Source organism: Paraburkholderia sp. MM6662-R1, from assembly GCF_050436245.1.
GTDB classification, from domain to species: Bacteria; Pseudomonadota; Gammaproteobacteria; order Burkholderiales; family Burkholderiaceae; genus Paraburkholderia; species Paraburkholderia tuberum.
Window position 1 is genome coordinate 1,431,023 of record NZ_JBNDLV010000004.1, and the last position, 56,351, is coordinate 1,487,373.

The 56,351-nt window shown below is 63.8% G+C and carries 52 protein-coding genes, 1 tRNA gene and 2 pseudogenes (2 of these 55 running past the window's edge); 27 read left to right on the plus strand and 28 right to left on the minus strand.

The genetic code is table 11. The features are described 5' to 3' along the window. On the plus strand, window positions 1-321 hold the final stretch of the coding sequence (locus OKW39_RS36500) for a TOBE domain-containing protein (RefSeq protein WP_429364901.1). Its footprint begins 525 nt before the window's first position; 321 of the gene's 846 nt are visible here — the last part of the coding sequence; the start codon falls outside the window, past its left edge; it ends in the stop codon at window positions 319-321. 37 nt (window positions 322-358) lie between these two features. Here OKW39_RS36500 and OKW39_RS36505 read toward each other — a convergent pair whose 3' ends face one another. The 4 genes from OKW39_RS36505 to OKW39_RS36520 all read right to left on the minus strand — a co-directional run bounded on the left by OKW39_RS36505 (window position 359) and on the right by OKW39_RS36520 (window position 3,433). Beyond that, entirely contained in the window at window positions 359-1,069 is a 711-nt protein-coding gene (locus tag OKW39_RS36505) for a sulfate/molybdate ABC transporter ATP-binding protein (protein WP_429333057.1), read from the minus strand. A gap of 1 nt (window position 1,070) precedes the next feature. Further along, a complete protein-coding gene (gene modB / locus OKW39_RS36510; RefSeq protein WP_429564843.1) occupies window positions 1,071-1,745 on the minus strand; it encodes a molybdate ABC transporter permease subunit in 675 nt (224 codons plus the stop codon). Window positions 1,746-1,767: 22 nt separating this feature from the next. After that, entirely contained in the window at window positions 1,768-2,541 is a 774-nt protein-coding gene (modA, locus tag OKW39_RS36515; RefSeq protein ID WP_429564844.1) for a molybdate ABC transporter substrate-binding protein, read from the minus strand. Window positions 2,542-2,731: 190 nt separating this feature from the next. Beyond that, on the minus strand, window positions 2,732-3,433 hold the full coding sequence (locus OKW39_RS36520; protein ID WP_429564845.1) for a phosphatase PAP2 family protein: 702 nt from the start codon (window positions 3,431-3,433) through the stop codon (window positions 2,732-2,734). A gap of 358 nt (window positions 3,434-3,791) precedes the next feature. Between OKW39_RS36520 and OKW39_RS36525 the strand changes: the two genes are divergently transcribed. Continuing rightward, on the plus strand, window positions 3,792-4,970 hold the full coding sequence (locus tag OKW39_RS36525) for an extracellular catalytic domain type 1 short-chain-length polyhydroxyalkanoate depolymerase (protein WP_429564846.1): 1,179 nt from the start codon (window positions 3,792-3,794) through the stop codon (window positions 4,968-4,970). Window positions 4,971-5,079: 109 nt separating this feature from the next. Next, window positions 5,080-5,259 carry a DUF3563 family protein gene (locus OKW39_RS36530; protein WP_090808381.1) on the plus strand — a complete coding sequence of 60 codons (180 nt, stop codon included), beginning with the start codon at window positions 5,080-5,082 and terminating at the stop codon, window positions 5,257-5,259. Window positions 5,260-5,414: 155 nt separating this feature from the next. Here the strand turns inward: OKW39_RS36530 and OKW39_RS36535 are convergent, their stop codons facing one another. The 8 genes from OKW39_RS36535 to OKW39_RS36570 all read right to left on the minus strand — a co-directional run bounded on the left by OKW39_RS36535 (window position 5,415) and on the right by OKW39_RS36570 (window position 10,793). Beyond that, complete coding sequence (locus tag OKW39_RS36535; protein ID WP_090808383.1) at window positions 5,415-5,873, minus strand: TspO/MBR family protein; 459 nt, start codon at window positions 5,871-5,873, stop codon at window positions 5,415-5,417. A 57-nt stretch (window positions 5,874-5,930) separates the two neighbouring features. Further along, a complete protein-coding gene (locus OKW39_RS36540; protein WP_429565487.1) occupies window positions 5,931-6,449 on the minus strand; it encodes an FAD-binding domain-containing protein in 519 nt (172 codons plus the stop codon). Beyond that, window positions 6,338-7,003 (minus strand): deoxyribodipyrimidine photo-lyase, encoded by a 666-nt coding sequence (locus tag OKW39_RS36545; RefSeq protein ID WP_429333053.1) that lies wholly within the window; start codon window positions 7,001-7,003, stop codon window positions 6,338-6,340. The genes OKW39_RS36540 and OKW39_RS36545 overlap by 112 nt, the downstream gene beginning before the upstream one ends. 186 nt (window positions 7,004-7,189) lie before the next feature. Then, window positions 7,190-7,609 carry an organic hydroperoxide resistance protein gene (locus OKW39_RS36550; protein WP_090808386.1) on the minus strand — a complete coding sequence of 140 codons (420 nt, stop codon included), beginning with the start codon at window positions 7,607-7,609 and terminating at the stop codon, window positions 7,190-7,192. A 171-nt stretch (window positions 7,610-7,780) separates the two neighbouring features. Beyond that, window positions 7,781-8,233: a MarR family winged helix-turn-helix transcriptional regulator gene (locus OKW39_RS36555; RefSeq protein ID WP_090808388.1), complete on the minus strand. Its 453-nt coding sequence runs from the start codon at window positions 8,231-8,233 to the stop codon at window positions 7,781-7,783. A 157-nt stretch (window positions 8,234-8,390) separates the two neighbouring features. Next, the gene (locus tag OKW39_RS36560) at window positions 8,391-9,197 is read right to left on the minus strand and encodes a BPSS1780 family membrane protein (protein ID WP_090808390.1); all 807 of its coding nucleotides are present in this window, start codon (window positions 9,195-9,197) and stop codon (window positions 8,391-8,393) included. Continuing rightward, window positions 9,188-10,183, minus strand: coding sequence for a homoserine kinase (locus OKW39_RS36565; RefSeq protein WP_090808392.1), 996 nt, complete (start codon window positions 10,181-10,183; stop codon window positions 9,188-9,190). Before OKW39_RS36565 ends, OKW39_RS36560 begins: the two co-directional genes overlap by 10 nt. A 214-nt stretch (window positions 10,184-10,397) precedes the next feature. Then, window positions 10,398-10,793, minus strand: coding sequence for a hypothetical protein (locus tag OKW39_RS36570; protein ID WP_090808396.1), 396 nt, complete (start codon window positions 10,791-10,793; stop codon window positions 10,398-10,400). A gap of 190 nt (window positions 10,794-10,983) precedes the next feature. Between OKW39_RS36570 and OKW39_RS36575 the strand changes: the two genes are divergently transcribed. Beyond that, a complete protein-coding gene (locus OKW39_RS36575; protein ID WP_409259241.1) occupies window positions 10,984-12,510 on the plus strand; it encodes an AMP nucleosidase in 1,527 nt (508 codons plus the stop codon). 1 nt (window position 12,511) lies between these two features. Here OKW39_RS36575 and OKW39_RS36580 read toward each other — a convergent pair whose 3' ends face one another. Both OKW39_RS36580 and OKW39_RS36585 read right to left on the minus strand, forming a co-directional pair. Further along, entirely contained in the window at window positions 12,512-12,649 is a 138-nt protein-coding gene (locus OKW39_RS36580; protein WP_429333052.1) for a hypothetical protein, read from the minus strand. 237 nt (window positions 12,650-12,886) lie between these two features. Beyond that, window positions 12,887-13,630 (minus strand): TIGR00730 family Rossman fold protein, encoded by a 744-nt coding sequence (locus OKW39_RS36585; RefSeq protein ID WP_035471771.1) that lies wholly within the window; start codon window positions 13,628-13,630, stop codon window positions 12,887-12,889. Between the two features lies 1 nt (window position 13,631). On the opposite strand from OKW39_RS36585, the gene polA reads away from it, so the two are divergent. The 3 genes from polA (at window position 13,632) to OKW39_RS36600 (ending at window position 18,849) form a co-directional block, all read left to right on the plus strand. Then, the gene (gene polA, locus OKW39_RS36590) at window positions 13,632-16,373 is read left to right on the plus strand and encodes a DNA polymerase I (RefSeq protein WP_429564847.1); all 2,742 of its coding nucleotides are present in this window, start codon (window positions 13,632-13,634) and stop codon (window positions 16,371-16,373) included. 157 nt (window positions 16,374-16,530) lie between these two features. Next, complete coding sequence (locus OKW39_RS36595) at window positions 16,531-17,886, plus strand: NAD(P)/FAD-dependent oxidoreductase (protein WP_429564848.1); 1,356 nt, start codon at window positions 16,531-16,533, stop codon at window positions 17,884-17,886. 90 nt (window positions 17,887-17,976) lie between these two features. After that, window positions 17,977-18,849 carry a dienelactone hydrolase family protein gene (locus tag OKW39_RS36600; protein ID WP_429564849.1) on the plus strand — a complete coding sequence of 291 codons (873 nt, stop codon included), beginning with the start codon at window positions 17,977-17,979 and terminating at the stop codon, window positions 18,847-18,849. 50 nt (window positions 18,850-18,899) lie between these two features. On the opposite strand, the gene OKW39_RS36605 is transcribed toward OKW39_RS36600, so the two are convergent. Then, a complete protein-coding gene (locus OKW39_RS36605) occupies window positions 18,900-19,769 on the minus strand; it encodes a sulfurtransferase (RefSeq protein ID WP_090808405.1) in 870 nt (289 codons plus the stop codon). A gap of 149 nt (window positions 19,770-19,918) precedes the next feature. After that, window positions 19,919-21,025: an aromatic ring-hydroxylating oxygenase subunit alpha gene (locus tag OKW39_RS36610; RefSeq protein WP_013092999.1), complete on the minus strand. Its 1,107-nt coding sequence runs from the start codon at window positions 21,023-21,025 to the stop codon at window positions 19,919-19,921. A 320-nt stretch (window positions 21,026-21,345) separates the two neighbouring features. Between OKW39_RS36610 and OKW39_RS36615 the strand changes: the two genes are divergently transcribed. The 4 genes from OKW39_RS36615 (at window position 21,346) to folE2 (ending at window position 25,579) form a co-directional block, all read left to right on the plus strand. Further along, the gene (locus tag OKW39_RS36615) at window positions 21,346-21,654 is read left to right on the plus strand and encodes an exodeoxyribonuclease VII small subunit (protein WP_090808406.1); all 309 of its coding nucleotides are present in this window, start codon (window positions 21,346-21,348) and stop codon (window positions 21,652-21,654) included. Next, window positions 21,651-22,532: a polyprenyl synthetase family protein gene (locus OKW39_RS36620; RefSeq protein ID WP_429333048.1), complete on the plus strand. Its 882-nt coding sequence runs from the start codon at window positions 21,651-21,653 to the stop codon at window positions 22,530-22,532. Before OKW39_RS36615 ends, OKW39_RS36620 begins: the two co-directional genes overlap by 4 nt. A gap of 87 nt (window positions 22,533-22,619) precedes the next feature. Next, window positions 22,620-24,527 (plus strand): 1-deoxy-D-xylulose-5-phosphate synthase, encoded by a 1,908-nt coding sequence (dxs, locus tag OKW39_RS36625; RefSeq protein WP_429333047.1) that lies wholly within the window; start codon window positions 22,620-22,622, stop codon window positions 24,525-24,527. A 245-nt stretch (window positions 24,528-24,772) separates the two neighbouring features. Continuing rightward, a complete protein-coding gene (gene folE2, locus OKW39_RS36630) occupies window positions 24,773-25,579 on the plus strand; it encodes a GTP cyclohydrolase FolE2 (protein WP_090808410.1) in 807 nt (268 codons plus the stop codon). A 94-nt stretch (window positions 25,580-25,673) separates the two neighbouring features. On the opposite strand, the gene tsaD is transcribed toward folE2, so the two are convergent. Continuing rightward, entirely contained in the window at window positions 25,674-26,702 is a 1,029-nt protein-coding gene (tsaD, locus tag OKW39_RS36635; protein WP_184054832.1) for a tRNA (adenosine(37)-N6)-threonylcarbamoyltransferase complex transferase subunit TsaD, read from the minus strand. A gap of 145 nt (window positions 26,703-26,847) precedes the next feature. On the opposite strand from tsaD, the gene OKW39_RS36640 reads away from it, so the two are divergent. The 7 genes from OKW39_RS36640 to OKW39_RS36670 all read left to right on the plus strand — a co-directional run bounded on the left by OKW39_RS36640 (window position 26,848) and on the right by OKW39_RS36670 (window position 35,999). Further along, window positions 26,848-28,083: an NAD(P)/FAD-dependent oxidoreductase gene (locus OKW39_RS36640; RefSeq protein ID WP_429364912.1), complete on the plus strand. Its 1,236-nt coding sequence runs from the start codon at window positions 26,848-26,850 to the stop codon at window positions 28,081-28,083. 49 nt (window positions 28,084-28,132) lie between these two features. Further along, window positions 28,133-28,345, plus strand: coding sequence for a 30S ribosomal protein S21 (rpsU, locus tag OKW39_RS36645; RefSeq protein WP_429364913.1), 213 nt, complete (start codon window positions 28,133-28,135; stop codon window positions 28,343-28,345). A gap of 235 nt (window positions 28,346-28,580) precedes the next feature. Beyond that, complete coding sequence (locus OKW39_RS36650) at window positions 28,581-29,027, plus strand: GatB/YqeY domain-containing protein (protein WP_090808418.1); 447 nt, start codon at window positions 28,581-28,583, stop codon at window positions 29,025-29,027. Window positions 29,028-29,144: 117 nt separating this feature from the next. Further along, window positions 29,145-31,025 (plus strand): DNA primase, encoded by a 1,881-nt coding sequence (dnaG, locus tag OKW39_RS36655; protein ID WP_090808420.1) that lies wholly within the window; start codon window positions 29,145-29,147, stop codon window positions 31,023-31,025. Window positions 31,026-31,465: 440 nt separating this feature from the next. Beyond that, entirely contained in the window at window positions 31,466-33,508 is a 2,043-nt protein-coding gene (rpoD, locus tag OKW39_RS36660; RefSeq protein WP_429564850.1) for an RNA polymerase sigma factor RpoD, read from the plus strand. Between the two features lie 159 nt (window positions 33,509-33,667). Continuing rightward, window positions 33,668-33,755: transfer RNA gene (locus OKW39_RS36665), tRNA-Ile, on the plus strand. Between the two features lie 1,101 nt (window positions 33,756-34,856). Further along, the gene (locus tag OKW39_RS36670) at window positions 34,857-35,999 is read left to right on the plus strand and encodes a porin (protein WP_090808426.1); all 1,143 of its coding nucleotides are present in this window, start codon (window positions 34,857-34,859) and stop codon (window positions 35,997-35,999) included. Window positions 36,000-36,150: 151 nt separating this feature from the next. Here the strand turns inward: OKW39_RS36670 and OKW39_RS36675 are convergent. After that, window positions 36,151-36,926 (minus strand): annotated as a pseudogene (locus OKW39_RS36675) (porin); the annotation flags it as partial. 143 nt (window positions 36,927-37,069) lie between these two features. Between OKW39_RS36675 and OKW39_RS36680 the strand changes: the two are divergent. Next, complete coding sequence (locus OKW39_RS36680; RefSeq protein ID WP_429564851.1) at window positions 37,070-37,426, plus strand: transposase; 357 nt, start codon at window positions 37,070-37,072, stop codon at window positions 37,424-37,426. Between the two features lie 18 nt (window positions 37,427-37,444). Here the strand turns inward: OKW39_RS36680 and OKW39_RS36685 are convergent. Continuing rightward, window positions 37,445-38,110 (minus strand): annotated as a pseudogene (locus tag OKW39_RS36685) (Crp/Fnr family transcriptional regulator); the annotation flags it as partial. Window positions 38,111-38,234: 124 nt separating this feature from the next. On the opposite strand from OKW39_RS36685, the gene OKW39_RS36690 reads away from it, so the two are divergent. Further along, window positions 38,235-39,869, plus strand: coding sequence for an acyl-CoA synthetase (locus tag OKW39_RS36690; protein WP_429564852.1), 1,635 nt, complete (start codon window positions 38,235-38,237; stop codon window positions 39,867-39,869). An 81-nt stretch (window positions 39,870-39,950) separates the two neighbouring features. On the opposite strand, the gene OKW39_RS36695 is transcribed toward OKW39_RS36690, so the two are convergent. Then, on the minus strand, window positions 39,951-40,589 hold the full coding sequence (locus tag OKW39_RS36695; protein ID WP_184057444.1) for a LysE family translocator: 639 nt from the start codon (window positions 40,587-40,589) through the stop codon (window positions 39,951-39,953). Between the two features lie 489 nt (window positions 40,590-41,078). Here OKW39_RS36695 and OKW39_RS36700 point away from each other — a divergent pair, with 489 nt between their 5' ends. After that, complete coding sequence (locus OKW39_RS36700) at window positions 41,079-41,345, plus strand: H-NS family nucleoid-associated regulatory protein (RefSeq protein WP_187612158.1); 267 nt, start codon at window positions 41,079-41,081, stop codon at window positions 41,343-41,345. Between the two features lie 96 nt (window positions 41,346-41,441). Here the strand turns inward: OKW39_RS36700 and pcaG are convergent, their stop codons facing one another. After that, entirely contained in the window at window positions 41,442-42,029 is a 588-nt protein-coding gene (gene pcaG / locus OKW39_RS36705) for a protocatechuate 3,4-dioxygenase subunit alpha (protein WP_429333041.1), read from the minus strand. A gap of 3 nt (window positions 42,030-42,032) precedes the next feature. Next, window positions 42,033-42,737 (minus strand): protocatechuate 3,4-dioxygenase subunit beta, encoded by a 705-nt coding sequence (pcaH, locus tag OKW39_RS36710; protein WP_090808441.1) that lies wholly within the window; start codon window positions 42,735-42,737, stop codon window positions 42,033-42,035. Between the two features lie 110 nt (window positions 42,738-42,847). Here pcaH and pcaQ point away from each other — a divergent pair, with 110 nt between their 5' ends. Both pcaQ and OKW39_RS36720 read left to right on the plus strand, forming a co-directional pair. Beyond that, entirely contained in the window at window positions 42,848-43,801 is a 954-nt protein-coding gene (gene pcaQ, locus OKW39_RS36715; RefSeq protein WP_090808443.1) for a pca operon transcription factor PcaQ, read from the plus strand. A 162-nt stretch (window positions 43,802-43,963) separates the two neighbouring features. Beyond that, window positions 43,964-45,091 (plus strand): 4-hydroxyphenylpyruvate dioxygenase family protein, encoded by a 1,128-nt coding sequence (locus OKW39_RS36720; protein ID WP_187612155.1) that lies wholly within the window; start codon window positions 43,964-43,966, stop codon window positions 45,089-45,091. A gap of 57 nt (window positions 45,092-45,148) precedes the next feature. Here the strand turns inward: OKW39_RS36720 and OKW39_RS36725 are convergent, their stop codons facing one another. Then, the gene (locus OKW39_RS36725) at window positions 45,149-46,081 is read right to left on the minus strand and encodes a LysR substrate-binding domain-containing protein (RefSeq protein WP_429564853.1); all 933 of its coding nucleotides are present in this window, start codon (window positions 46,079-46,081) and stop codon (window positions 45,149-45,151) included. A gap of 124 nt (window positions 46,082-46,205) precedes the next feature. Between OKW39_RS36725 and OKW39_RS36730 the strand changes: the two genes are divergently transcribed. Both OKW39_RS36730 and OKW39_RS36735 read left to right on the plus strand, forming a co-directional pair. Continuing rightward, window positions 46,206-47,243 (plus strand): DUF1338 domain-containing protein, encoded by a 1,038-nt coding sequence (locus OKW39_RS36730; RefSeq protein ID WP_429564854.1) that lies wholly within the window; start codon window positions 46,206-46,208, stop codon window positions 47,241-47,243. 63 nt (window positions 47,244-47,306) lie between these two features. Further along, window positions 47,307-50,279 (plus strand): FAD-binding and (Fe-S)-binding domain-containing protein, encoded by a 2,973-nt coding sequence (locus OKW39_RS36735; protein ID WP_429565488.1) that lies wholly within the window; start codon window positions 47,307-47,309, stop codon window positions 50,277-50,279. A 17-nt stretch (window positions 50,280-50,296) separates the two neighbouring features. On the opposite strand, the gene OKW39_RS36740 is transcribed toward OKW39_RS36735, so the two are convergent. Both OKW39_RS36740 and OKW39_RS36745 read right to left on the minus strand, forming a co-directional pair. Continuing rightward, window positions 50,297-50,932: a helix-turn-helix domain-containing protein gene (locus OKW39_RS36740; RefSeq protein ID WP_090808454.1), complete on the minus strand. Its 636-nt coding sequence runs from the start codon at window positions 50,930-50,932 to the stop codon at window positions 50,297-50,299. 197 nt (window positions 50,933-51,129) lie between these two features. After that, window positions 51,130-51,951 carry an isocitrate lyase/PEP mutase family protein gene (locus OKW39_RS36745; RefSeq protein WP_429564855.1) on the minus strand — a complete coding sequence of 274 codons (822 nt, stop codon included), beginning with the start codon at window positions 51,949-51,951 and terminating at the stop codon, window positions 51,130-51,132. Between the two features lie 261 nt (window positions 51,952-52,212). Between OKW39_RS36745 and OKW39_RS36750 the strand changes: the two genes are divergently transcribed. Further along, window positions 52,213-52,524, plus strand: a complete 312-nt coding sequence (locus OKW39_RS36750) for a hypothetical protein (RefSeq protein WP_429333037.1) — start codon at window positions 52,213-52,215, stop codon at window positions 52,522-52,524. A 188-nt stretch (window positions 52,525-52,712) separates the two neighbouring features. On the opposite strand, the gene OKW39_RS36755 is transcribed toward OKW39_RS36750, so the two are convergent. From OKW39_RS36755 to OKW39_RS36765, 3 genes are all read right to left on the minus strand, one after another. After that, window positions 52,713-53,021, minus strand: coding sequence for a DUF4148 domain-containing protein (locus OKW39_RS36755; RefSeq protein WP_018424216.1), 309 nt, complete (start codon window positions 53,019-53,021; stop codon window positions 52,713-52,715). A 192-nt stretch (window positions 53,022-53,213) separates the two neighbouring features. After that, the gene (locus OKW39_RS36760) at window positions 53,214-54,308 is read right to left on the minus strand and encodes an aldose epimerase family protein (RefSeq protein WP_090808459.1); all 1,095 of its coding nucleotides are present in this window, start codon (window positions 54,306-54,308) and stop codon (window positions 53,214-53,216) included. Between the two features lie 33 nt (window positions 54,309-54,341). After that, window positions 54,342-55,562 (minus strand): XylR family transcriptional regulator, encoded by a 1,221-nt coding sequence (locus tag OKW39_RS36765; RefSeq protein ID WP_429564856.1) that lies wholly within the window; start codon window positions 55,560-55,562, stop codon window positions 54,342-54,344. A gap of 270 nt (window positions 55,563-55,832) precedes the next feature. Between OKW39_RS36765 and xylA the strand changes: the two genes are divergently transcribed. Further along, a protein-coding gene (gene xylA, locus OKW39_RS36770; protein ID WP_429564857.1) for a xylose isomerase crosses the window boundary here: on the plus strand, window positions 55,833-56,351 show its 5' portion. The gene runs 804 nt beyond the window's last position; the window shows 519 of its 1,323 coding nt (coding positions 1-519); its start codon is at window positions 55,833-55,835; its stop codon lies off the right edge, out of view.

Here is a 56,351-nt window from a genome sequence, read left to right on the forward strand (position 1 = left end):
GAGAGCACCGAAGCCCTCGGGCTCGCGGTCGGCGTGGCGGCGTTTGCGCTGATCAAGGCGTCGTGGGTCGTTTTGCTCGTACCGGGTGATGGCGATCGCGATGCGCCGTTGAACCTGTCGGCGCGCAATCAGTTGCGTGGCACCGTGCACAGCGTGAAGCGCGGCGCGGTGAACGCGGAAGTGTCGCTGGGGCTCGAAGGCGGCGCGGTGGTCACGGCGGTCGTCACCAATGGCAGCGTCGACATGCTCGGTTTGCAGGAAGGCGCGAGCGCGGTCGCGGTGTTCAAGGCGTCGAGCGTGATACTTGGCGTGAAGGATTGAGGTTGCCGGGGCGTAACGAAGGCGCAATGCCACCCGCTCAACGAGGCGACGCCTCGCTGCGCGCATATCCTGCGAACGGATGATCCTCGCGCACGCGTCCGTCGCTGACCTGCACGACCTGATCGCCGAATGCGGCGACGTCGTCCGGATCGTGCGTGATCAGCACCATCGGAATATCGAGCCGCGTTTGCAGGTCCGATAGCTCGCGTCGCATGCGCTGGCGCAACTCACTATCCAGTGCGGAAAACGGCTCGTCGAGCAGCAGCAGGCGCGGCTGCGAAACCAGCGCGCGCGCGAGCGCCACACGCTGCTTCTGCCCGCCCGACAGCTGCGCCGGGTGATTGCCCGCCAAGCCCCTCAATTCGAGCGCATCGAGCCAGTAATCGACCTGCGCATGCGCGCCGCGCGCACGCGGATTGAGCCAGCCCCGGCGCAGCCCGAAGCCGATGTTCTGCCGCACGTTCAGATGCGGAAACAGCGCGTAGTCCTGAAACAGATACGCGATCTTGCGCGCCTGCGGCTTCTGATCGATGCCGACCGCGCTATCGAACAAGGTGGTGCCGTGCAGCGTGATGGTCCCTTCATCGGGACGCAGCAAGCCGGCGATCGCCTGCAAGGTCAGGCTCTTGCCCGCGCCCGACGGCCCGAACAGCACGAGCCGCTGCGTGCTCGCGCTGAACGCGACGTCGAGCGTGAAGCGCCGCTCGGCGGTCTCGAAGGTCTTGCGGATGGCGACGTTGAGCGGCATGTCAGCGGGCTCTCAGAAGCGTGTGCTGCGGCACGACACGCCCCGCGAGCAGCAGGATCGTCACGCACGCGACCGATGTCACGAGCACGAGGAAGTTCGCGGTGCTGTCGTCGCCGGCCTGCACCGCCGAATAGACCGCGACCGACAGTGTCTGCGTGCGGCCTGGCAGATTGCCCGCGATCATCAGCGTCGCGCCGAATTCGCCGAGCGCGCGCGCGAACGCGAGCAGGCCGCCTGCGAGGATGCCGCGCGCGGCGAGCGGCAGCGTCACGCGGAAAAACACCGCGGCTTCGCTGACGCCGAGCGTGCGCGCCGCGCGCTCCAACTGCGGATCGACGCCCTCAAAGGCGGCGCGCGCGGACTTCAGCACGAGCGGAAACGCGACCACCGTCGACGCGATCACCGCGCCCTGCCACGTGAAGACGAGCTGGATGTCGAAGCGGTCGAGCCACGCGCCGATCACGCCGCGTCGGCCGAGCAGCACGAGCAGGTAATAGCCGAGCACGGTGGGCGGCAGCACGAGCGGCAGCATCAGCAGCGAATCGATCACGTCGCGCGCGCCGGAGCGCCAGCGCGACAGGCCGAACGCGGCCGCGACGCCGAGCACGAGAGTGAGCGCGGTGGCCCAGCCTGCGACCTTCAGCGATAGCAGCAGCGGAACCCAGGCCTGTTGCATGAGCGTGTGCTCTCCCCGTGAATCAATGCGCCGGCTTGAAGCCGTACTTCGCGAGCACCGCCTGGCCGGCCGGCGACAGCACGAAGTCGATGAAGGCTTGCGCGTCGGCCGCGTGATGGCTGCCTTCGACCTGCGCGATCGGATAGCTGATCGGCGTTTGCGTCGGCAGGTTCAGCGCGATCTTGACCTTGTCGGGCATGATCGCGGCATCGGTGCCGAACACGAAGCCGGCGTCGACTTCGCCGCGCGCGACGTAATCAAGGCTCTGACGCACGTTCGACGCGAGCACCGCCTTCGCGCTGACCGCGTCCCACACGCCGGCGGCCTGAAGCGCGCCTTGCGTGTAGCGGCCAACCGGCACCGAGGCCGGATCGCCGAACGCGACGCGCTTGACGTTCGCGGTCGTCAACGCGTTGAGGTTGGCGGGCGCGAAATGACTGTCGGCTGGCACGATCAGCACCAGCGAGTTGGCGGCGAAGTCGCGCCGCGTCGACGGCACGATCGCCTTTTCGGCGGCGGCCTTGTCCATTGCCTTCTGATCCGCGGACGCGAATACGTCGGCGGGCGCGCCTTTGACGATCTGTTGCATCAGCACGTCGGACGCGCCGAAGTTCAACAGAACCTTGGTGCCCGGATGCTGTTGCTCGAACGCGTCGCCGACCGCCTTGAACGCATTGGTCAGGCTGGCGGCGGCCGAGACCACCAGTTCATCGGCGTGGGCATTCACGCTGACCACGAGGGCGGCGGCGGCTGCGACGCACAGCGCGTACTGCTTCAGATGGCAAGAGCGTGTCATGAAGGACCTGGAGTCTGACGTGAACGGGAAGCCGTGGCTTAAAAACGCTATCGTAATATATGCGCGGTTATAGCGGTGGGCGAAACGGTCGATTCGGCGCAGCGCTTCACGTATGGCGTGAAGCGAGGGAAGTGCTACGAAACTGTAAAAGGAAGCTTGAAAACGCGGCGGAAGGGCCGGCGCAGCGTGCTCAGATGTCCGACGCGCGCATCGGCTCGAGCGTATTGCGCGTTTGCGACAGCGGCGCGGCCGACGGTCGAATGTCGCGTGGGGACAGCCATTTCGCGCGAATGAACGGCCGGTCGTGGCCGGACACCTTCAATGCGATATGCGTGACCCAGCGCTGCGTGGGCACGTGCACGCCGTGCATCAGGATTGCCAGCACCATCAGGCTGACGGTGACCGGGAGCGCCGACAGCCGGCCCGGCTCCGCATTCCACGCGATGCGCACGAACACGAGCGCGGTGAGCGCGCCGACGAGGCAGCCAGTCACGGCTTCGGACGGCGAATGCGCGCTCAGCACGACGCGCGACAAGCCTACCGCCAGGCCGGCGGCAAGCCCCCCGAGCACGCCGAGCAGCCGGACGGCGCGGCGCGCGGGCAATAGCATCAAAAACAGCGCGACCGGATAGACGGCCGTGGACAGCATGGAATGACCGCTGACGCCGGTGAAATCGAGCTCGCGCACGCCGACGCCCCAGCCGAGGAAGGCGAGCTTGGTCACGGTCACGACGCCGATCGCCGTACCGAGCAGCGCGAGCCAGCAGGCCGCGAGCCGCCACGAGTAGCCGACCGCCAACCACAGCGCGATGGCGAGCGCGAGCGGCAGCGTCAAGCCGGCGCCGCCGAGGCTGGTGATCGAATACCACAGGTGGATCGGTAAATCGGGCATGGCGGGAGCGCGACGCGGGTCGCGTGAAATCGGGTTGGTGGAAATCGGCGCGCGGCCGGCACGAAACGCCGATGCGGCCCGGATCGACAGGTCGGGAGATCAACCGCCAGTATAGTCGGGTGTCGCGCGACGGTCTTGCGGCGCACAGCGCTTTTGCACGCCGAATGTGGGCTGCCGAACGGCTATCGACGTGGTTTGACGACAGGGCCCCGGCAAGGTTTGCGACGATCGAAATGGGGCACGAAGAGCGGCGCTGTGTTCAGCACCGCAGGAAAAATGATGTTATTGTGCATTGCACAACTTCATCTGATCCGCAGTTTTGGGGTCCGCATTTGTCTCTTTTGCGAGGTCATCGCCGATGGCAAAAAGCCTGTCGAAAATCTGGCTGCGTGGTTTCAAGCGTCTGCTCGCGATCCAAACCGAACACGCGCAAAAAACCGCCAAGCGAGCGCAGGCGCGACCGGTTCGCGCCGCCACCACCAAACCGTCGAGCAAGGCTCATCCACTGAAGCCGGCTGCCGCGCTACGCACGCCGATGAAACGCGAAGTGCCGCGCGAGTCGCGCGTGCGTCCACGCGCGGCCGCGTGGGCGAGCGGCGCGTGGACGCGCTCGTTCCATTCCGCGCCGGCCGCGCCGGGCCGGCTGGTCAATCACCTGCAGTACGGGCTCTATATCCCGTCCGGGCACGCGCATGAGGCGATGCCGCTGGTCGTGATGCTGCATGGCTGCACGCAGTCGATCGACGAATTCGCCGAGGGTACGCGCATGAACCTGCTCGCCGACCGCCACGGCTTCGCGGTCGTGTATCCGGAGCAATCGAAGCACGCGCACTCGCACCGCTGCTGGCATTGGTACGATGCCGGCGATAACGCGGGCGGCGCGGAAGCGCGCGCGGTCGTGTCGCTGGTGGATTCGCTGGTCGAGCAGCACGGCTTTGACCGCGCGCGTGTCTACGTGGCGGGGATTTCGGCGGGCGCCGGGCTGACCGCGCTATTGGCCGTCAAGTACCCCGGGCATTTCGCCGCGGTCGCGCTGCATTCCGGCCCCGCTTTCGGCGAGGCGCGCTCCGGCATTACCGCGATGGACGTGATGCGGCGCGGCGCGCGTCGCGAGCCGGCGGAACTCGTCGACGAAACCACGAACGTCGCGCAATACCCGGGCATGCCGGCATTGATCGTCCACGGCGATGCCGACCATGTGGTGGCGCCGGTCAACGCGGACCAGTTGGCGACACAGTTTCTGCGTCTGAACCGCCTCATTGACGCAAACGGCGCGCGCAAAGCCGGCGAGACGCGCGAGGACCGCAAAAATGGCGTCGTGATGCGCGATTATCTGCGCGGCGGGCGGCGCGTGGTACGGGTTTGTCGTGTGCAGGGGCTGGGTCACGCGTGGGCTGGCGGCGACGATGCGCTGCCCTTCCATTCGTCCAAGGGCCCGGACGCGAGCGCCATGCTGTGGGAGTTTTTCCGGCATCAGCGTCGTGCGGATGCGGGCCGCATCGCGGAAGGATTGGCGGCATCGTCGGTCGGGCGGTGACGTCCGAGCAACACCTCGAAAATGAGCAGTGGCATGAAATCAGGGTTTTCCCTATAATACGGGTTATCCCTTAGGCGTAACCGCCTAGCTATCATTGCCGAGGTGAACCATGTATCTGATCAGCCGCCTGTTCCTGTTTCTGACCAAGTCGCCGGACCAGCTCGCGAAGGAGCGCGCTGATGCCTATCTCGCTGAAGCGACCGATCTCTACGATCTCGAATTCCGCATGCGCAAGCTCGATCAAGAGACGAACGCGCGTCCGTCGTGGATGAGCCAGCACTACGGCTAAGCCGACTGCCTGTAATCGGCATCAGGCCGTCAGCAATCGGAACATCGGCGCGTGGTGAGGCGCTGGTGTTTGGGGTTGGCGATCAGGCTAGTGCCCGTGTCGCGCACTCCCCTTTTCTCATCGCGCGGCCTTCGCGACCGCTCGGCAGACTCCACTCAAGCAGCCGGATTCAGCTGCCACAACGCGTAGTTCAAAAGCGCGGCGTACGCGACCCACACGACATACGGCACGAGCAGAATGCCCGCGAGGCGATCGCGCCGCCAGAACACATACGTCAGCATCACGATCAGTAGCAGCAGAATCAGGATGTCGATCAGCGCCGTCTCCGGCCGATGCAGGCCGAAAAACAGCCACATCCACGCGGCGTTGAACACCAGCTGCACGACCCACAGTACGATCGCCGCGGTCAGGCCGTCGCGCTTCCACACGCGCCACGCGGAAAACGCCATCAGCACGTAAAGTACGGTCCAGACCGGTGGGAAAACCCAGTTCGGCGGATTGAACACAGGCTTTTGCAGGCCCGTGTACCACGCGTCCGGCAGAGACAGACTCGCGGCCCAGCCGGCCGCCAGCGTCAGGATCAAAAACACGAGCAGCGACGGCAGACGGCGCATCTTCGCCCCCTTCAGACTTTCTTATTCAATAATGTGAGCAGGCACTCACTTTCCGTATCAGGCCAGTGTGCGCTCGCGGGCCTGTGCCTGGTCGACGATCCGTTCGGGAAATTCCCGCCCAGTACCATGCACCGAATTCCGCGAGCCGCTCCGCGCCGGCCAGCCACCGCGCGCGAATCCATTTTGCCGGCAAGTTCGCGAGCTGCGGTAGATATCGTTTGATAAAGCGCCGTCGGGGTCGAATTTTTCGGATCGCGTGACCGGATTGAAAATACGAGAGTAAGGTTGCGCGCCGTAGCCGGTCGAGGCGGCCCGCTGCCAGCCGTCGTTGTTCGCCGAGAAATCGAAGTCGTTCAGCAAATCGGCGAAGTATCGCTCGCCGAGCCGCCAGTCGATGCCGAGATCCTTCGCGAGGAAGCTTGCCGTGACCATCCGCAGACGGTTGTGCATATAGCCGGTCTGGTTCAACTGCAGCATCGCGGCATCGACGAGCGGATAGCCGGTGCGGCCGTCGCACCAGGCGGCGAACGCTGCGTCGGCCGAGCGGCCTTTTTCCCAGTGTGCAACTGCTCGTATTCCGGCTTGAACGGCGCGCCTTTCGCGAGGCGCGGGTGGTGCGCGAGGACCATGAAGTAAAAATCCCACCAGATCGGTCCCGACAGCCACGTCGCGGCGCCTTTGCCGTCGGGTTGCAGCGACATCTCGTACGCGAGCCGCGCCAATGTGCGGATCGACACCGTGCCGAAGCGCAGATGCACCGGCAGATAGCTCGGCTTTTCGCAGCGGGGAAATCGCGCCGTTCCGCGTAGCTGTCGATGCGCGTGAGGAAATCGTCGAGCAGCTGTTGGGCGCCGCTCATGCCGGCGGGCAGTTGAAAGTCCGTCAGGTTGCCAGGCGCGAAGCCGAACTGGTCGAGTGTGGCGATCCTGCACCGGCTCGCCTGGATGGCGCGTCTGCCGGGCATCGACAATCGGCTGCAGGATGGTCGTGTCGAACACGAACACGCACCAGATACGCTCGCAATGCTTGGGCGCGTAGTACAGCGCGGCATGATCGGTGCTGCGCAGATCGCGGCGGAACCAGACGAGGCCGGAGTCGAAGCTGTCGTGCAGGCGGCGGGCGCGTGTCATCGGGACAGGCAGTCGGGCTGAAGGTGGTCGAGGACCGGCAACGCAGGATGCGTGCCGCGCGCGCGAAAACAATCAGCGCCCGGCCCTATTGTGCAGGGTGCGGGCGCTGCTCGCGACGGCACCGGGTAATGCGCCGTGAGCGGTTCTTCTTGAGCATTGCTGATCGGCGCAACGGCCGACCTGACCTCAAGCGACGTGCAGACGAACCGCGACGTTGTTACGCGTAGCGTTCGAGTACGGGCAGACCTGGTGCGCTGCATCCACCAGTTCCCTGGCAGCGTCCGCAGCCAGACCCGGCAGAGTGATACGCAGGTCGATGTCGAGCGCGAAGCCGCCCTTGTCGTTCGGACCGATGCCGACGTCGGCGGAAACCTGCGTGTCGGCCGGCAGGGCCTGTTTGCGCTGGCCGGCGACAAACTTCATGGCGCTCAGGAAACAGGCCGAGTAGCCGGCTGCAAACAGCTGCTCGGGATTCGTGCCTGCTGCGCCATTTCCGCCGAGTTCACGCGGTGCCGCCAGCTTCACGTCCAATGCATCGTCCGACGATACGGCGCGGCCGTCGCGGCCGCCGGTGCTCCTTGCGCTTGCTTTGTAGAGGATGTTCATGGTGCGGTTCCTAGTCTGGGGTGTCAGGGTTGGCTTGTTTGCCGCTGGCTGCCGGTTCGCCGGTCTGGCGAAGCGCTAGCGAAGCGACAGATGACCAAGACAGTACAAAAATAATTTGTGTACAAATTAATTTTTCGATGGAACCGGAACTAGTCCTTTTCAACTATCGCGCTACTGGTCCATAAAGTCGTTGAGCGTCGTGCGCAGGCGTGTGAGGTCGTCGCGCAGACGCAGCAGGAAGTCCGCCGTCTGCTGCGTCGCGCAGAAGATCTCGCCGGGCACGTCGCGCGCCTGACGCTTGAGCGCCTTGCCCGCGCCCGTCAGGCGAATGTAGACGAGGCGCTCATCGTCGGTGCCGCGCGCGCGCTCGACGAGTCCCTGCGCTTCGAGGCGCTTGAGCAGCGGCGTGACCGTCGCCGGATCGAGATTCAGGCGCGCGGCCATGTCCTTGACGGTGACGTCGTCGGTTTCCCACAGCACGAGCATCGCCAGATACTGTGGATACGTGAGTCCGAGCTTTTCGAGCAGCGGCTTGTACGCTTTCGTCATCGCGAGCGAGGTCGAGTAGAGCGCGAAGCACAGTTGCTCGTCGAGCGTGAAGGGGAGAGCGGGGCGCTGGGTCATGATTCATCTCGGCAAAAAGAGCGTGCAAATGGATTGCACGCAAACCATTGTGCCGCAAGTCGATTCAGGATGCCGAGCGTCGGGAACAGGTGTGTCGACAGAGACGTCGGGAAAGTGCGCGCGGGCGCCAGAACGGCTCCCGCGCGGGAACGACGGATCAGGCCGCCGGCGTGGTCGGCAGATCCGGCGTTTGCGGCGTCTGCACGCCGAAACAGCCGCGATAGGTCGCGTAGAACGAGCAGTACAGCATGGTCGTGACGATCATCGTCGCGGGCATCAGGATCGCGAACGCGAAGTCGGCCGCGCCGAGCGCCTGCATCAGCACGGACAGCCCGATCGACACGACCGTTGCGACTGCGAACCACAGCGCCGCGAATACGACGAAAGCGCCGCGATTGCGCCAGCAACTGACGACGCTGAAGAACATGGCCTTGACGGGCGGCACGTCGTGCCAGGCGGCGAGGATGGGCGAGAACCAGAACAGCATCGCGACCGGTATGTAGAACGCGAGCGCGGTGATCACCGCGAGCGGGATATTGCTGTTGGCGATCGTGTTCTCGTCCATCGACGCGTTGCCGAGCATCACCTTCAGCAGCATGCCGCCGTCGGCGAGCGCCGAGCCGGCCAGCACGAGCGCCATGGCGATGACATACAGCACGCCGAGCACGAGCAGCCGCCGCGCGACCACCGGGCCATACGAATGAAAGCCGTCGACAAGGATGGTCGGAAACACCGGTTTGCCCGCGATCGTGTTGCGGCATGCGGCCATGAAGCCGACCGCGACACCGGGAATGAACAATAGCGGCAACACGCCGCCGACCACCGGAATCTGCGACACGAGCGTCATCACCAGCAAATAGGTGAAGAACAGCGTCAGAAAGGCGAGCGGATTCTTGCGGAACAGCCAGATACCCTGGCGGAACCACACATAGCCGGTTTTCGCGGGGACTTCGATCAGTTGCATGAGGTATGGATGCCTGGATTCGCGACGCCGTGCAGGCGCTCGCGCAGAATGCGTTCGAAATGACCGGGGTCGTGCGGCTTCAGCAGTTCGGCCGCGCGCGGCAAATGAAAATCATACAGGCGCGAGACCCAGAAACGGTATGCGCCCGCACGCAGCATGTCGCCCCAGTGATGGTTTTCCTCGACGGTGAACGGCCGCACCGTCTGATACGCGCGCAACAGCGCCTCGGTGCGCTCGGCGTCGAGCTTGCCGGTCGCGAGGTCGACGCACCAGTCGTTGACCGTCACCGCGACGTCGAACAGCCACTTGTCGCAGCCGGCGAAATAGAAATCGAAGAAACCACCGAGCCGCACTTCGTGGCCGGTGTCGGGCGCCGCGTGAGCGAACATCGCGTTGTCGCGGAACAGGTCGGCGTGGCACGGGCCCGCGGGCATTGCCGCGTAATCGGCGGAGGCGAAGAACGCTTCCTGATGCGCAAGCTCGGAGGCCAGCAGATCGCGCTGCTCGCCTTCCAGATACGGCAGGATCGTCGGCACGGTTTCGCGCCACCACGGCAGGCTGCGCAGGTTCGGCTGATAGCGCGGATAGTCGCGGCCCGCGAGGTGCAGGCGCGCGAGCATCTGGCCGACCTCGACGCAATGCTCGACGCCCGGCGAGAGTTCGGGTGCGCCTTCGAGCTTTGTCACGATGGTCGCGGGTTTGCCGAGCAGCATGCCGAATAGCGCGCCGTCGAGACGCGGCATCGGATCCGGTACCGGCACGCGATGCGCGGCAAGATGCCGCATCAGGTTCAGATAGAACGGCAGTTGTTCAGCTGTCAGCTTTTCGAAAATCGTCAGCACGTATTCGCCGCGCGTCGTCGTCAGAAAGAAGTTGCTGTTTTCAATGCCGGACGAAATGCCGCGAAACTCGACGACATCGCCGAGATCGTAGTGACTCATCCATTCTGCGAGTTGGGATTCGTTGACAGCGGTGAAGACGGCCATGCGGAAACGTCGGATCAGGTTGTTCGGGCTGGCGCGGTGCGGCCAGTGCGAGGTGAGACAAACGAATGAGGCGGAGCGGGCGACGAATGCGGAACGGCGAAGTGCAAGCGTCGCCGCATTCAGCGCGGGTTCATCGCGCAGCGGCCGCGATCGGGTTGAGCGGGGGCGCGGTCGCGCCGCGGCCGCCGTTGCCGGCGTGCCGCTTTCGTAACGATCAATAGTGGAGATTCACCGATGGCAAGCGCGTACTGGGCTTGCCGCTGTCGTGGACGGTGGGCGACGTGTCGGGCGACGCGCTCATCTGGTAGCGGGTGCCGAAATTCGAATGCACGTCGATTTCGACCGGCTTGCCCTTGTCGCGGAATTCGGTGATTTCGGTGCCGTTCGGGCTGACTTCGTGAAAGCTCGGCGTGCGCGGAACGTTGATGTCGACCTTCGAGCTGACCTCTGCGGCCGGACGATTGATCTTGTCCAGGTCCGGCAGACCGGCCCGTTCATTGCCGGACTGGGGCACGCCGGCGGCCGGCGGTTCGTCGACGGGCTGGGCAGCCATCGCGGCGTTGCCGAAGGCCAGAGCCAGCGCAACAGCGATGGGAAGGAGCAGCTTCATGGTGATTCTCCGATTGGGTGCCAGATTCTAGCAAATCCGGCCTGACGCACGGGCGCCAAGCCTTATTTTGCGCCGCTTTCGCGCAACCTGCGCGCGTTCTCGCGGGCGCTGTTGCAAGCGTCGCCGCCGACATTTGGCAACAGCGGGTTCCGTGGTAATGTCGTCTCATCAAAAAGGGTGAACGATGATGATCAACAACGATATCAATCAGCGCACGGTGCAGACTCCCGCCAACAGCTTCCCAACCGAAGGCTTCGACGACGCGGCCGAGGCCGTCACCCGCCTCGCCGCGATCTACGAGGCGAACACGTCGTTCCTGCGCGATGCGTTCGCGCGCTATCGCCGCAACGAGCAGTTCGACCATCGCGTGCGCGCCTGCTATCCGTTCGTGCGCGTGCGTACCGAGGTCAACACGCACGTCGATTCACGTCGCTCGTACGGTTTCGTCGCGGGGCCGGGCGTGTTCGAGACGACCGTCACGCGGCCAGACCTGTTCGGCAACTACTATCGCGAGCAACTGCGGCTGCTGGCGAAGAATCATCACGTGCAGATCGAGGTCGGTGTGTCGGACCAGCCGATTCCGATTCATTTCGCGTTCGCCGAGGGCATCCACCTCGAAGGCGATCTGGACCGCGAGCGCCTGTTCCTGATGCGCGACATCTTCGATATACCGGACCTCGCGCTGCTCGACGACCGCATCGTCAACGGCACGTACGAGCCGCTGCCGGGCGAGCCGCATCCGCTCGCGTTGTTCACGGCGGCGCGCGTCGATTTTTCACTGCATCGGCTGAAGCACTACACGGCGACCTCGCCGACGCATGTGCAGAACTACGTGCTGTACACCAACTACCAGTTCTATATCGACGAATTCGTCAAGCTCGGCCGGGGCATGATGGCCCGTACCGACGACGAGGAATTGCGCGCCTATCGCAGCGAATACACGTCGTTCGTCGAGCCCGGCGACGTCATCACCTACAACGAGAATCTCGGCGAGCAGGCGCAGGAGGGCACGCTGCCGCCACGTCTGCCGCAGATGCCGGCCTATCACCTGAAACGCGCGGACGGCAGCGGCATCACGATGATCAACATTGGGGTCGGGCCGTCGAATGCGAAGACCATCACCGATCACATCGCGGTGCTGCGTCCGCATGCGTGGATCATGCTCGGCCACTGCGCGGGACTGCGCAACACGCAGCGTCTCGGCGACTACGTGCTCGCGCACGGCTATGTGCGCGAAGATCATGTGCTCGATGCCGATCTGCCGCTGTGGGTGCCGATTCCGGCGCTCGCCGAAGTGCAGGTCGCGCTTGAGCGCGCGGTCGCGCAGGTCACGCAGCTCGACGGCGTCGAGCTGAAGCGCGTGATGCGCACGGGCACGGTGGCGAGCGTCGACAATCGCAACTGGGAGCTGCGCGATCATCGCGAGCCGGTGCAGCGGCTGTCGCAAAGCCGTGCAATCGCGCTCGATATGGAAAGCGCGACGATCGCCGCGAACGGCTTCCGCTTCCGCGTGCCTTACGGCACGTTGCTGTGCGTGTCGGACAAGCCGCTGCACGGCGAGCTGAAGCTGCCGGGCATGGCCGATCAGTTCTATCGCGCGCAGGTCGATCAGCATCTGCAGATCGGCGTGAAGGCGATGGAACTGCTGCGGATGAATGGGCTGCATCGATTGCATAGCCGCAAGCTGCGCAGTTTCGCGGAAGTCGCGTTTCAGTAACTCAGGCCGAGGCACTGATAAACAGCCCGCTTACGCTGGATGTGCCGCTTTGAAGATGGCTCGCGAGCGGCAACGCGCCGCCGAATGAAATGAGACCGAGGTCGAGAAAGCCGCTGAAGATCTCACGCAACGTCGGCATGGGCGCGAGCGCGGCTTCGGGTGAGGTGAGTTCGTTCAGATTGCGAGCTTCGAGTACCAGCTGAGCACGTTAGCGCCGGACGGCAAGCGTGCAAACGATTTGTTCGCCAATCCGGTTGACAGTCAGCGCGCGCAAACTGGCCTGCTAAACGAAAGCGGGCAGCCCGAAGGCTGCCCGCCATGTGCGCGACGATAGGCATCGTGCTACGCGCAATGCGAGGCGCGCAGCCTCTTGCCATCACAGGTAGAACATCCGGTCTTCTTCCGACTTGACCGGATGAACTTCACCTTCCTCGCGGTCTTCGTAGAACTTGAGCACCGCTTCGAGCACCTGGTCCGGATTGTCGATCACCTGCATCAGATCGATGTCGGTCGGATTGATCAAACCCATCGGAATCAGAGCGCTCTTGAACCACGCGAGCAGACCTTCCCAGAACTCGGCGCCGACCAGAATGATCGGCACATGGCGCGACTTCTTGGTCTGGATCAGCGTGAGCACTTCGGCCAGTTCGTCGAGCGTGCCGAAGCCGCCGGGCATCACGATCACCGCGTCCGAGTTCTTCACGAACGTGACCTTGCGCGTGAAGAAATGGCGGAAGCGCAGCGAGATGTCCTGCCACTGGTTGCCCGACTGCTCGTGCGGCAACTCGATGTTCAGACCGACCGAAGGCGCCTTGCCCGCATGCGCGCCCTTGTTGGCCGCTTCCATGATGCCGGGGCCGCCGCCGGAGATCACCGCGAAGCCAGCATCCGACAATTTGCGCGCGATCTGCGTGGCGAGTTTGTAGTACGGCGAGTTCGGTTTCAGGCGCGCCGAACCGTAGATGCTGACCGCCGGGCGAATCTCCGACAGGTACTCGGTCGCCTCGATAAACTCTGCCATAATCGTGAACATCTGCCACGATGCGCGGGCTTTCTTGGCCGTTGCGCGCTCTTGATCTGCGAGCGATCGCAGACTCGGAATCACTTTTCTCTTAGTCATAATGCCTGAAGAACGAAGCCTTGAAGGTAAGACCCTGCTGTTGGTCGACGGTTCGAGTTATCTGTACCGGGCCTACCATGCGATGCCTGATCTGCGCGGTCCCGAGGGTGGCCCGACGGGTGCGCTCTACGGGATGATCAACATGCTGCGGCGCATGCGCAAGGAAGTCACAGCAGAGTATAGCGCGTGCGTGTTCGACGCCAAGGGCAAAACGTTTCGCGACGACTGGTATCCGGAATACAAGGCGAACCGTCCGTCGATGCCGGAAGATCTTGCCCGTCAGATCGAGCCGATTCACGTCGCGGTGCGTGCGCTCGGCTGGCCGCTGCTGATGATCGATCGCGTCGAAGCGGATGACGTGATCGGCACGCTGTGCACCGAAGCGGAAAAGCTCGGCATGAACGTGGTCGTGTCGACCGGCGACAAGGACCTCGCGCAGCTCGTGTCGAACCGCGTGACGCTCGTCAATACGATGACCAACGAAACGCTCGACCGCGACGGCGTGGTCGCGAAGTTCGGTGTGCCGCCGGAGCGCATCATCGATTATCTGTCGCTGATCGGCGATACCGTCGACAACGTGCCGGGCGTCGAGAAGTGCGGTCCGAAAACCGCGGTCAAATGGCTGACGCAATATGAGTCGCTAGATGGCATCGTCGGGCATGCGAGCGAGATCAAGGGCGCGGTCGGCGAGAATCTGCACCGCGCGCTGGACTTTTTGCCGATGGCGCGCAAGCTCGTCACAGTCGAGCGTCATTGCGATCTGACCGGGCACATCGTGTCGATCGAGGAGAGTTTGCCGAGCCTTCCCGAATCGCGCGAAGAGTTGCGCGAGGTGTTCACGCGCCACGGCTTCAAGACGTGGCTGCGCGAAGTCGAAATCGCCGATGCGGTCGAAGGTCCGGAAACCGACGTGCCCCCCGCGTTGTCCGTCGATCACGAGCGCCACTACGAGACCGTGCAAACATGGGAGCAGCTCGATGCGTGGCTCGACAGGATCAATGCGGCCGAGCTGACCTCGTTCGATACCGAGACCACGTCGCTCGATCCGATGATCGCGCAGATCGTCGGCTTGTCGCTGTCGGTCGAAGCGGGCCGCGCCGCGTATGTGCCGCTCGCGCATCGCGGCCCCGACGCGCCGGTGCAGCTGCCGCGCGACGAAGTGCTCGCGAAGCTCAAGCCGTGGCTCGAAAGCGCCGAGCACAAGAAGGTCGGCCAGCATCTGAAGTACGACGAACAGGTGCTCGCGAATTACGGCATCGAAATGCGCGGCGTCGAGCATGACACGCTGCTCGAGTCGTACGTGCTCGAATCGCATCGCACGCACGACATGGACAGCCTCGCGCTGCGTCATCTCGGCGTGAAGACGATCAAGTACGAAGAGGTCGCGGGCAAGGGCGCGCAGCAGATCGGCTTCGACGAAGTCGCGCTCGACAAAGCCGCCGAATATGCGGCCGAAGACGCAGACATCACGCTGCGTTTGCATCAGGCCTTGTATCCGCAGATCGCCGCGGAGAAGTCGCTCGACCATGTGTATCGCGAGATCGAAGTGCCGACTTCGCGCGTACTGCGCAAGATGGAGCGGACCGGCGTGCTGATCGACGCGGAGAAGCTGCGTCAGCAGAGCAGTGAGATCGCCACGCGTCTGATCGAACTCGAAGGCAAGGCGTACGAACTGGCCGGCGGCGAATTCAACCTCGGCTCGCCAAAGCAGATTGGTCAGATTTTCTTCGAGAAGCTCGAACTGCCGGTCATCAAGAAGACGCCGAGCGGTGCGCCTTCCACCGACGAAGAGGTGTTGCAGAAGCTCGCCGAAGACTATCCGCTGCCGAAGATTCTGCTCGAACATCGCGGCCTGTCGAAACTGAAGTCGACCTATACCGACAAGCTGCCGCGCATGGTCAATCCGCACACCGGCCGCGTGCATACGAACTACGCGCAGGCCGTCGCGGTGACGGGGCGGCTCGCGTCGAACGATCCGAACCTGCAGAACATTCCGGTGCGTACCGGCGAAGGTCGGCGCATCCGCGAGGCGTTCATCGCGCCGCTCGGGCACAAGCTCGTCTCCGCCGATTATTCGCAGATCGAATTGCGCATCATGGCCCACATCTCGGGCGACCAATCGTTGTTGCGCGCGTTTTCGCAGGGCGAGGACATTCACCGCGCCACCGCGTCGGAAATCTTCAGCGTGACGCCGCTCGAAGTGTCGAGCGATCAGCGGCGCGTCGCGAAGGTCATCAACTTTGGGCTCATCTACGGCATGAGCGCGTTCGGACTCGCTTCGAACCTCGGCATCACGCGCGATGCGGCGAAGATTTATATCGACCGCTACTTCGCGCGCTATCCCGGCGTCGCGCGCTATATGGACGAGACGCGTTTGAGCGCGAAGGCGAAGGGCTACGTCGAAACGGTGTTCGGCCGTCGTCTGTGGCTGCCCGAGATCAACGGCGGCAACGGTCCGCGCCGCCAGGCCGCGGAGCGTGCCGCGATCAACGCGCCGATGCAGGGCACCGCGGCCGACCTGATCAAGCTTTCGATGATCGCCGTGCAGAACTGGATCGAAGGCTCGAAGATCGGCACGCGGATGATCATGCAGGTGCATGACGAACTGATCCTCGAAGTGCCCGACGCTGAGTTGTCCGAAGTCCGCAAGCGCCTGCCAGAACTGATGTGCGGCGTCGCCGCGCTGAAGGTGCCGCTCGTCGCCGAGGTCGGTGCGGGCCTGAACTGGGAGGAAGCGCATTGACATGCCCGTGACATGCGCACGATAACGTCGTGCGCATGTGACACATGGGTTTTGGCGACTTGTGACTTCTTAGGCGGGTCGAGGACAATCGGTTCAGGACGGCGCATTCATGCGCAGCGTCGCGACAGATAATTCATCGGCTACACGGAGAAGTGCAATGCATCGATTTATCGTCGTTGGCGGAGGTGCGGGAGGATTGGAACTGGCGACGCGTCTTGGCGATCGCTATGGGGCCGACAAGAAGGGGCGCAGCGCGCAGGCCCAGGTCACGCTGGTCGACCGCTATCCGACGCATGTCTGGAAGCCGCTGCTGCACGAGGTGGCGGCGGGCAGCATGGACCCGTTCACGCAGGAGCTACCGTACGCGGCGCAGGCGCGCTGGCATGGCTTCGCATTCCAGCAAGGCGACCTGACCGCACTCGACCGCACGAACCGACGCATTACGCTCGGCACCGTGCTGGACGACGACGGCGCTGAACTGCTGCCCGAACGCGAGCTCGAGTACGACACGCTGATCATCGCGATCGGCAGTACCACGGCCTTCTTCGGCGTCAAGGGAGCGGCCGAATTCTCCATCGCACTGGATACGGTTAGCGAGGCAGAGCGTTTCCGCAAGCGCCTGATCGCGGCGTGCATGCGCGCCGAGCATCAGGCGCACGAACCCGTCGAGTCGAGACCGGGACCCGGCACGTGGACGTCCAGCGAGCCGCGCATTCAGGTGGCGATCGTCGGCGGCGGCGCGACGGGGGTCGAGTTGTCGGCGGAGTTGCGCAATACCGCGCAGGTGTTGTCCGCGTATGGCTTGCACAAGCTCGATCCGCGGCATGACGTCGGCATCGTGCTGATCGAGGCGGGGCCGCGCATTCTGCCCGCGTTGCAGGAGCGCGTTTCCACGGCCACCGCCGAATTGCTGACCAGGCTCGGCGTGAAGCTGATGATCGGCGAGACGGTGGCCGAGGTCGCGCCGGGCTACATCCGCACCGCGAGCGGTCACACCGTGCGGGCCGATCTGACCGTGTGGGCGGCGGGCATCAAGGCGCCGGCGGTGCTCGGTCAGCTCGACGGCTTGCCGGTCAACCGGCTCGGCCAGCTGGTCGTGCGCCGTACGCTGCAAACCGGGATCGACGACAACATCTTCGCGCTCGGCGACTGCGCGGCCTGCGAGTGGCCGGGCAACGAGCGCAACGTGCCGCCGCGCGCGCAGGCCGCGCATCAGCAGGCGAGCTTTCTGATGAAAGGACTGGCGGCGCGCCTCGACAACAGGCCACAACCAGAATTCACTTATCGCGACTTCGGCTCGCTGGTCTCGCTCGGCCATTTCAGCGCGGTCGGCAATCTGATGGGCGGGGTGATTGGCGGCAATATGCTGATCGAAGGGCTGTTCGCGCGCTTCATGTACATGTCGCTGTACCGGCTGCATATCGCGGCGCTGCACGGCTATCCGCGCATGGTGCTCGACACCTTCGCGCACTGGTTGCACCGTACGACGCTGCCGCGCGTCAAGTTGCACTGACGCGCGCGGACGATCTCCTCAGTTGAATGTGCAACGGGATGCGCGCAAGGCGTATCCTGTTGCCTCTAACAGTACTTCGAGGAGCGCCCCGTGCTGAAGCCTGAAGTCGACTGTCTGATCCCGCACGTTCCTTTCGATCGGCGCACCTTCATCAAGGCGACGCTGGGCTCCGGCTTCGCGGCGGCGGTGCTGCCAGTCTCGGCGCAAACCATCCATACCGATAGCGACGGTCTCGAAGCAGGGGAAGTGGCGTTCCATTCGGGCGGTACGCTGATACCGGCTTATCGCGCGCAGCCGAAGGGCAAGACGCATCTGCCGGTGATCCTCGTCGTGCATGAAATCTTCGGCGTGCACGAGCATATCGCCGACGTCTGCCGGCGCTTCGCGAAGCAGGGCTATCTGGCGATCGCGCCGAACCTGTACGAGCGCGAGGGCGATCCGACTGTCTACACGAGCATGCAGCAACTCAACGAGCAACTGGTCAGCAAGGTGCCCGACGAGCAGGTGTTGGCCGACCTCGACGCGGCCGCCGCGTGGGCCGGCGAGAATGGCGGCGACCTCAACCGGCTCGGCGTGAACGGCTTCTGCTGGGGCGGGCGCATCTCGTGGCTGTATGCCGAGCACAATCCGCGCGTGAAGGCAGGCGTCGCCTGGTATGGTCGCGTGACCGGCGCGAAGAACGCGATGACGCCGGCCAATCCGCTCGATCTCGTCCCCGACCTGCATGCGCCTGTGCTCGGCTTGTATGGACGCCAGGATCAAAGCATTCCGCAGGACACGCTCGAGCAGATGAAGCAGGCGATCGCGCAAGGGCCGCAAGCGGGACGCGGCTCGCAGTTCGTGGTATATGACGACGCAGGTCACGCGTTTTTCGCCGATTACCGTCCGAGCTACAAGAAGGCCGATGCCGAGGATGGCTGGCGTCGCGCGCTCGTGTGGTTCAAGCAGCACGGCGTGGCTTGAAGCGCTGCTCGAATTCCTCGCGTCTGGTTACGACTTGCGGCGGCTCGCGCTCAAGGTTTCGCCCCCGTCGCCACCGGCCGTTTCGGGTCGGAACTCCATTCGCTCCAGGAGCCCGCGTACAACGCTGAACCATGCAGGCCGGCAACCTCCATCGCAAGCGAATTGATGCAGGCGGTCACGCCCGAGCCGCATTGCAGCACCACGTGTTCGGGCGGCGTGTCGCCGAGCAGCGCGTGGAATTCCTCACGCAGTGTGTGCGCCGGCTTGAAGCGGCCGTCGGGGGTCAGGTTGTCCTTGAAGAAGCGGTTCAGCGCGCCCGGGATATGGCCGCCGACGCGGTCGAGCGTCTCGTTTTCGCCGCGATAGCGATCGGCCGCGCGCGCATCGACGACGATTCGCTCCTTCGAACCGAGGTTGCGCTCGACCGCCTGGGTATCGATGGTCACGGCGAGCGGCGCGGCCGCCTTGAAGTCGCCGGTGTTCTGCGCGGGCACGTCCTGCGTCAGCGGTTGGCCAGCCGCTTCCCATGCCTGCAGCCCGCCGTCGAGCAGCGCGACCGCGTCGTGACCGAGCCAGCGCAACAGCCACCAGACGCGCGCCGCGTACATGCCGCCTTGTGCGTCATATGCGACGACCTGTTGACCTTGCTTCAGTCCCCGCGACTCCAGCGTTTCGACGAGCCGCGCGCGATCGGGCAGCGGATGCCGGCCGTTCGAGCCGTTCTTCGGCCCGGACAGATCGCGATCGAGATGCAGATAGTGCGCCCCCGGCAGATGGCCGGCCAGCCAGGCTTTCTCGCCCGCGTCGGTATCGGCGAGGTCGAACCGGCAGTCGATCACGAACACGCTGCCCGGCGCGGCCGTGAGCCGCTCGGCAAGATTGGTCGCGGAGATCAGGGTGGTGTAATGAGTGTGGGGCATGAGCGTCTCCTCGATACGGGCGATGGCGGCTGCGGGCCGCGTGGTTCACGCGGCTGGCGCATGGCCGGTCTATATCGGTAGTCTAAACAAAAAAAGACGGGTCGAAGCCCGTCTTTCCTTGAGTCGATCGATGCGCCACGCGGCGCGGATCAGATCGTGCCGAGTTCGCGCCGCAGAAACTCGTGGAAGTGCTGCATACCGTCTTCCATCGGGCTCTGATACGGTCCGACCTGTGATTCGCCGCGCTCCATCAACGCGAGGCGGCCGGCGTCCATGCGCTCGGCGATCTCGTCGTCTTCGCGGGCTGTCTCCATATAGGCGGCGCGCTCGGCTTCGACGAAGTCGCGCTCGAACAGCGCGATTTCCTCGGGGTAATAGAACTCCACCACGTTGGTGGTCTTCTGCGGACCGCGCGGAATCAGCCACGACACGACCAGCACGTGCGGATACCACTCGATCATGATGCCCGGGTAGTACACCATCCAGATCGCGCCGAACTCGGGCGGATTGCCGTCGCGAAAGCGCAGCACTTCGTCGTGCCACTTGCGATACGTCGGGCTGCCCGGTTGCTCGAGCGCCTTGTGCACACCGACCGTCTGCACGCTGTACCAGTCGCCGAACTCCCACGTCAGATCGTCGCAATTGACGAAGCTGCCGAGGCCCGGATGGAACGGTGCGACGTGATAGTCCTCCAGATAGACCTCGATGAAGGTCTTCCAGTTGTAGTTGCACTCATGGACTTCGACGTGATCGAACATGAAGCCCGAGAAATCGAAATGGCGCTTGGTGCCGAGGCGTGCGAGATCTTTCGCGACGTCCCGACCTTGGGCCTCGAACAGCAGACCCTGCCAGTTCTGCAGTGGCGTGGCGCCGAGATTCAGGCACGGGTTGTCGGCGAAATGTGGCGCGCCGAGCAGCTCGCCCTTCAGGTCGTACGTCCAGCGATGCAGCGGACAGACGATGTTCTGCGTCTGGCCGCGGCCGTTGAGCATGATGGCTTGCCGGTGGCGGCACACGTTCGACAGCAACTCGACTTGCGACTGCTGGTTACGGACGAGTACCCGCCCCTCGCGTTCGCTGGGCAAGGCAAAATAATCCCCCGCTTCGGGCACCATGAGATCGTGGCCGATGTAGCGAGGACCTTTCTTGAAAAGGGTGTCGATTTCGCGCGTAAGAAGCGCTTCGTCAAAGTAAGCCGTGACTGGCAGCTGGCTATGAACAGACCGCAACTGCAATGCATTGCTCAGATTGGACATTCCCACTCCCGATGAAGACGTGAAAGCAGTGAACAACCCAACCATCGAAGATTCGATTTAGGGAGCCCGCAATTATACCCGTTTCCCTGTGACAGGGGCACTTAAGTCCCTGATTTGGGTTAAAAATGTCAAGAAAGTTCGGCATTTTCGCCGCAGACCTCGAGCTTTTTTTCTGCGAGACTTCAGGGTCGAAGCGGGGCAAGGGTGTGCATCGGACAGGCTCGAAGCGAGACAGCACGGCGGGGCGCAGGCCGGCGGGCGGATCGAAAATGTCGCTTTTGCCGTAGAATGTCCGACTTGTTTTAATTTTGCGACTATTCATGGCGAAGACCGCATCGAACGATTCCGCCGCCGCACCAGCCGAAAGCGGCGATAGCGCGCCGCTGCCGGAGAACTACGAGGCCGCGCAGACCGAACTGGAAGAGCTCGTCGCGCGCATGGAAGGCGGCAGTCTGAGCCTCGAGGAATCGCTGGCCGCTTACCGTCGCGGGGCGGCACTTGTCGCATTCTGTCAACAGCAGCTCGAAAAGGTCGAGCAGCAGGTGCGGGTCCTCGATGGCGAGACCCTCAAGCCGCTGCCCATGAATACCGCAGGAACAGCCGCGACTGAGAGCGGGGACGACCTATGACATTCGAACAATGGACGCGCTCGGTGCTCGAACGCGTCGAAACGGCTCTGGAACACTATCTGCCGGCCGAGACGACCGAACCCGCCAGGCTGCACGAGGCGATGCGCTATGCGGTGCTCGGCGGCGGCAAGCGGGTGCGGCCGCTCCTGTGCCACGCGGCCGGCGAGCTGACCGGCGCGCGTGCCGAATGCCTCGATGCGGCGGCGGCGGCGCTGGAAATGATTCACGTGTACTCGCTTGTGCACGACGATATGCCCTGCATGGACGACGACGAACTGCGCCGCGGCAAGCCGACGGTCCACGTCAAGTATGACGAAGCGACCGCGCTGCTGGTCGGCGACGCGCTGCAGTCGCAAGCATTCATCGTGCTCACGTCCGACGTACTCGGCCGGCCGCAGCAGGCCTCGCTCGTACGCGAACTCGCGCTCGCAAGCGGCTCGATCGGCATGTGCGGCGGCCAGGCCATCGATCTGGCGAGCGTCGGCCACACGCTGAGCCGCCCGCAGCTCGAGACCATGCATCGCATGAAGACCGGCGCGCTGCTGCGCGCGGCCGTGCGCATGGGCGCATTGGCCGGCGAGACGCCGCACGCGCAGGGTCTGGCGTCGCTCGACGCCTACGCCGCCGCGGTCGGTCTCGCGTTTCAGGTCGTCGACGACATTCTCGACGTCACGACCGACTCCGCAACGCTCGGCAAGACCGCCGGCAAGGACGCGAAGGACGGCAAGCCGACCTACGTGTCGATTATTGGGCTCGACGCGTCGCGCGCGCTCGCGGCGCAACTGCGCAGCGACGCGCACGCCGCGCTCGCGCCGTTCGGCGCGCGCGCGCAGCGTCTTGCCGAACTGGCCGACCTGGTGGTGAACCGGGTCAGCTGAACGCGAAAGCCCGCCGCCGCGCACCCTCCATCCCCGGGGTGCATGTATGAAGTGCGGGCGCGTAAGTTTTCCTACAATGGAACGACGATGTACGACTTGCTGAAAACCATCGACGACCCGGCAGCCCTGCGCCGCCTCGATCGCCGCCAATTGCAACCGCTTGCCGACGAGTTGCGTGCCTTCGTGCTCGACAGCGTATCGCAGACGGGCGGCCATCTCTCGTCCAACCTCGGCACGGTCGAGTTGACCATCGCGCTGCACTACGTCTTCGATACGCCGCATGACCGGATCGTCTGGGACGTCGGCCATCAGACCTATCCGCACAAGATCCTGACCGGTCGTCGCGACCAGATGCACACGCTGCGTCAGTTGGGCGGCATCTCGGGCTTCCCGAAGCGCGACGAATCGGAATACGACACCTTCGGCACCGCGCACTCGAGCACGTCGATTTCGGCCGCGCTCGGCATGGCGATCGCGAGCAAGCTGCAAGGCGACAACCGCATGGGCATCGCCGTGATCGGCGACGGCGCGATGACGGCCGGCATGGCCTTCGAGGCAATGAACAACGCGGGCGTCGAAGACGACGTGCCGCTGCTCGTGATCCTCAACGACAACGACATGTCGATCTCGCCGCCGGTCGGCGCGCTGAATCGCCATCTCGCGCGTCTGATGTCCGGGCGCTTCTATGCGGCCGCGCGCGCGGGCGTCGAGCGCGTGCTGCGCGTCGCGCCGCCGGTGCTCGATCTCGCGCGCAAGCTCGAGGAGCACGCGAAGGGCATGATCGTGCCGGCGACGCTGTTCGAAGAGTTTGGCTTCAACTACATTGGACCGATCGACGGTCACGATCTCGATTCGCTGATTCCGACGCTGCAAAACATCAAGGAACTGCGCGGGCCGCAATTCCTGCACGTGGTCACGAAGAAAGGCCAGGGCTACAAGCTGGCCGAGGCTGATCCGGTGCTGTACCACGGCCCCGGCAAGTTCAATCCGGCCGAGGGTATCAAACCGGCCGCGACGCCGTCGAAAAAGACCTACACGCAGGTGTTCGGCGAGTGGCTGTGCGACGCGGCCGAGCTCGACTCGCGCGTGATCGGCATTACGCCGGCAATGCGTGAAGGCTCGGGCATGGTCGAGTTCGAAAAGCGCTTCCCGGATCGTTACTTCGACGTCGGCATCGCCGAGCAGCACGCGGTGACGTTCGCGGGCGGCCTTGCCGCGGACGGCATGAAGCCTGTCGTCGCGATCTATTCGACCTTTCTGCAACGCGCATATGACCAGCTGATTCACGACGTCGCGCTGCAAAACCTGCCGGTGGTGTTCGCAATCGATCGTGCGGGTCTCGTTGGTGCGGACGGCGCGACGCATGCGGGCGCGTACGACCTCGCGTTCATGCGTTGTATTCCGAACATGACCGTGATGGCGCCGTCTGACGAAAACGAGTGCCGCCAGATGCTGTACACCGCGTTGCAGCAGTCGCATCCGACCGCTGTGCGCTACCCGCGCGGCGCGGGTACCGGGGTCGCAACGGTCAAGCAGATGGCCGCGTTGCCGCTCGGCAAGGGCGAAGTGCGTCGCGAGACGTCGGCGCAGGCCGGCAAGCGCATCGCGATTCTCGCGTTCGGCACGATGGTCGCGCCGTCGCTCGCGGCTGCTGAGCAACTCGACGCCACCGTCGCGAACATGCGCTTCGTGAAGCCGCTCGACACCGAACTCGTGCGCAAGCTGGCCGAGACGCACGACGCGATCGTCACCGTCGAGGAAGGCTCCATCATGGGTGGCGCGGGTTCGGCGTGCGTCGAAGCCCTGCTCGCGAGTGGGGTTATGCGCCCCGTACTACAATTGGGCCTCCCCGATCGGTTCATCGATCACGGGGACCCGGCCAAGCTGCTCGCCGCGTGCGGTCTCGACGCCGCGGGTATCGCCCGGTCGATCCGCGAACGCTTCCTTGCGAGCGGCGCGGTCGGCGGTCAGTCGTCCGTGAAGCGCGTCGCGTAAAGCGCTGTCGGCTGTCGTGCCGTCGTAGGTTCGACTCATGCCGCCGTCATGCGACGGCGGCTTCGGCAATCTCCAGTTTGAACCGACGGGTGTTGTGGGCCGTCACCCAACGCCGGCGCGAGCCGGCGTTCGCCGTTGCGCGCACTGATCCGCGTGGCCGTTGGGTGCCTCGCACTCGCTGCGCGATAGTCGCCGATGCAGCGAAACCTTGGCGCAGCCCGGCGCTTTCCAGAAAGGACAAAAGAATGAATCAGATGAATCCCGCTTTCGTGATGCCCGACGTGCAAAGCACCCCCGACATGCGCCAGATTCCGATCCAGCGGGTCGGCGTGAGGGGCGTGCGTCATCCGTTGACAATTCGCACGCAAGGTGGCGAAGTGCAGCCGTCGGTCGGCACGTGGAATCTCGACGTGCATCTGCCGGCCGAGCAGAAGGGCACCCACATGTCGCGCTTCGTCGCGTTGCTCGAAGAGAACAAGGCGCCGCTCGAACCGGCCACGTTCCGCACGATGCTCGCGGCTATGCTTGAAAAACTCGAGGCGGAGGCGGGCCGCATCGAAGTGTCGTTCCCGTACTTCGTGAACAAGACCGCGCCGGTGTCGGGCGTGCAGAGCTTGCTCGATTATGAAGTCACGCTGACCGGCGAGACCCGCCATGGCGCGACGCGGGTGTTCCTGAAGGTGCTGGTGCCGGTCACGAGCCTGTGCCCGTGCTCGAAGAAGATCTCGCAGTACGGCGCGCACAATCAGCGTTCGCACGTGACGATCGATGCCGAGCTGAACGGCGACGTCGCTGTCGAAGAGTTGATCCGTATCGCCGAGGAAGAAGCGTCGTGTGAACTGTGGGGCCTGCTCAAGCGCCCGGACGAGAAGTTCGTCACCGAGCGCGCGTATGAAAATCCGAAGTTCGTCGAAGATCTCGTGCGCGACGTTGCCCAGCGTCTGAATGCCGACGAGCGCATCGTCGCGTATGTGCTCGAAGCGGAGAACTTCGAGTCGATTCACAATCACAGCGCGTATGCGGTGATCGAGCGGGACAAGCGCCTCGCCTGATACGTTCCTGATCGCTCCACGCCGTGTCGTTGCGAAAGCATTGAAGCAAAAAAGCCGCTTGTAAAGCGGCTTTTTGTCCTCTTGGGGCGGCGGTTCAGTGCGCGAGCGACGTCAGATCCCAACGCGGCTTCACGGTGAACGCGTAGTCGTGGCCGGCCTGTTCGGGCCAGCGTTGCAAACGCAGCGCGCCGGCCAGCGCGATCATCGCCCCGTTGTCCGTGCACAGCGACAGGTCCGGGTAGTGGACGTAGAAATTGCGCTTCTGCGCGGCGGCCGACAGCGCTTCGCGCAATTGCCGGTTCGCGCCGACGCCGCCCGCCACCACCAGCCGGTTCAGCTTCGTGCGCTTGAGCGCCGCTAGAGATTTCGCGGCCAGCACGTCGACGGCGGCATCGACGAAACCGCGCGCGAGGTCGGCCTTGGCCTGCTCGCAGATGTTCGCGCCGCCCAGCCGGTTCGCGTGCGTGAGCACGGCGGTCTTCAGGCCGCTGAAGCTGAAATCGAGGTCGCCGGAATGCAGCATCGGGCGCGGCAGCACGACTGCGCCGGGTGTACCGAACTCGGCCATGCGCGAGACTTCGGGGCCGCCCGGATAGCCGAGGCCCAGCAGCTTGGCGGTTTTGTCGAAGGCTTCGCCGGCGGCGTCGTCGAGCGTCTCGCCGAGCGTCTCGTAGAAGCCGACGTCCGTCACGCGCATCAACTGCGTGTGGCCGCCCGAGACCAGCAGCGCGACGAACGGGAACGGCGGCGGCTCGTCGACGAGCAGCGGCGACAGCAGATGCCCTTCGAGATGGTGAATGCCCACGGTCGGCTTGTTCCACGCCATCGCCAGCGAATTCGCGACGCTCGCGCCGACCAGCAGCGCGCCCGCGAGCCCGGGCCCTTGCGTGTAAGCGATCGCGTCGATGTCGCCGCGCGCGACGCCGGCGCGCTCCATCACCTCTTCGAGCAGCGGCAGCGCGCGGCGGATATGGTCGCGCGATGCAAGCTCCGGCACGACGCCGCCGTACTCCCGATGCATCGCAATCTGCGAATGCAGCGCGTGCGCGAGCAGGCCGCGCTCCGTGTCGTAGAGCGCGAGACCGGTTTCGTCGCAGGAGCTTTCGATGCCGAGAACGAGCATGATGAATCGCTTGAGACGGGCGCGCGCGACGCGCGTCCGGAAGTGAAAGGTAAGCCCGAAAGTATACCAGCGCGGACAGGCGGCCGCAGGCGGCCGCCTGAGCACGGGCATGGATGCGAGGGCCCGGCAGGTACAATGCGGCCCCATGGAATCCTTCGATATCGCGGTGATCGGCGCGGGCGCGGCCGGCATGATGTGCGCGGCCGTGGCCGGTCAACTCGGCCGGCGTGTGGCGCTGATCGACCACTCGCAGCGTCTCGCGGAAAAAATCCGCATTTCCGGCGGTGGCCGGTGCAACTTCACGAATCTGTATGCGGGGCCGGCCAATTATCTGTCGGCAAATCCGCATTTTTGCCGCTCGGCGCTCGCGCGCTATACGCCGCGCGATTTCATGGCGCTGCTGAAGCAGCATCGCGTGACATGGCACGAGAAGCACAAGGGCCAGCTGTTCTGCGATCAGTCGAGCGACGCGGTCATCGACGTGCTGAAGAACGAGTGCGACGCCGGTGGGGTTGCATGGCGCACGCCGCTGTCGGTCGAAGAGGTGCGCCAGGACGCCGAAGGACAGTTCCTGCTCGGCACGACGGCGGGCACGATCGCCGCCTGTGCGCTCGTGATCGCGACGGGCGGTCTGTCGATCCCGAAGATCGGCGCGACCGATTTCGCATACCGGATCGCCAGGCAGTTCGGCCACAAGTTGATCGACACGCGTCCCGCGCTGGTTCCGCTGACCTTCGCTCCGGCCGACTGGGAGCCGTTCGCGGCGCTATCGGGCGTGTCGCTTGAAGTACAGCTGTCGACTGGCAATACGAAGACCGGCGCCGAATTCACCGAAGATCTGCTGCTTACGCACCGCGGCCTGTCGGGCCCAGGCGTGCTGCAGATCTCGAGCTACTGGCAGCCCAGCGAGCCGATTCACATCAATCTGCTGCCGGAGCGCGACGCCGCGACTGCGCTCATCGACGCGAAAAGCGGCACGAAGCGGCAGATCGCCAATCTGCTATCGGAATGGGTGCCGCAGCGGCTCGCGCATGTGTGGCTCGACACTCACCAGGTGGCCGCCGAGGCCCGCGTCGCCGATCTGCCGGACAAGGCGCTGCGCGGCATCGGTGAGGCGCTGTCGCGCTGGACCCTCACGCCGAACGGCACCGAGGGTTATCGCAAGGCCGAAGTGACGCGCGGCGGGGTCGATACGCGCGGTTTGTCATCGACCACGATGATGAGCGCGCGGGTGCCGGGCCTCTACTTCATCGGCGAGGCGGTCGACGTGACCGGTTGGCTCGGCGGCTACAACTTCCAGTGGGCGTGGGCGTCGGGTGTCGCGGCGGGCGAGGCGGCGGCCGAATATGCCCGGGGGCTTGACGGCGCAATGGCTTTGTGAGAAAGCTCTGCTATACTCCTGAACCTTTACAAAGTTCCGTTATTGAAAAATGACGACCGTCCGCGTAAAAGACAATGAGCCGTTCGAAGTCGCCATGCGCCGTTTCAAGCGCAGCATGGAGAAAAACGGCTTACTGACGGAACTTCGCGCTCGCGAGTTTTACGAGAAACCCACAGCCGAACGCAAGCGCAAGAAAGCGGCGGCGGTGAAGCGTCATTTCAAGCGTCTGCGTGGCCAGATGCTGCCAAGGAAGCTCTACTGATTCTGGCGTTGCCCCGCTGTACGCGGCGCGGCAGCATCCAAGCCGATGGCGGCACGACAGGTGTCATCATGGCAAACCTGGCCCATCGGGCCAACCGGCAGGGTCGCATCCACTACGCAAAATTGCGCCAACCCGCTTGAGGAAGACGTCCCAAGCGGGTTTTTGTGCTGATGCGGCGGTGTCGCCGCCGTCGACCGGCCGGTTTTTCAACTTTTCAACGCAATTCAGGTGAGTGATGAGTCTCAAGGACCGGATCAACGACGATATGAAAGCTGCCATGCGGGCGCGCGAGACCGAACGTCTCGGGACGATCCGCCTGCTGCTCGCCGCGATCAAGCAGCGTGAAGTCGATGAGCGGGTCACGCTCGACGATGCCGCCATAACCTCCGTCGTCGACAAGATGATCAAGCAGCGCAAGGATTCGATCAGCCAGTTCGAGGCCGCAGGACGTACGGATCTTGCGGACAAGGAAAAGGCCGAGTTGGCCATTCTTTCCGCGTACATGCCTGAGCAGATGTCCGAAGCGGAAATCGTTGCCGAGGTGCAGGCGGCGGTCGCGCAAACCGGCGCTGCCGGCCCGCAGGACATGGGCAAGGTGATGGGCGTGCTGAAGCCGAAGCTGGCCGGCCGCGCCGACATGACCGCCGTCTCCGCACAGGTCAAGGCCGCGCTCGCTAAGTAACTCTGTCGATTTGTCCGGGTCGCGCGCCTCCTGAAGGCGAGGCGCGGGACCCGGGCGCGGTGTCGAGCCCGCGCTCCGGGCTTGGATTTTGAAGCTTTCCAGGCAGCGTCATTTACTGTGATCCCACCGTCATTCCTGCAGGACCTGCTCAACCGCGTCGATATCGTCGACGTGGTCGGCCGGTATGTGCAGCTGAAAAAGGGCGGCGCGAACTTCATGGGGCTGTGCCCGTTTCACAACGAGAAGAGCCCCTCGTTTACGGTTAGTCCGACTAAACAGTTTTATCACTGCTTCGGCTGCGGTGCGCATGGTACGGCCATCGGTTTCCTGATGGAACACGTGGGCGCGTCGTTTCCCGAAGCGGTCAACGAGCTCGCGCAATCGGTGGGTCTCACCGTACCGCACGAGGCTTCTCCCGGATATGGCGGCGGCGGTGGTGGCGGAGCTGGCGGCGGCCACGCGCCGGCGGCATCGAAGGCCGTGACAACCGCGCTGTCCGATCTCATGCAGACCGCCTGCGACTACTACCGTAAGCAACTGCGCGGTGCGCCGGGCGCGATCCAATATTTGAAGAAGCGCGGCCTGACCGGCGAAGTCGCCGCGCGCTTCGGTCTCGGCTATGCGCCGGACGGGTGGCAAAACCTCGAGGCGGCGTTCCCGAACTATCGCGACGACGCCCTGGTCGAAGCGGGTCTCGTGATCGTCAGCGAAAAGTCGGACGCGCAGGGTCAGAACCGCCGCTACGACCGCTTTCGCGAGCGGATCATGTTCCCGATCCGCAATGTCAAAGGGCAGGTGATCGGCTTCGGCGGCCGCGTGCTCGACGGCGGCGAGCCAAAGTATTTGAATTCACCAGAAACGCCGCTATTTAACAAGGGCAGCGAGCTGTATGGGCTGTTCGAGGCGCGCCTTGCGATTCGAGAGCAACATTACGTGCTGGTCGTCGAAGGTTATATGGACGTGGTCGCGCTGGCCCAATTGGGCTTCCAGAACGCCGTCGCGACCCTCGGCACCGCTTGCACGCCGATTCATGTGCAGAAACTGATGCGCCAGACCGATACGGTCATCTTCAGTTTCGACGGCGACGCGGCCGGCCGGCGCGCCGCGCGTCGCGCGCTCGATGCGTGCCTGCCGCACGCCGCCGACAACCGGACGATCCGTTTCCTGTTCCTGCCCAGCGAGCATGATCCCGACAGCTACGTGCGCGAGTTCGGCACCGAGGCTTTCGCCGAGCAGGTCGAACGGGCGATGCCGTTGTCGCAGTTCATGCTCAACGAGGTGTTGACCGGCAAGGAGCTCGATCAGCCCGAAGGCAAGGCCCGCGCGCTGTTCGACGCGAAACCGCTGCTGCAGGCGTTGCCGGCCAATGCGCTGCGCGCGCAGATCATGCATATGTTCGCAGACCGGCTCGATGTGCCATTCAGCGAAGTCGCGGCGCTTTGCGAAGTCGACGCGCGGATCGCGGCCGCGTCGCGCAGGGCGCCGGCCCGCAAGGACCGGCGCAGCGTGACCGGCATCGAGGAAAAGACGCTGCGCAATCTGGTGATGTATCCGCGCACGGTCGCGATGCTCGACGAAGCGGCCGAAGAGGCGCTGCTCACCGTGACCCGGCACGGCGAACTGTTCGCGGAAGTGACGACGCACGCGCGAGCCCTAGGCGATTCGGCAGCGTTCCAGTTGTTGTCCGATCTCTTGCGAAATGGCGCGAACGCCCCAACTTTCGAGGAAATCTTTCGCAAAATTCTAGACTATGATGAAAACGTCCGGGATTTGCTGCTGAAAGACCCGCAGGACGCGGCCGTCATCGAGGAACGGCGCGAGCAGGAACGAATTGTCGGCGAGGAGCTGAAAGCCGCGATTTTGAAGATGCGATACGACGCTTATTGCGATCGTCTCGAGCAGCTTTCGCGACAGTCGCGGCATACGCCGGAAGAGTTTGCCGAGTTTTCGGAGCTCAACCGGAAGCGGGCCGACATGAAGCGTCAACTCGGGCTGTAGCGGAGAGGCCGAAACCTCGGGTGGTATAATCAAAAGTTTCTAGCGGTTTGTTTTTTCAAGGGTTTTCCTAGCAAAGGCGAAAGGCGATGCGATGGCAAAGACGACAGGCGGAAATCATGCAACGGGCTCACGCGCTAAAGAGCGCACCGGAAAAGTTACCGAAGCCAGGCTGACTGCATCCGCCAGAAGAACGTCTGTTGTCAGCGTTGCACCGGCTGCCGGGAAGAAGTCGTCGACCACTGCGGCCGCGCAGGCCGCACCGGTTCGGGCGGCGAAAGCTGTAGCACCGCCGGCTGCCAAGCGGGCGGGTGTCAGAAGCGCAAGGGAAGCGGCTGCCGTTCAGGACGATGCGGTAGCGCGCGTGACTTCAGTATCCACGGTTCAACCGGCTGTTGTCCAACAGCCGGGGGTCGAGACTACAGCCTGGTACGGCGAACTCCATGACGAAAAAGCTGAATGAAGTACCCGTCGATGACGATGCAACCCAGACCGAAGAAACCGCTGCTGCCGCACCGGGCAAGCCGGAGAAGGTCAAGGCTCGCGACCGTCGTGCAAAGGAAAAAGCGCTGCTGAAGGATGCGTTCGCGTCGTCGCAGCCTGGCACGGTGGAGGAACTCGAGGAGCGTCGCTCCAAGCTGCGCGCCCTGATCAAGCTCGGCAAGGAGCGCGGCTTCCTCACGTACGCTGAAATCAACGATCACCTGCCGGACAACTTCACCGAGACCGAGGCGATCGAAGGCATCATCAGCACGTTCAACGACATGGGCGTCGCGGTCTACGAACAGGCCCCGGACGCTGAAACGCTGCTGCTCAACGACAACGCGCCCGCGGCTTCGTCAGACGACGAAGTCGAAGAGGAAGCTGAAGTCGCGCTGTCCACCGTCGACTCCGAATTTGGCCGCACCACCGATCCCGTGCGTATGTACATGCGCGAAATGGGCACGGTCGAGCTGCTTACGCGTGAAGGCGAAATCGAAATCGCGAAGCGCATCGAAGACGGCCTGAAGCACATGGTGATGGCCATCTCCGCGTGCCCGACCACGATCGCCGACATTCTCGCGATGGCCGAGCGCGTCGCCAACGACGAAGCGCGCATCGACGAACTCGTCGACGGTCTGATCGACGTCGACGCGGCAGACGCCGACGGCTTCTCCGCGCAGGAGGCGGAAGCGATCGAGAATGAAGACGAGGAAGCCGAGGAAGAGGACGAAGAGGACGAGGAAGAAGACGATGGCGCGGCGCAAGCCACCGCCAACGCCGCGCAGCTCGAAGCGCTGCGGCGCGCGTCGCTCGAAAAATTCGCGTCGATCAGCGAATGGTTCGACAAGATGCGTCGCGCGTTCGAGAAGGAAGGCTACAAGTCCAAGTCGTATCTGAAGGCGCAGGAAACCATCCAGAACGAGCTGATGACGATCCGCTTCACCGCGCGTACCGTCGAGCGTCTGTGCGACACGCTGCGCGCGCAGGTGGATGAAGTGCGTCAGGTCGAGCGTCAGATCCTGCATACGGTCGTCGACAAGTGCGGCATGCCGCGTGCGGAATTCATCGCGCGTTTCCCGGGCAGCGAGACGGACCTCGAATGGGCCGACAAGATCGTCGCCGAAGGTCACGGGTATAGCGCGATCCTCACGCGCAACATTCCGGCGATCCGCGAACAGCAGCAACGTCTGCTCGATCTGCAGGCGCGCGTGGTGCTGCCGCTGAAGGACCTGAAGGAAACCAACCGTCAGATGGCGGCCGGCGAGCTTAAGGCGCGCCAGGCGAAGCGCGAAATGACCGAGGCCAACCTGCGTCTCGTGATCTCGATCGCGAAGAAGTACACGAACCGCGGTCTGCAGTTCCTCGACCTGATTCAGGAAGGCAACATCGGCCTGATGAAGGCGGTGGACAAGTTCGAATACCGTCGTGGCTACAAGTTCTCCACGTATGCGACGTGGTGGATCCGCCAGGCCATTACGCGTTCGATCGCCGACCAGGCGCGCACGATCCGGATTCCGGTTCACATGATCGAAACGATCAACAAGATGAACCGCATCTCGCGTCAGATCCTGCAGGAAACCGGTCTCGAGCCGGATCCGGCGACGCTGGCCGAGAAGATGGAAATGCCGGAAGACAAGATCCGCAAGATCATGAAGATCGCGAAGGAGCCGATCTCGATGGAAACGCCGATCGGTGACGACGACGATTCTCATCTGGGCGACTTCATCGAAGATACGAACACGGTCGCCCCGGCGGATGCGGCGTTGCACGCGAGTATGCGCGACGTCGTGAAGGACGTGCTCGATTCGCTGACGCCGCGCGAAGCGAAGGTGTTGCGCATGCGTTTCGGTATCGAGATGAGCACGGATCACACGCTCGAAGAAGTCGGTAAGCAGTTCGACGTGACGCGTGAGCGAATTCGTCAGATCGAGGCGAAGGCGCTGCGCAAGCTGCGTCATCCGAGCCGTTCGGACAAGCTGAAGTCATTCCTCGAAGGGAATTGACGGCGACGGCCGCGGTTGGCCGCAAATGATGCGATCAAAGGGGGCCTCCCGGTCGTTTCGCTGAAGCGAAGCGAAGCGGTTGCGGAGGCTCCTTTTTCGTGTAGTATGTCGGCCAATCGACGAAACGGGCCCGGCCTTCACGACCGGGTCTTTTTTCTTGGGCTGGACGCCGTGTTGGTTGCAGGCAGTGGACTCATAATCCACCTCCGAAAGGACATCGTGGGTTCGAACCCCACCCGGCCCACCAAAGTATCGAAAAAAGGGTTCCGAATTCCGGAACCCTTTTTTGTTTTTGGGCGGCCTTCGGCTGCCTCGGCTGGGCGACCCAGTGCCCAGCCTCAACCCCGGCGAGCCGCGTCCGTTGCCCCACACACCACCCGACACCGACCCGCTCGCGCCGGGCCTCGCCGGCGGACGAGGAGGCGCTTAAGCGCGCTCCGCGCCAACCATAAGCGGTGATCACGCGTAATCAGGGAAACTCCGTGTAAAAGCGGGCGCAACCCCGCCATTAATTGAATGCGGAAGGCTTGTTGATGCATGCCGTCCGCTTTCAGCGCGGGTCTTGTCACGCGGCGGTCGGCGTCGCAATTCACCTCCGGGCAACGCCCGTGCTGAAGGCTTTTTCGAATCGCGCGCGCATCTTATAAAGACGTGACAGAGGGTGCTCACTAAAGCGAGAAATCAGAAGACCGCCGCAATGGCAGTGTCTCAATAGTGAATGCTGATTCGACGCGGTGGGCTGGGACCGTTGCGCCGCCCGGGGGCGGCAGCGATTGCTTGCGTCGGTCAATAAAGATTAGGTGAATGAGCCGTCTTGGTGATTCGACGAGTTAATCGCCCCGCCGGAAACCATTAATTGGCGGGTGCGCGAGGATGACTGCATTTAACTCTATTAAGTTCCGGCGCTCCAAAAATAAATCTCAAACGACGCGGAAAACCGTCACTTCAACCATTTGATTACAAAAATATCGGCCGGTCTTTTCGTCAATTTGCTCCGACCCGATTACGTCACGCGTATTAAAGCACTGTTGCAAACGCGCAACTCAGGATATTGAGGCGTTGCAAATTCGTTTTGGCTGGAGCTGTCGATCCGGCCCCTCGATCTTGCAATAAACGGTGGAAAAACAAGAAGTTATCCCCATCGGCTCTAACATTGTTGCGAATTTCGAAAGATCTTGTTGCGGGAATTGCCTGCGTCGGTACCAGGGTGTCCCCCTACACTCACGCTTCGCTTCAAGGGTGCCCGGTCGATCCCCACAGTTCGGCCAAGCGGGCGGCGGCAAATGCGATGCATCGGCTGCTGAAGCAGGTCCTGCTCCCCGTATAAATTTTTCGAATTGGAGTTCCCATGAAAAAGAGTCTCATCGTCGTTTCGGCTGCCGCATCGTTCGCTTCGGTCGCTCACGCACAAAGCAGCGTGACCCTGTACGGTCTGCTCGACGCAGGTCTGACGTACACCAGCAACGTTGCCCACAACTCCAAGTGGGCAGCAGGTAGCGGCGGCATCAACCAGAGCATGTTCGGCCTGCGTGGTTCGGAAGATCTGGGCGGCGGTCTGAAGGCAATCTTCACGTTGGAAAGCGGCTTCAACATCAACAACGGCAAGTACGCTAACAACAACGGCATGTTCAACCGCCAGGCCTTCGTCGGTCTGTCGAGCTCGCAATTCGGTACGGTCACGCTGGGTCGCCAGTACGACGCAGCGCAGGACTACCTCGCACCGCTGACCGCAACGGGCAGCTGGGGCGGCACGTACTTCGCGCACCCGTTCAACAACGACAACCTGAACACCAACGGTGGTCTGTCGGTCAACAACTCGGTCAAGTACTCGAGCGCTAACTACGCTGGCTTCACGTTCGGCGGCACGTACGGCTTCTCGAACCAGGCTGGTGGCTTCGCAAACAACCGTCAGTACAGCTTGGGCGCCGCATACCAGTGGCAAGGCCTGCACCTCGGTGCTGCCTACGCTCAGCAAAACAACCCGGCTGCTAACGCAAGCGGCGCATCGGACGGCGTTCTGGCGAACACCGCGGGCGTGCTGCAAGGCGATTTCCGTCAGCGTCAGTTCGGCGCAGGCGCTTCGTACGGCTTCGGCCCGGCGCTGGTTGGCGTGGCATGGACGCAATCGCGCGTCGACAACCTGGTTGGTGAAGCTCCTGGTCAGCGTCAAGGCCACACCAACAACTACGAAATCAACGGCAAGTACAACGTGACCCCGGCTATGGCTCTCGGCGTCGCGTACACGTTCACCGACGCGCGCGGCTACGGCATCAACGCCGACGGTAACGACATGAAGACCCGTTACCACCAGATCGGCCTGCAGGCTGACTACTCGCTGTCGCGTCGCACCGACGTCTACGCTCAGGCTGTGTACCAGCACGCAATGGGTGACGGCGGCGTGGCTTCGATCTACAGCGGCGACAACACGGTTCCGACCTCGTCGTCGAAGAACCAGACGGCTGCTACGGTCGGTCTGCGTCACCGCTTCTAAGCTTCAGCAGAAGCTGCCTGTAGTACACAAAGGTGCCGTTCGCGGCACCTTTTTTTATGCGGGCGGCAGACCGGTGAGCCGGTTTCCGTATGCGGGGCGAAAAAACGGGCGTCGCTGGGACGCCCGTTTTGCCATGACGACGTGAAACGATTCAGAAAATTGTCCGCAAACCGAGCGCAACGCCGGTCTGGTTGTCGCGGCCCGGCAGTTCGACCGACGCCGCGCCCGACACCTTGTCGAAATCGACGGTGCCGTACACCTCGGTGCGCTTCGACAGCGCGTACTCGGCCAGTGCGACGAACGTGTAGCGATAGCCACTGCCGAGCTGACCAGCGCCGATCGCCGCGTTCGACATGTGGTCGTAGTACGCGGCGCCCGTCAGCGTCAGCGCGCGCGTGGCCTGCCACCTGACGCCGGCGAACGGTCCGTTGTCGATGCGGCCCGAGCCCTTGACGATATCGACGCCCGGCACGAGCGTCTGCTGCGCGAGCGCGTTGTCGACGAAGCCGGTGTCGTCCTTCGAATGCAGATAGCCGACGTACAGTTTCGTCGAGCTGAACGCATAGACCGCGTTCGCGTTGAAGATGGTCTGCTTGTGATTGCTGTTGTCGCTGTTCTGCTGCACGCCGGCCGCGACCGGCAGCGGACCCGCCGCGTACGACTGCGTGAAGCCGTACATGTTGCCCGCGCCGAGATGGCCTGGCACCTGGCCCAAGAAGCCGCCGTCGCCGGTCGATTCCGAGTTCGTGCCGATGAGTACATCGCGGCCACCGTCAGGCCTTTGAACGTGCCCGTGTACCTGATCGCGTTATCGGCGTAAAGCCCCGCGCCGAGCGCGCCAGGCAGCCACGAGTTCTCGTTGTAGTTGCCGACCGTGAGCGGGTCGTAGGTATCGCCGAGCAGAGGTCTTCCGAGCCGCGCAGGCCCCAGCGGCTGTTGGTGATCGCGCCGTTCCTGTGACAAAAGTTGACTTTCTCCCAGGCAAGCTGCGAGTAGTCTCGAGCGAATTGACGTATCGACACGACTTTCGGAGCGACGCCAGCACGCGTTTTACGCGCGCGCTTTCACGCATGAATAGTCCATCTTGCGAATCCATCGAGACCTCGCCAGTCGTTCAGGAGCTGACCGACGAGCAATGGCAGCGGGTCGCGCCGCTGTTACCTGAAACCTTGCATGATGACGGCCCGCGCCGTGGTCGTCCGCCGATCGAAATTCGCCACGTGCTCGATAGCGTGATGTGGGTGCTGCACGCGCGCGCGCCGTGGAGCGCAATGCCCGAGCACTACGTCCCGTACCAGACCGCGCATCGCTACTATCTGCGCTGGAAAAAAACGGGCGTGTTGAGCGCGATCATGCTCGCGCTGTTCAAGACCGACGACGCTCTCGAAACGCGCGCGACGCGCAAGGGCGGCGTGCGCGCCGGATAGCGAGCGCCAGTCGCGTCGCTAGATCTGTTCCCGCCCGTACGCGGCCAGCCGCTCGAGATCGAGCACCTCGATCCGGTTATACGACAGTCGCAAAATCCGCAGCTTCTCGAGGTTCTGCAGCGCCTGATTGATGCGCTGCCGCGACACTCCCCCGAGCAGACCGACTTCTTCCTGTGAAATCGCCAGTGTGCGACCCGTGTCCGGATACAGATCCGGATTGAACAGCTGCGCGAGCGATTGCGCGACGCGTGCGTCCACGTCTAGCAGCCGGGTGTTCTGGATCGACGCGATGAATTCCCCCATCCGGTTGTTCAATTGCCGGATCACGAAGCCCGTGAACGGCAGACTCGATTCGAGCAACGCATGGAAGGTCGCGGACGGCACGAACATCACGAGCGACGGCTGGATCGCGGCCAGGTCGTATTTGCGCAATTCGCGCTTGATCACGCTGCCTTCGCCGAACCAGCCGCCCGGCGGCACGCCCGACAGCGTGCAGCTGCGGCCCGACGCGTTGTAGATAGCGAGCCTGATGAGCCCCGAGTGCACGCCGATCCAATAGTCGGACGGTTGCTGGCGGCGGGCGATCCACGCACCGCCTTCAAAGTGCTCGGCGTGTGCGCTGGCGAGCACCATCGCCTGATGATCGGCGGCGAGCGCGCGAAACCACGCGCACGCGACGAACAATCGCGCCACTCTGTCATTTGAATGACAGACAGTTCATGACGACAATTGCTAGGCTAGGCCCTGGTTCATTCACAGAACACGGTCAACAATCGGCGGCGCGGCTCGCGCCTCAGGAGACGAAGCAATGACACAGCACATGTTCGACGAAGGCCTCGGGCGGCGCGAGGCCAATTATGTCCCGTTGACGCCGATCGATTTCCTCGTGCGCGCAGCGCAAGTGTATGGCGAGCGGCTCGCGATCGTCCATGGGGAGATCCGCCGCAACTGGCGCGAGACCTATGAGCGTGCGCGGCGGCTCGCCAGCGCGCTGCACGAGGCCGGCATCGGCCGCGGCGACACGGTCGCCGCGCTGCTGCCGAACATCCCGCCGATGGTCGAGGCGCACTTCGGCGTGCCGATGGCCGGCGCCGTGCTGAATACACTGAACACGCGGCTCGACGTCGCGACGCTGCTGTTCATGCTGCGCCACGGTGAGGCGAAGGCGCTGATCGTCGACACCGAATACGGCGAGCTCGCGCATCGCGCGGCGCTAGAATTCCCGGAGCTCCGCGTGATCAGCGTGGCCGACGCGCAGCCCGCCGACGCCGCGCAGTTCATTCGCGCGACAGACTACGAGCAGTTCCTGCAAACCGGCGACCCTTCCTTCGAGTGGACTCCGCCCGCCGACGAATGGGACGCGATCGCGCTGAACTACACATCGGGCACGACCGGTGACCCGAAGGGCGTCGTCTACCATCACCGTGGCGCGTATCTGAACGCGCTGAGCAACATCCTCGAATGGGACATGCCGAAGCACGCGGTCTATCTGTGGACGTTGCCGCTGTTTCACTGCAACGGCTGGTGCTTTCCGTGGACGGTGGCCGCCCGCGCGGGCGTCAACGTCTGTCTGCGCAAGTTCGACGCGAAGATCGTGTTCGAATTGATTCGTCGCGAACACATCACGCATTACTGCGGAGCGCCGATCGTACAGAGTTCGCTCGTGAATGCGCCGGCCGAATGGCGCGGGGGCATCACGCATCGCGTGTCGACGATGGTCGCGGGCGCCCCGCCGCCGCCCGCGGTGATCGCGAAGATGAAGCAGATCGGCTTCGATCTGACGCACGTGTACGGGCTCACCGAAACCTACGGGCCGGCGGCTGTCTGCGCAAAGCAGGACGAATGGGACGCGCTCGACGATCAAATCCGCGCCGACCTGACCGCGCGCCAGGGCGTGCGTTATCACCTGCAGGCGGCGGTCGCGGTGCTCGATGCGGACACGCTCGCGCCGGTGCCGGACGACGGCGAAACGATCGGCGAGATCATGTTTCGCGGCAACATCTGCATGAAGGGCTATCTGAAGAACGAGCGCGCGACCGAAGCGGCTTTCAAAGGCGGCTGGTTCCATACCGGCGATCTCGGCGTGCGCTCGGCCGACGGCTATATCCGCATCCGCGACCGCAGCAAGGACATTATCATTTCCGGCGGAGAGAACATTTCGAGCATCGAGGTCGAGGACACGCTGTACCGGCATCCCGCGGTGTCGGTGGCGGCGGTGGTCGCGATGGCCGATCCGAAGTGGGGCGAGGTGCCGTGCGCGTTCATCGAGTTGAAGGAAGGCGCGCAGGCGACCGAGGAGGAAATCATCGCGCACTGCCGGCTGTTTCTGGCCGGCTACAAGTTGCCGAAGGCGGTGCGCTTTGGCGAGTTGCCCAAGACGTCGACGGGGAAGATCCAGAAGTTCGAGTTGCGCGCGCGGATCAAGGCGGAGGGAAAAGGGTAACGCGCCGCGATTACCGCTGATTCAGGGCGGCGCGAGTGGCGCGCATCGAGTCACGACGGTGCGCGCCGCTTCGGGTTGCCGTCAAATTCCCACCTTGTGCGCGTTAAAAATCAGCCGCAGGCCCAGCGCGGTCACCGCGCTCGCGGCGATGCGATCGATCCACCCCTTCCAGCGCAGATAGATTTCGCGCGGCCGTTGGCTCGAAAAGCACAGTGCGACGATCGTGTACCAGCCCGCCTCGATCGCGAAGATCGCCGGCGGCAGCGCGAAATAGCACCACACCGGCGGATGCTGCGGCAGCAGCGCAGCGAAGATACTGCCGTAATAGACAGCCGTTTTCGGATTGCTGAGCTGCGTGCTCAAGCCGATCCAGAACGACTTGCGCGGATTGCCGCCGCTGCCGGTTCGCGTTTCGCTGAACGCGAGCGGCTTCGCGGCGCCGCGCCAGATTTTCGACGCCAGATAGACCAGGTAGACGCCGCCGGCCACTTTCAGCCCGACGTAGAGCCATTCGACCGTCGCGAGCAGCGTATAGAGCCCGAGCAGCGCGATGCCGCTAAAAAACACACCGCCGATACCCATGCCGAGCGCTGTCGCGAGACCGTCGCCGCGCGACAGACCGATCGCATTGCGCGCGACGATGACGAAGCTGGGCCCCGGACTCATCGCGCCCAATAGCAGCGCGGCGAGGATCGTGAGGATGGCGGTCGAGGCGGGCATGGTCGTGTCTCCTGATGTCGGGCCGATGCCAGATGTTCTGGCGAATACAGAGTCTCGCATTGTCCGCCAGTCGCGCGGCGGAAGCCACGAATACCGAAAACTCGGAAGTCGCGCAATCAGTGAAATTAGAAAAAGTTCTTTGCTGCGGCCCAAATACATCGAATGCTAGAATGACTTTCCATACGCGGAAGCTCCCTCGTCACGACGAGGCGACGCACGACGCGAAACACGGGCGCAATTCGAGCCACGCCGATTTTTCGAGTAGCCGATTCGCCTGATTCCAGCGCTTCAACTCAGGCGCTTTACTTCAGGCGCTTTAATTCAGGATCTGACAGGCATCTCTTGCAAACGCGGGTTTTCACGCATTTGCATGGATCGCGTGAATTCGTCGAATTGCTTCCATTCAAATTGAATTACGCACGAGCCTCGCGTTGCTATGCGAGTTGCCCGTTTGTCTAATGCCAGCAAGAGCTGCGACACCAATACGTTATGAAACAACGAGAAGGACAACAACGCCTGTTCGAACGCGACGAGAGCCTGCGCGAGCGCATGATCGCGTGGATCCGCCGACGCATGGACGACCACGGCATCACATTCGAAGCGCTGGCCGAATCGCTCGAAGCCGATGCGAACGCCGTGGCCGCGGTGCTGTATCGCGACGCATTCGGTAACACGTGGGACGGTCGCGGCGATAAACCGGCATGGCTCGCGCGCGCGATTCACGCCGGACAAAGCATCGATCATTTCCGCTGCTGAACGCGCGCAGGCGCACCGCGAAACGCCCGCGCGAAAAAAAGCCCGCGCAAGGCGGGCTCGATCTTTACTGCTCGGAGTCTCGCGACGAATCGCGCATCACAGGTCGAAAAACACGGTTTCCTGATCGCCCTGCATGTGGATGTCGAAGCGATACAGGTTGGCCGTACCGGCAACGCGGCGCGCGATCAGCGTATTACGGCGCTCGGCCGGCACCGACGCCAGCACGGTGTCCTGCTCGTTCGCCTGCGCTTCGTCCTCGAAATAGATGCGCGTGAACGTGTGCAGTAGCATGCCGCGCATCGTCAGGATTACGTCGATGTGCGGCGCTTCGTCGGGATTCGCGCGGCCCGGCTTCACCGTCTCGACGATGAAACGCTTGTGCGGATCCGTGCCCGTACCGACGCGCGCAAAGCCGTGAAAGCCGGTCTTCAAAATTTCTTCGCGCGATTCCGGATAGTGGCCGTTCGAGTCGACTTGCGACATCTCGATCATCGCGTCGCCGATCACCTTGCCGTCGCCGTCGAACACCTGACCCACGATCGTGATGTGCTCGCCGGCCGCTTCCATGTCGGCCAGAACGTTCGTGAACAGGCTCTTGAAGTCGAAATCGTATTGCTGCGGGCAAAGACCGTAGGCGAAGTACGGACCAACGGTTTGCGAAGGCGTTTGCTTGAGAGTCGTCATGGCTTAGCGCTCCATCGGGGTTTCGTTCGGGCCGCGCAGCACGATGTCGAAATCGTAGCCGAGCGCGTAGGCCTCTTGCGTGGTGTCGAGCGAGAACTTCGAGACCATGCGCTCACGGGCGTGCTCGGGCGTGCCCTGGTAGATCGGGTCGAATGCGAGCAGCGGATCGCCGGGAAAGTACATCTGCGTGACGAGACGCGAGCCGAAGTGGTCGCCGAACAGCGAGAAATGGATGTGCTGCGGACGCCAGGCGTTCGGATGGTTGCCCCACGGATACGCGCCCGGCTTGATGGTCATGAAGCGGTAACGGCCTTCGTTGTCGGTGATGCAGCGGCCCGCGCCGAGGAAGTTCGGGTCGAGCGGCGCGTCGTGCTGGTCGGCCTTGTGCACATAGCGGCCGGCGGCGTTCGCTTGCCAGACTTCCACCAGTGTGTTGCGCACCGGGCGGCCGCCTTCGTCGAGCACACGGCCCGTCACGATGATGCGCTCGCCGAGCGGTTCGCCATTGCGCACCGCGTTGCGGGTCAGGTCGCTGTCGAGCGGGTCGAGGTCGTCGGTGCCGTAGACCGGCACGCGCTGGTCCCGCAGCCGTTCCTTCAGCGGAATCAGCGGACGCGACGGACCGCGTTTGACCGACGAACCGTACGGCGGATAGATGTACTCGGGATGGGACGCGAAATCTCGCGGCGAAAGAATTGAATCTTCCATGAGGTGTCTCCGTTGGAGGAATCGGGGATGCGACGTTATGACTCGCACTTTATACAAAGCGTGCGGTTATGAAAAATGACGTTTTTGGCCGTTTCGTATAACCTTCCGTTATGCAACGCAGTCTCGCGGATAGCCGCGTCAAATTCCGTCATCTCCAGTGCTTTCTGGCCGTCGCGCAGTTCGGCAGCGTCCAGCGGGCGGCGGACAGTTTGTCCATCACGCAGCCGGCGGTATCGAAGACGGTCGCTGAGCTGGAGACCATTCTCGGCGTGAAGCTGTTCGAGCGTGGCCGTCACGGCGCAGTGCCGACGCGCGAGGGGCAGCTTTTCATGCCGCACGCGAGCGCCTGCGTGAGCGCGCTGCGCCAGGGCGTCGATCTGCTTGCGCGGGCCGAGGGCGCGGCCGCCGCGACGCTCGAAGTCGGTGTGCTGCCCACTGTCGCCGCGGTGCTGGTACCGCCCGTGCTGAGACAGTTCGCGACGCAGTGGCCGCGCGTGATCGTGCGCCTCGCGACCGGCGCAAATCCGGAATTGCTCGAACGCCTGAAAGCGGGGTCGATCGAATTCGCCATCGGCCGCCTCGCGGACCCGGAGCGGATGGTCGGCCTGAGTTTCGAGCAACTGTTTACCGAGCCGCTGATCGCGGTCGTGCGCGCCGGGCATCCGCTGGCGCAAGGGAAGGCCTTGCCCGCCACGTCGCTGGAGGAATTTCCGATCGTGCTGCCGCCGTTCGGCACGCTGATCCGCCAATCGGCCGAGAGCCTGCTCGGCGCGTGGGGCGTGCCGCCGTTGTCGGCGTTCGTCGAGGTGTTGTCGGTATCCACGGGGCGCGCGCTGACGCTCGAAAACGGCGCGGTGTGGTTCGTGCCGCAAAGCGCGGTCGAATACGAACTCGCGCACGGCATGCTGGTGCGCCTGCCGCTGCCGTTTGCGGGCACCGGCGAGCCGGTGGGGCTGATTCGTCGCTCGGATACGCAGCCGTCGACGGTGGGACGCGCGTTCATCGAGGCGGTGCGCGAGGTCGCGCGGGGCAGACGGTTGCGAACGCCCCGCGACCCGGTGTAAAAACACGGTGCGAAAGCCGCCACAGACCGTTGTTCCTGCGGCACGCCGCGTGCGCGCCACGAGCGAGCACGCACCACGCAGCCCCTCGCGAACGACCGGAACACTTCGCGCCGAACCCGGAAAGACCGGCCCCGCGTCGAAAGACCGTACAAGGAGATTGCCATGCCCAGCGACTTGCCCACTCCAGAGGCCGCGCAGCGCGCCGTATTGGCGCCGCAGCACAATCCGCTCGGCACGGCCGGCCTCGAGTTCGTCGAGTTCGCCGCGCGCGATCCGCAGGCGCTCGGCGAGACCTTCACGCGGCTCGGCTTCAAGGCGATCGCGCGTCATATCAGCAAGGATGTGACGCTGTATCGCCAGGGCGAGATGAATTTCCTGATCAACGCGGAGCCCGATTCGTTCGCAGCGCGCTACGCGGAAGAATACGGGGTCGGCATCTGCGCGATCGGGATCCGCGTCGCCGACGCACAGCGCGCGTTCGAACGCGCGGTGGAACTCGGCGCGTGGGCGTTCGAAGGCGAACGCCTCGGTGCCGGCGAACTGCTGATTCCGGCCATTCAAGGCATCGGCGATTCGCACATCTATTTCGTCGATCGTTGGCGCGGGCGAGGCGGTCAGCGCGGCGGCCTCGGCGATATCTCGATCTTCGACATCGACTTCCGGCCCATCGAAATCGACACGGCCGCAGCCGATCTGAATCACGCGGGCAGCGGCCTGATCGCGGTCGACCATCTGACGCAAACCGTTGGCGAAGGCCGCATGCAGGAGTGGATCGACTTCTATCGCGACCTGCTGAATTTCCGCGAGATCCACGAGCTGCACGCCAACTGGCATGTGTCGGCGGAATCGCGCGTGATGGTGTCGCCGTGCGGCGCGATCCGCGTGCCGCTGTACGAGGAAGGCACGGGCCGGACCAACCTGATGCACGAGTATTTGCCCGATCATCCCGGCGAAGGCGTGCAGCACATCGCGCTCGCCACCGACGACATCTTCGCGTGCGTCGAGCGTCTGCTCGCGAACGGCGTCGAATTCGTCGAGCCGCCGCCGCGCTACTACGAGCAGCTCGATGCACGTTTGCCGGGCCACGGGCTCGATGTCGAGCGACTGCGGCACACGCATGTGCTCGTAGATGGCGAGATCGGCGCGGACGGCGTGCCGCTGCTGTTTTTCCAGACCTTCGTGCGGCGTCGCGCCGGCGAGATTTTCTTCGAGATCGTGCAACGCCAGGGGCATCATGGCTTCGGCGAAGGCAATCTCGCCGCATTGGCCCAGGCGCGCACCGGCAGCTGAACACTGCGCGTAGTCGCATGCGTGATTGGATCACTCACGCATGCGGTTTTCGTCGCGTCACGCCCCCTCGGGCCGCTCCACCAACTCCGGATAAATCGCGCCGTATGCGGCGGCCTCGCGCAGCAGCCACTCGCGGAAACTCGCGAGCGGCTTGCCGTGACTCAACTCGGTCGGATAGACGAGGTAGTACGCCGCCTCGGCGAGCGCGGGTGTGTCGAACGGAATCACGAGACCGAACTGCTGCAACTGCGTGTCGACGAAAAAGCGCGGCACCAGCGCGATGCCGAGTCCGGCCGCGGCAGCGCTGATCAGCATCGTGTGCAGTTCGTAGCGCACGCCCTGCATCGTATGGTTTTCGTCGACGCCGAGATTCGAGAACCAGTTCGCCCAGCCGTCGGGTCGCGTCGTCGAATGCAGCAGCGGATAGTTGAGCAATTCGGCGACGTTGCGGACCGGCCGGTTCAGCAGACTCGCTGCGCAGACCGGCACCACTTCCTCGCGGAACAGAAAATCGGCCGACGTACCCGGCCACGTCGGCTTGCCGTAATGAATTGCCGCTTCGAAATGCGTCTCGGCGAACGGGAACGTCGCGGTACGCACGCCCATGTTCACGCGCACGTCCGGGTATTGTTCATTGAATGTGGCCATGCGCGGAATCAGCCATTGCGATGCGAACGTCGGCAATACCGCGAGTTCCAGATAGCCGCCGCCGCTGCCGTGCGCGATGATCGATAGCGTGTCGCGATCGAGGTGTTCGAGCGAGCGTCGCACCTGCGCGCTGTAGACCTTGCCCGCGCGCGTCAGCACCACGCGTTGCTTGACGCGCACGAACAGCCGCACGCCGAGATTGCTTTCGAGCGTATTGATCTGTCGCGACACCGCGCTTTCGGTGAGGAACAGTTCGCGCGCCGCATGCGTGAAGCTCTGGTGCCGCGCGGCGGCTTCGAACGCGAGCAGCGCGCCCATGTTGGGAATCTTGAACTTTCGCACGTTAATTCCAAAAACGCATCAAGTGGCGAGTTTATCTCGCTTTACGGGGCACAGCGCATTTCGAATAATCTCGCCCGTTATGAGGCGCTCGAGCAGCGCTCAACGTATAGCGTGGAGAAGCCGGATGCGAAACCTGAAGAATGCGAACGTCGAACAACTACTGGTGAAGCTGCTGGGCGCGCAGAAAGCCGCGCGCCTGTTTGCGACGCTGAATCATCCGCGTGTGTTGAACGAGTGGGAAAGCGGCAGCGTCACGCGCGCCGAAGTCGCACAGGCGATGAACATGGCGCTGTTCGACGATCTGCTCGCGCGCTCGGAAAACGGCCGCCGCTATACGGAGGAAACCGTCGCCGCCGGCGGCAGCGTGTACTTCGATCATGGCGCGCTGCGCACCGTGCGCTGGCCGCACAGCGGCGCGCTGCCGCCCGGCGAGGCCGCGTTCGCGCGCATCCTGCGGCCGCTCGGCTTTCGGATCAACGGCCGTTACCCGCTCGATCGTCTCGGCATGACCGGCCGCGCGTGGGCGCATGAGGACGCCGCCGACGAGATCGCGCAGTTCTTCGTCAGCGAACTGCACCCGGAGCGTTTTTCCGCGGCGTTCCAGCAGGCGGTGACGAACGTGATCGGTGCCTCGCGCGATCCGTTGACGCCGCGCGCCCATGGCCTCTTGTGGGAACTCGAACGCAATGGCGTGCTGCCGCTCGATGCGGCGCAGGAGTTGCTACCGGTGATCGTCGGTGCGTTCGCGCGTCAGCACGAGATGCCACGCGAAGCCGATTACGAAGTATTGTTGAAGGAATCGGCGGAGATGGCGTGGATCGCGACCGAAGGTAATGCGTTCAATCACGCGACCGATCGCGTCGCGGACGTCTTCAAGCTGTCGGACGAACAGAAGGCGAAGGGGCGGCCGATGAAGCCCGAAGTCGAGCATTCGCGTTCCGGGCGCGTGTTCCAGACCGCGTATCGCGCGGATGTCGTGCGGCGTGAATTTCGCGCGGCCGACGGCAGCGTCGTCACGCGCGACGTGCCGGGCTCGTTCTTCGAATTCATTACGCGCAAGCGCAGTTTCGATCAGGACGCGCGCCGCTGGGAAACGGACCTGCGTTTCGACGCGGGCAACGCACAGGGCATCTTCCGGATGACCGCGAGCCAGGCGGCCTGAGCGCTGACGGCGGCGCGAGCGCCGGCATCGCAGACGAGGTGCGCAGTGGGGACGTCATTGTCATTGGATGAAGAGCGGCGGGTTGGCGCGCAGCGGGGCGCTTTGCATGAACCGCGTGTCGCCACGCCTTTCTCGGCCAGCCCGGAGCTATTGCAGGCGCTCGAAAGCGACCTGCGCCAGCACGTGCGCGGCGAGGTGCGATTCGATCAGGGTTCCAAAGCATTGTACGCATCGGATGCGTCGAACTATCGGCAAGTCCCGCTCGGTGTCGTGGTGCCGGCCGATATCGACGATCTGCTCGCAACGCTCGCCGCATGCCGTCGCAACGACGTGCCGTTTCTCGCGCGCGGTGGCGGCACGTCGCAGAACGGCCAATGCGTGAACGTCGCGGTCGTGGCCGACGCGAGCAAGTATCTGAACCGCGTCGTCTCGATCGATCCGCTTGCGGGCGTCGCGGTCGTCGAGCCGGGCGTGGTGTGCGACTCCTTGCGCGATGCCGCCGAACAGCACGGCCTCACGTTCGCGCCCGATCCCGCCACGCATAGCCGCTGCACGCTCGGCGGCATGATCGCGAACAACTCGTGCGGCGCGCATTCGGTGATGGCCGGTAAGACCGTCGAGAACATCGAAGCGCTCGAAATCGCGACCTTCGACGGCGCGCGTTTCTGGGTCGGCCCGACCTCCGGGGAAGAACTCGAACGCATCATCGCGGCGGGTGGCCGACAAGGCGAAATCTACGCGGCGCTCAAGCAACTGCGCGACACATACGCCGAACGGATTCGCGCGAAATTCCCGCAGATCAAACGGCGCGTGTCGGGCTTCAATCTCGATCAACTGCTGCCGGAAAACGGCTTCAACGTCGCGCGTGCGCTCGTCGGCAGCGAAGGCACGTGCGCGGTCACGTTGCAGGCCAAAGTCAGGCTCGTGAAGAGTCCGGCCAGGCGCGTGATCGTCGTGGTCGGCTTCACCGACATCTATACGGCGGCGGACGCGGTGCCGCATTTCATGCGCTGCGGGCCGATCGCAGTCGAGGGACTCGACCGCGCGATCATTCGCGGCTTGCAGGCGCGCGGCCTGAAGAAGGACGAGATCGCACTGCTGCCTGAAGGCGATGCGTGGGTCGTGCTCGAATTCGGTGCGGACACGCAGGACGAGGTGCTGCAACAGGCACGCGACGCCGCCGCGTATTTCCAATCGGGCGCGGCTGGGCCGCAAATCTCGACGATGCTCGTCGAAGATCGCGCCTTGCAGGCGAAAGTGTGGACGATTCGCGAGACGGGGGCGTCGGCGGTCGCGTTGTCAGTGGATCGCGACAAGCCCGATCCGGTGGTCGGCTGGGAAGACGCGGCGGTCGATCCGCTGCGGCTCGGCGATTATCTGCGCGCTTTTCAGGCGCTCGTCGATCGCCATGGCTACGAGACGAGCCTGTACGGCCATTTCGGCGACGGCTGCGTGCACGCGCGCATCACGTTCGATCTGCGCAGCGCGGAAGGTATCGCGACGTGGCGCGGGTTCTTGCGCGAAGCGGCAGAACTGGTGGTCCAATTCGGCGGCTCGCTGTCGGGCGAACACGGCGATGGCCAGGCGAAGGCCGAGTTTCTGCCGATCATGTACGGCCCCGAGCTGATGCAGGCGATGGAGCAGTTCAAGGCGATCTGGGACCCGGCGAATCGTCTGAATCCGGGCAAAGTCGTGCATGCATACCGCGCCGACGAAAACCTGCGCATGGGCCCTGCGTACAAGCCGGTGACGCTGCATACGAAGCTCGCGTTCGCGAGCCAGGAAGGCGACGGCTTTCAGCGTGCGATCGAACGCTGCATCGGCATGGGCAAATGCCGCTCGCTCGAAGGCGGCACGATGTGTCCGAGCTATCGCGGCACCCGCGAGGAAAAGTACTCGACGCGCGGGCGCGCGCATCTGTTCTGGGAAATGCTGCAAGGCGACGTGATCGCCGACGGCTGGAACAGCCGCGAAGTGAAAGAAGCGCTCGATACCTGCCTCGCATGCAAGGGCTGCAAGTCCGATTGCCCGACGCATACGGACATGGCGTCGTACAAGGCGGAGTTCCTTTCCCACTACTACGAGAACAATCGTCGGCCGCGTCAGGCGCTGTTCATGGGGCGGATCGGCGAATGGGCTCCGTGGGCCGCGCGTTTTCCGCGCGCGACGAACTTTCTGACGACGGCGCCCGGTTTGTCCGCGCTCGGCAAATGGATCGCGGGTGTGGCGCAGACGCGTGCGTTGCCGCGGTTCGCCGCTGCAACTTATCGACGGAGTGCGTCGTCGCAAGCATCCGCGATTCATGCGCTCGGCGGCGACGCAAAGAAGGTGATCCTGTGGGTCGATACATTCAACGACCACTTCACGCCCGAGATCGCGCAGGCCGCCACTGATGTGCTCACGCAACTCGGCTGGCACGTCGTATTGCCGAAGAAACGTTTGTGTTGCGGGCGTCCGCTGTACGACTTCGGCCTGCTCGAACGCGCGCGCGAGCTGCTCACGCATATCGTCGACGTCCTCGCGGACGACATCGCCGCCGGCGTGCCGCTGGTCGGTCTGGAGCCTGGCTGTCTATCGGTGTTCAAGGACGAGTTGCTGAAGCAACTCCCCGATCATGCGTTGGCGAAGAAGCTGTCCGCGCAAACATATCTGTTTGCCGATTTCGTCGCGCGTCAGCCGTTCGAGTGGCCGACGCTCGCGGCCGATGTGATCGTGCATGGCCATTGTCATCAGAAGGCGCTATTCGGCATGCAGGGCGACACGGCGTTGCTGAACAAGCTCGGCGTCAGATGGAAGCTGCTCGATACCGGCTGCTGCGGGATGGCGGGATCGTTCGGCTTCAACATCGAGCACCACGCGTTGTCGGAAAAGATCGGCGAGGACATGTTTGAGGCCGTGCGCGACGCTATGGCGGCGAATGCGGAAACGATCGTGCTGACCAACGGCTTCAGTTGTCGCGAGCAGATCGAGCACGGCACAGGGCGACACGCACTGCATATCGCGCAACTCGCGCAACGGGCGCTGGCGGCGCGCTGAGTGCAGGGCGCGCTATTTTATTTCTTCGCTGACTCGTTCGCGGCAGGCGGTGTATGCGGAAGGTCCGCATTGGTCGCCATCCACAACACTTCGGCGTCTTCTTCGCTGGTCGACACCGCCGCGTGACCCGTGCGGCTGTCGAAGTAGAGGCTGTCGCCCGTGTTCAGATGTGTCGGCGCGTACAGCTCCGAATAGAGGCACACGCTGCCGCTGATCACGTAGAGAAACTCCTCGCCTTCGTGGCGGCCCCAGTCGTCGAATGCATCGAGCGTGTGCGCCGAGATGCGGATGCGAAACGGCAGCATCGCCTTGTGGGCCAGGTCGGTGGCGAGCAACTCCATCTGATAGCCGCGATAAGCGTGGCGCTGGCCTTCGTTCTTGCGCGTCAGCGCGCGCCGGCCGCTCGCGCTGACTTTCGGCGTCGAGCCGAACAGTTCGCCAATTTCGATCTTCAGGCCCAGCACGATTTTTTGCAGCACGTCGAACGTGGGGGACATCAGGCCGTTTTCGACCTTCGACAGCGTCGAGCGCGAGACACCGCACAGGCGGCTCGCGGTTTCGAGCGTCAGATCCTGCGCTTGACGGGCGGCGCGCACGCGCCGGCCGAGATCGGTGGAGGACGTGTCGGCGGATTTGGTGAGGTGGGTGTCCATGAGGCTTGCTGCTGGTCGGGTATGCGCTTGATCGGGCGAATAATGTTTCCGATCATAACATTTGGCGTGGCCGCGGCCTTTGTGCGCCGATTCAGGCGTTCGTGCGCTTTTCTCATCGGAAACGTCGTGGCTTTTCCGATGAGTTCGACGCAGCGTGGCGATCTCAGGTTGATGAGGCGTCCTTTGCGCGGCGTTTTTCACACGCTGCGATTGAAAAGCTCATTGAGCTGCATGCCCGCCGTCGCGCCGGTGAAGTCGAAGCGGCCATCGGCCAGCGCCTGAGCGGCGTGCATGAAGCCACCCCACGCCGCGCGCGCGAGCCCGCCGCCGACGCTGATCCGCCGCACGCCGAGCGCGGCCACGTCCTGCAACGTCAGGGTCGATGTCGAGCCGATCAGCAGATTGACGGGCTTCGGCGCGACGGCCGCGACCACCGCTTCGATCTGCTCGCGCGTCTGGATGCCGGGCGCATACAGGCAGTCGGCGCCCGCCGCCGCATAGGCCTTCAGACGCGCAATGGCATCGTCGAGATCGGGCTTGCCGGCGAAGAAATTCTCCGCGCGGCCGACGAGCAGCGTGTCGCCGCCGTTCTGATCGATCGCACGTCGCGCCGCGCTGAGCCGCTGCACGGCGACGTCGACCGGAAACAGCGGCGCGGCGGGGTTGCCGGTCGAGTCTTCGATCGACAGGCCCGCGACGCCCGTTTCCACCGCGAGCGTCACGCTCTCGGCGACTTCTTCCGGGTCGCGGCCGAAGCCGTTTTCGAAGTCGGCGTTGACCGGCAGATCGGTCGCGTCGACGATTGCGCGCAGGTGCGCGAGGATCGTTTTGCGCGGCAATGTGTTGTCCGCATGTCCGGTCGACCACGCAAAACCGGAACTCGTCGTCGCGAGCGCCTTGAAGCCGAGTGTATGCAGATAACGGGCGCTGCCCGCGTCCCACGGATTGGGCAGCACGAAACAGCCAGACGAGTGCAGCGCGCGGAAAGCGGCGCGTTTTTCAGCGGCGGTGCGGGGCATCGCATGTCTCCTTGGTGTGAGGGAGCGGCTCCCTCGTTGAAAGGAAAACGCCGGGCCAACTGTTGCGCAGGCGAATCGGCATTCACCAGGGGAAAGTCTATGTCCGTATCGAAACCGTGGTTGATGAAATGGGTGGCGACTTTCACAGACGTTTCCAATAATTCAAAATGACGACAGGCGAAGAAGCCGGTTCTGAGATGCGAAGGGCCGCGTGGGCAGTCGGCATTCGCGACGAGGTCATTTCCCCAAAGGAGGCACAACATGAACATCGCGACCCGGATGCGGTCGATCCCTGCCGTGTTGGTGCTCACGCTCGTTGGCTGCGCGGCGGGCGGCGGGAATGGCGGCGCGCAAACGCATCTGAGTGCAACGCAATGCCGCGATCTGACCGACCTCAGGAACAAGGCACCGGCCACGCACCAGCGGAGCATGAGCGAACTGACAGCGCTGCGGCAAGCGGGCTACCACCCTGAACGACGCTTTGATCCTGACTATCCGGCGAGTCTCGAGCGCGCGCAGAGGCAGGTGGACATCTGGTATCAGGCGGAATGCCCGCAGGCACGGGCTGGGTGAATCTGCCGCGGCGTCAGAATTGGCGGTACGTTGTTAGTGCCGCATAAACGTAAAGAGCGGGCGCATGCCTTGAAAACATGCGCCCGCTTCATATCGGTTCGAAACGGTGAAAACCGCAAAGAGGGGAAAGGGCCGTTAACTCGAGAATCTTTCCTCGCTACGGACATTCGCTATACGTTCGGGACTCGTCACTGACCGTCCGGATTGACCCACATCGGATGATGGCCCGCTTGCGATGATCCGCCCATCGACGACCCATAGCCAGACGTGTCGCCTTGGCCCTTCGCGTTCATCGCGGAGACGCGTGCCTCGGCCGCCTGGATGTCCGCGGGATACTGGGCATCGAGCACGATGGCCGGGTTATAGCCAATCTGTTCGAGTTGCTGCACCTGTGCCTTGACTTCGGCCCGCGTGATCGGCTGTTCCGATTGCGCGAACGACGCGACCGGCGCAGCGATCAGGGCCGTAAGCGCAACTGCCTGGATAAGCGATTTCATGATGTTTCCCTCCGTAGTTGTCTATCCGGCACCGCAGCGATACCGGTGCCATAAGCGCAGTCTAGAGGGGGGTGAACTTGGGGAAAACCACTAGCCGACTAATTCAGTATTGCAAAGAACGGGTAGTCGGCGAGCTGTAATCTCGCCGTCGCGGGTTCTCGTAAAACAGCGCAAAAGCGGCCGTCAATCTGGTCACACACCTTTGCGCACATCGACGCGATAACTCGTGATTTGCCGATAAGTATCTCCGGGTCGCACGATCACTTCGTTCTGCCCGGTCATATTGACCTCGTTCGGGAAACCGCCCGCCTCGAGGCACAAGCCGGCGTGCCGTTGATAGCGAACACCGCCGCGTCCCGGGTTGCCGTTCAACGCGTTGCCCGTGTAAAACTGCAAGCCCCGCTGATCGGTCGCGACGGTCAGTTCGCGTCCGCTGCCCGGATCGTATGCCCAGGCGACTTCGCGCAGCGGCGGCGCGTGGCCCTCGTTGCCCTGCATCGCGTTTGCCGGCGCCTCGCGCAGCACGTAGCAATGATCGAAGCCGCCGGCGCGCGCGAGTTGCGCGTGCGGCCAGTCGAGCCGGCCGCCGATCGGCGCGCTCTGCCGGAAGTCGAATGCGTTGCCCGCGACGTCGGCGAGCTTGCACGGAATCATCGTCGCGTCGACTTCGAAAAAGCGCTCGGCGTCGATCGACAGCACGTGGCCGCGAATGTCGGTGCCCGCGCGCCCGGTCAGGTTGAAGTACGGATGGCTCGTCAGATTGAGCGGCGTCGGCGCGTCGGTGATCGCTTCGTAGCCGATCGTCAGCGTGCCGTCGTCGTCGAGCGAATAGCGTACTTGCACCGTCACGTTGCCCGGAAAACCGGCATCGCCTTCGGGCGACTCGAGCCGCATCAGCAACGCGCCGTCGTCCTCGGCGACCTCCCACAACGCGCGATGAAAACCGACCGTGCCGCCGTGCAGCAGATTCGGACCTTCGTTGCGATCGAGCGTGTACTCGATGCCGTCGAGCGAAAAGCGCGCGCCCGCAATGCGATTGGCCCAGCGGCCGATCAGTCCGCCCATGTAGGTCGAGGCCGCCACGTATTCGGCGGGCGTGTCGTGACCGAGCAGAATATCGCCGAGACGTCCGGCGCGATCCGGTGCGTGCCACGAAACCAGCGTCGCGCCGAGGTCGCTGATGGCGACTTTCATGCCGTGCGCGTTGCGCAACGTGTAAAGCCGTACGCGATCGCCGCCCTGTAGCGTGCCCCACGGCTCGGAAGAGAGTTGTGCGATGCTGATCATGTGGTCAGTGCGAAGAAAAAATAGAAAGCATGCTCAGCCAGCGGTTTTGGTCTTCGGGCCCACGAGCTCCTGGTATTCGCGCGGCGTGCAGCCGAGTTCGCGGCGAAATACCGCGTACATGTATTGCAGCGACGTGAAGCCGCAACGGATCGCGACTTCCGCGCTCGACGCATCGCGTTTCGCGAGCAGCGACTTCGCGACGTCGAGCTTGTGGCGCAGGATCTCCTGATGCACGGTGCACTGACGTTCGCGCCGGAAATACTCTTCGAGCGACGAACGCGACACGCCCACATAGTCGGCCACCTGCTCGGTGCGGATGCCCTGGCACGCGTACTGGCGAATGAAATGGCGGGCGCGCATCACGTAAGGACTCGCGAGCGGCTGATGCCGCGTCGATTCGAGCACGTTGATGCCGACCGGCGGCACCAGAATGCGGCGCCCCGGAAAGCGCGCGCCGTGCAGCATCTGATGCAGGATGTGCGCGGCGGTACGGCCCATTTCCTCGGTGCCCTGGATCACCGACGACAGCGGAATGCGCGTCAGCGTCCGCGTGAGCGGATCGTTGTCGATGCCGATGATCGCGACTTCCTCGGGCACCGGAATGCCCGCGATCAGACATGCCTGCAGCAAATGCCGCGCACGCGCGTCGGTCACCGCGATGATGCCGACCGGCTTCGGCAGTTGCCGCAGCCACGTGGTCAGCTGTTCGATGGCCTGGTTCCAGGACGGCGCGCTCGTCGACAGACCGCGATAGATCTCGCTATCGATCTGCGCCGCGCTGCGTCCGTCCGCGCTGCGCAGATGCGCGAAGGCGAGTTCGCGCTGTTGCGCCCAACGGTTTTCCTGCGCCTGCGGCAGGCTGTACAGCGCGAAGTTTTCGAGGCCCGCGCCGATCAGGTGCGTGTACGCGAGCGACACGAGCTTGCTGTTGTCGGTCGCGATATAGGGTAAATCCGGGGGGTACTGCGTCGGATCCTCGTACGACGAACCGACCGCGACCACCGGCAGTGGACAGTCGCGCAGGGCTTCGTCGACGGCGGGATCGTCGAAGTCCGCGATGATGCCGTCGCCGTCGAAGCGCTGGATACCCGCGAGCCGGCAGCGGAAGTCTTCTTCGAGGAAGAGATCCCATGCGACGCGCGTCGACAGCAGGTAGTTGCCGATGCCGGTGATGATCTCGCGATCGTAGACCTTGTTCGCGTTGAACAGCAGCGCGATGCGATGGGTTGTCTGAGGTGCTTGTGGACGGGTCATGGCGGTGAGCGGCGGGTGGCTCGATGGACCACGCGCCTTTGTCTCCATTGTGTCGGGTGCCTGGGAGCAGCCCCGTTTTTAAGCGTCTGGTTATTCTAGGCGCCGAATCGCGCGGCGGCAGTAAACAAACGCGCGGGCGGTAAGAAACATCAAGCGCGCTGCGCAATTTCGCAATTGCCGGCACATCGTGCAAGCGGCAGCATGGCGTCACTTTGTCGGCCTGCGCGGCTTCTCGCGTGGGTTGCAATGCACCATACATTGGAGACGCCGATGTCCTACCTCGAACACATTCCAGAGATCCGTTACGAAGGCCCGCAATCGGACAACCCGCTCGCGTACCGTCACTACGACAAAACGAGGAAGGTACTCGGCAAGACGCTCGAGGAACATCTGCGTATCGCCGTCTGCTACTGGCATACCTTCGTATGGCCCGGCGTCGATATCTTCGGTCAGGGCGCGTTCCGGCGGCCGTGGCAGCAACCCGGCGACGCAATGGAGCGGGCGCAGCAAAAGGCCGACGCCGCGTTCGAATTCTTCTCGAAGCTCGGCACGCCGTACTACACGTTCCACGATACCGACGTCGCGCCCGAAGGCGCGAGCGTGAAGGAATACAGCGAGAACTTCCTGCGCGTGTCCGACTACCTCGCGCGCAAGCAGCAGGATACCGGTGTCAAATTGCTGTGGGGCACCGCGAATCTGTTTTCGCATCCGCGTTACGCGGCCGGCGCCGCGACCAATCCGAATCCGGAGGTATTCGCCTTTGCGGCGACCCAGGTGCGTCATGCGCTC

Coding starts and splice junctions, on each gene's coding strand:
- OKW39_RS36730 (WP_429564854.1), top strand. CDS start 46,206: ATGCGAAACCTGAAGAATGCGAACGTCGAACAACTACTGGTGAAGCTG.
- OKW39_RS36765 (WP_429564856.1), bottom strand. CDS start 55,562: ATGACCCGTCCACAAGCACCTCAGACAACCCATCGCATCGCGCTGCTG.
- OKW39_RS36755 (WP_018424216.1), bottom strand. CDS start 53,021: ATGAAATCGCTTATCCAGGCAGTTGCGCTTACGGCCCTGATCGCTGCG.
- OKW39_RS36550 (WP_090808386.1), bottom strand. CDS start 7,609: ATGAACATCCTCTACAAAGCAAGCGCAAGGAGCACCGGCGGCCGCGAC.
- OKW39_RS36520 (WP_429564845.1), bottom strand. CDS start 3,433: ATGCCCGATTTACCGATCCACCTGTGGTATTCGATCACCAGCCTCGGC.
- OKW39_RS36680 (WP_429564851.1), top strand. CDS start 37,070: ATGAATAGTCCATCTTGCGAATCCATCGAGACCTCGCCAGTCGTTCAG.
- rpsU (WP_429364913.1), top strand. CDS start 28,133: ATGACGACCGTCCGCGTAAAAGACAATGAGCCGTTCGAAGTCGCCATG.
- OKW39_RS36605 (WP_090808405.1), bottom strand. CDS start 19,769: ATGCCCCACACTCATTACACCACCCTGATCTCCGCGACCAATCTTGCC.
- dxs (WP_429333047.1), top strand. CDS start 22,620: ATGTACGACTTGCTGAAAACCATCGACGACCCGGCAGCCCTGCGCCGC.
- OKW39_RS36760 (WP_090808459.1), bottom strand. CDS start 54,308: ATGATCAGCATCGCACAACTCTCTTCCGAGCCGTGGGGCACGCTACAG.
- OKW39_RS36720 (WP_187612155.1), top strand. CDS start 43,964: ATGCCCAGCGACTTGCCCACTCCAGAGGCCGCGCAGCGCGCCGTATTG.
- modB (WP_429564843.1), bottom strand. CDS start 1,745: ATGCAACAGGCCTGGGTTCCGCTGCTGCTATCGCTGAAGGTCGCAGGC.
- OKW39_RS36620 (WP_429333048.1), top strand. CDS start 21,651: ATGACATTCGAACAATGGACGCGCTCGGTGCTCGAACGCGTCGAAACG.
- OKW39_RS36650 (WP_090808418.1), top strand. CDS start 28,581: ATGAGTCTCAAGGACCGGATCAACGACGATATGAAAGCTGCCATGCGG.
- OKW39_RS36610 (WP_013092999.1), bottom strand. CDS start 21,025: ATGTCCAATCTGAGCAATGCATTGCAGTTGCGGTCTGTTCATAGCCAG.
- OKW39_RS36585 (WP_035471771.1), bottom strand. CDS start 13,630: ATGACTAAGAGAAAAGTGATTCCGAGTCTGCGATCGCTCGCAGATCAA.
- polA (WP_429564847.1), top strand. CDS start 13,632: ATGCCTGAAGAACGAAGCCTTGAAGGTAAGACCCTGCTGTTGGTCGAC.
- OKW39_RS36555 (WP_090808388.1), bottom strand. CDS start 8,233: ATGACCCAGCGCCCCGCTCTCCCCTTCACGCTCGACGAGCAACTGTGC.
- tsaD (WP_184054832.1), bottom strand. CDS start 26,702: ATGCTCGTTCTCGGCATCGAAAGCTCCTGCGACGAAACCGGTCTCGCG.
- pcaH (WP_090808441.1), bottom strand. CDS start 42,737: ATGGAAGATTCAATTCTTTCGCCGCGAGATTTCGCGTCCCATCCCGAG.
- OKW39_RS36560 (WP_090808390.1), bottom strand. CDS start 9,197: ATGCAACTGATCGAAGTCCCCGCGAAAACCGGCTATGTGTGGTTCCGC.
- OKW39_RS36570 (WP_090808396.1), bottom strand. CDS start 10,793: ATGAAGCTGCTCCTTCCCATCGCTGTTGCGCTGGCTCTGGCCTTCGGC.
- OKW39_RS36530 (WP_090808381.1), top strand. CDS start 5,080: ATGTATCTGATCAGCCGCCTGTTCCTGTTTCTGACCAAGTCGCCGGAC.
- modA (WP_429564844.1), bottom strand. CDS start 2,541: ATGACACGCTCTTGCCATCTGAAGCAGTACGCGCTGTGCGTCGCAGCC.
- OKW39_RS36505 (WP_429333057.1), bottom strand. CDS start 1,069: ATGCCGCTCAACGTCGCCATCCGCAAGACCTTCGAGACCGCCGAGCGG.
- OKW39_RS36750 (WP_429333037.1), top strand. CDS start 52,213: ATGAACATCGCGACCCGGATGCGGTCGATCCCTGCCGTGTTGGTGCTC.
- OKW39_RS36580 (WP_429333052.1), bottom strand. CDS start 12,649: ATGCCGACGTTGCGTGAGATCTTCAGCGGCTTTCTCGACCTCGGTCTC.
- rpoD (WP_429564850.1), top strand. CDS start 31,466: ATGACGAAAAAGCTGAATGAAGTACCCGTCGATGACGATGCAACCCAG.
- OKW39_RS36700 (WP_187612158.1), top strand. CDS start 41,079: ATGAAACAACGAGAAGGACAACAACGCCTGTTCGAACGCGACGAGAGC.
- OKW39_RS36695 (WP_184057444.1), bottom strand. CDS start 40,589: ATGCCCGCCTCGACCGCCATCCTCACGATCCTCGCCGCGCTGCTATTG.
- OKW39_RS36640 (WP_429364912.1), top strand. CDS start 26,848: ATGGAATCCTTCGATATCGCGGTGATCGGCGCGGGCGCGGCCGGCATG.
- OKW39_RS36525 (WP_429564846.1), top strand. CDS start 3,792: ATGGCAAAAAGCCTGTCGAAAATCTGGCTGCGTGGTTTCAAGCGTCTG.
- pcaG (WP_429333041.1), bottom strand. CDS start 42,029: ATGACGACTCTCAAGCAAACGCCTTCGCAAACCGTTGGTCCGTACTTC.
- OKW39_RS36740 (WP_090808454.1), bottom strand. CDS start 50,932: ATGGACACCCACCTCACCAAATCCGCCGACACGTCCTCCACCGATCTC.
- OKW39_RS36670 (WP_090808426.1), top strand. CDS start 34,857: ATGAAAAAGAGTCTCATCGTCGTTTCGGCTGCCGCATCGTTCGCTTCG.
- OKW39_RS36595 (WP_429564848.1), top strand. CDS start 16,531: ATGCATCGATTTATCGTCGTTGGCGGAGGTGCGGGAGGATTGGAACTG.
- pcaQ (WP_090808443.1), top strand. CDS start 42,848: ATGCAACGCAGTCTCGCGGATAGCCGCGTCAAATTCCGTCATCTCCAG.
- OKW39_RS36690 (WP_429564852.1), top strand. CDS start 38,235: ATGACACAGCACATGTTCGACGAAGGCCTCGGGCGGCGCGAGGCCAAT.
- OKW39_RS36545 (WP_429333053.1), bottom strand. CDS start 7,003: ATGACACGCGCCCGCCGCCTGCACGACAGCTTCGACTCCGGCCTCGTC.
- OKW39_RS36565 (WP_090808392.1), bottom strand. CDS start 10,183: ATGGCCGTCTTCACCGCTGTCAACGAATCCCAACTCGCAGAATGGATG.
- OKW39_RS36535 (WP_090808383.1), bottom strand. CDS start 5,873: ATGCGCCGTCTGCCGTCGCTGCTCGTGTTTTTGATCCTGACGCTGGCG.
- folE2 (WP_090808410.1), top strand. CDS start 24,773: ATGAATCAGATGAATCCCGCTTTCGTGATGCCCGACGTGCAAAGCACC.
- OKW39_RS36615 (WP_090808406.1), top strand. CDS start 21,346: ATGGCGAAGACCGCATCGAACGATTCCGCCGCCGCACCAGCCGAAAGC.
- OKW39_RS36745 (WP_429564855.1), bottom strand. CDS start 51,951: ATGCCCCGCACCGCCGCTGAAAAACGCGCCGCTTTCCGCGCGCTGCAC.